The sequence below is a fragment of the Umezakia ovalisporum Ak1311 genome (assembly GCF_029891685.1).
In the GTDB taxonomy this organism is placed as follows: Bacteria; Cyanobacteriota; Cyanobacteriia; order Cyanobacteriales; family Nostocaceae; genus Umezakia; species Umezakia ovalisporum.
Map to the genome: position 1 here is coordinate 1 of NZ_JANQDJ010000059.1, position 52,460 is coordinate 52,460.

Below are 52,460 nucleotides of genomic sequence, written 5' to 3' on the forward strand. Positions count from 1 at the left end.
GTGAGAGATTAATTGACGGTGCAATATCCCCTGATGCTACCAGGGACTTAACCCAGATACAAGCACATTTAACTCAGTTCAGCACTGTAATATAGATATGTTTTGAATGTTGACGGTTGACTGTTGATGGGTCAGGGTTTAAGAGCTACAACCACCGGGAGCCGTGGGTTTCTAACCCATGGCTCAAAGCTAAAGTCGCATGAATCCCACTGGGTGTTGAATATAAGTTTATAAATTATGTAACCTACCACTCGCTATCAGACTGTTAATTTATTCCCCGTCTGTCTGGGTGTTGATGGTCTGACATCTTCCCAGTCAACAGTTAACTGTCAACAAATCCAAATCTACCCCCGAATGACTGTAATATTTCTGGACTGGGGACTTAAGGCTATTTCCGTGGTGGTTCTCTCACTAATGGGGGGTAAATCAGGGCGACGGTCAAATATGATTAACCATCCTGTATCTAAATTTAAACCTGATAAATACTTATCTAGCTGTGTTAATCCTTGGGGTAAGGGGTCGGCTTTACCTTGTTTCCATACCTTTAATTCCATCCCTAACACTACATCCCCATAACGCAGACATATATCCATCCTCCCGGAGCCTATGGTGTATTCCCGTTCTAAGCTACCACCACCATTAACCACACGGTGTAAAAATGCCATTAATACTAAATGAGGAGCAATTTCTGGGTAAGGGGTACTTTTAAATAATGGTTCTCCATGTTGTCGCCAAAAGTCTAAGAATAAGTCTAATAATTTTTCTGGGATTAATTCACCATTAGGACTCAACCATTGAGGTTCAATCACCCCTAGGGACATAATGGATGTATAGGCTAAAACTTTAGGTAAAACTTCTCTATATATGGGGTTGGCAATTTCTAAACCTCTAATGGAATGATAGCGACACAATCCTAAATCTAGGACAAAACGAATATCATCATTAGGCACATCTGGTAATTCTTCACCGGCTAACATGGGTTGAATAATTGCTTTTACCCTATCTTCCCGCAGTCGTTCTGCTAAACTATCTAAGTGGGTGTCTTGCCTTTGAATTAGTATATCTTTGGCTTCATTGATTAAGTCTACTGTAATGGGGATATTTACATCTTCTGCTAAATATTCTGTAACTTGACGGGCGATGGCGTTGACTAACCAAGGTTGACCTTGGGTTAAATAGTAGGCGTGGTTAATGGCTTGGGGGGTAAAGATTTGCCCTGTGGCTACGGTGTGTTGTTGGTAGAGACTTGTCACATCTTCCAAAGTAAAATTACTTAAGGTTATAGATTCTACCTTGATGTTAAAGGGGCTAGAGGTATTTAATCTATCAGTACCGCCGGAGGATACCTTATAATCTCTCACATCCCGCATCCCAATTAAGGCTACACATTGGGGGAAACCCTGGGGGCGACGGGGGAAACCATCCCTTAATTGCCTTAAGACAGTAATTAAAGTTTGATTTTGCAGAGAGTCAATTTCATCAATAAACACCACTAGGGGGCGCACAGAAGTTTCTGCCCAAGATTTGAGGAAAGAGCCAATACGTTGAGGTGGATTACCATTAGTTAAAAAAGGTGGTTGTAATTCTGTTGGTAGCCAAAAGTCAATAGCATCTTGCCAAGCATCTAAAATTCTTCTTTCTGCTACTTCTGGCTGATGGGGAAAAGCAGAGCCTACCTCTGCGGATACCATGACGGCGGTGTACTTACCACTGGCTGTTAATTCCTGTGCTAGGGCGAGCATGGCAGTGGTTTTACCTGTTTGTCTGGGTGCATGGATAACAAAGTAATTGCGCTGCTCAATCAGGCGTTTTAACTCTGGTAAGCGTTCACTGGTGGATAGGGTGTAGTGTATATCTAGTTGACAAGGGCCTGCGGTGTTAAACCATTTAGTCATAAAAGTTTAAGTATAGGTTGATTTGATTATAAGTTCTATGATTGTTGACGGTTGACTGTTGACTGTTGACTGTTGAGGGGGGTTAGAAACCCTATATAAAGGCTTAAATTGTAGAAATATTATGAATCCGAATTATAAGGATATTGGTGTCAGTGATGTTCGGGGGGGGTGATCATAAAATCTACTGGACACAGGTATTCGGTAGACGTTAATTAATATCTTGACACTCCCCATGCCTAGAAGGCATGGAATTCTTAAACAGTCCACAGAAGAACTGTCATAGGTTGTGAGTGCAGCAAATTCCTCACCGTGAGGACTTGCTACCTACGCATTAATGGAACTTTGCTTGGCTTAATCAGTACCATTGTCTCAGTAAGGATTATGAGGGTCTCCCTGAAATGAGTGAAGCGGCTATATGTGCCGTTATCAGTAGGATTTCGTTGTCTAAAGATTTACTTTATGAATAGTCTCTTAGTACTATGTAAAGAAGCGGTTATATTTGCCAAAAATTTGCTGTATTGATATATACTTGTATAGTTGTGTTAAAGTTGGGAGTTATGATACATCTGCCATGTGGATAAATTTAACCAAACAATAACCTATGAGTAATACAATGTCCTTACTTGCTACACCGTGGTTTTGAAAATACTTGTTAATAAAGTGATATGACAGCAGTTATACAACCGGGCAATATTTGGCAACAAGTTGCGACTAATCTCACAAAGTTATCATCAGCAGAGATTTTGCAATTGCTGGAAGAATACCAAATGTTGCCAGCGCTAATCAAAGAAATGGTACTCGACCAAGCGATCGCTCCAATTTCTTGTACAGCAGAAGAGGGGAAAGTTGCTTGTGAACAACTGGCCCAACATTATCAAATCACCTCTGATGAAGCGCGTCACCGCTGGCTTAAGCAAAATCAGATGAGTGAGCAAAAATTTACGGCCATAGCTATCCGCCAATTTAAAATCGAAAAATTCAAGCGCCTGACCTGGGGAGACGATTTAGAGTCTTATTTTTCACAGCGCAAACCCCAATTAGATCGAGTAGTGTATTCTTTGATCAGAACTAATGACATTGGTATTGCTCAGGAAATTTACTTCCGGTTACAAGCAGAAGAACAAAGTTTTGGCGAATTAGCACGGGAGTATTCTCAAGGCTCAGAGGCACAAACAAATGGCTTAGTTGGCCCGGTGGAATTGCAAAGCATCCATCCAGTTTTGGCAAAACTATTGTCTACTAGCCAGCCGCAGCAACTATTACCGCCAACTCAATTAGAAAACTGGATAGTAATACTCCGGCTAGAGAAGTTGTTGCTAGTACAGTTAGACAACGCCTTACGTCACAGGTTGCTGAATGAACTTTTTAATAATTGGCTACAAGCACAGATGGCAGCCCATAATAACTTAGTTCAACAATTAGAAAACGCGACAGTTAATGCATAATAGTCAAAGTATAAACCTATTTTTTTAGGTTGTAGTTGTGGATACACTTTTACACATACCTATCCGGGAATGACTTATATTAACAGTTCCTTTCAAGCATTTATTAGCAACTTAGAAGGGTTTAAAGAGCTACCCACTGAAGAGATAACTGAGATCTCCAAAAAACTACAAGCTTGGCGCTACCGTATAGGCCAGAAAATAATTGGCAAAGATAAACTGCCCGAACAAATTACAATTATTTACGAAGGAAAAGTACGTTTGTTGGGATATCATCCCCAAACACAAATACCTACCACATTAAAATTGTTGAATCCAGGGGAAATCCTGGGTGAGATTAGTATATTACGGGACATTGCCTGTGAAACTGCCATCGCTTCTAATGAAGTTATCTGTCTGAGCTTGAGTAAAACGGAGTACTTACGCCTCCTGGCTTCCTACCCAGACTTTGCTAATGCGCGCTCCAACCGGGGTCATTTAATAGAGGTGTTTGATGTTCTGAGTTCACAAATTGAAAAGCAAGCCAACGCAGTTTCTAATCTCACAGAAGTTGTTCAACACGCTTTATCCAAAGCACAAGTACATTACCTAAAACCAGGAATCACCCCAGTCAACCAACTAGATGGTGAAAATATCTGGTTTGTCAGTGGTGGTGGTTCAGTCAGCAAATTCTCTCCTGGTTCGCGTTTAGAACTAGGTGACAGACTGGAAGTTAAGGGTAAAAATCTCGCGCGTTTGATTGGTTTATTTCCTGGGGACTTATCATTTTTAAATGGTCATCAGGGACAAAATCCCATTTACAATGACCAACCATCCATCACCGATAATGTAGAGATTCCATACGCCCAAGAGCAAGAAATTCCTCAGTCCGAATCATCTCCACAGAGAAAGAGAAGTAGAAAAAAACGTCAAAACTACCCATTTGTTGGCGGTAAAGGGGAAATTAATACCATTTTCGCCTGTTTTCAAATGCTCTCGCGACACCTACACATCCCCTTTCGTCGGGAGGTGATTCGTCGCATCTTAAATGAGCAACTCAAACGCCAAGGTAGTATATCTTTTCCGGCTTGTGCTTACGTAGCCGAGTTAATCGGACTGAAATCCCAACTAGTAGACTTACCTGTTGGTGCAATTACGCGCATTCCTACACCAGCAATAATTCATTATCTTGATAGTTATGCTGTTTTGTATGAAATAGACGCTCATCACGTTGTTGCAGGTGTACCAACCCAAGGAATTATACGTTGCAAACCTGCTCAATTTGTAGAGCAATTAAATGTTGATAAAAACAATTTACCTTCTCTGGTAAAAGTTTTGTTGCTGACGACTACTAAGGAAACACCTCAAGAACGCTTTGGTATACAGTGGTTTCTTCCTTACCTTTCCAGATATCAGCGAGTTCTGATAGAAGTTTTTATTGCTTCGTTTTTCGTCCAGTTAGCCCAGCTAGCTAATCCCTTAGTCATTCAGTTAATTATCGACAAAGTTATAGTTCAAAATAGTATTAGTACCTTGAATGTTTTAGGTATTTTGCTATTAGTAGTAGGCATATTTGAAGCACTACTAACTACGTTAAGAACTTACTTGTTTGTCGATACCACTAACCGCATTGATATGGGTTTGGGGTCGCAAATTATTGATCACTTACTACGTCTACCACTGCGGTATTTTGAACGCCGACCTGTAGGTGAACTTGCCACTCGCGTCAACGAATTAGAGAATATACGTCAGTTTCTGACTGGTACTGCCTTAACAGTGGTATTAGATGCCATATTTTCGATAATTTATATTATCGTCATGCTGTTTTATAGTTGGCAGTTAACCTTGGTAGGTTTAGGGACGATTCCTATATTTGTAATTCTCACCTTAATTGCTTCTCCCACTATTAGCAAACAGCTACGCACCAAAGCTGAACGCAATGCCCACACTCAATCTTATTTAGTTGAGGTAATGTCGGGTATTCAAACAGTGAAAGCGCAAAATATTGAATTGCAATCCCGTTGTTCTTGGCAAGAGCGTTATGCTCGGTATGTGGCTGCTGGTTTTAAAACCGTTATCACCTCGACCCTCGCCAATTCCACTAGCAGTTTTCTCAACAAACTCAGTGCATTGTTAGTGTTATGGTTAGGTTCTTATTTAGTTCTACAAGGAGAATTAACCCTAGGTGAATTAATTGCTTTTAGAATTATTTCTGGTTACGTTACTAGCCCAATATTGCGTTTAGCTCAACTCTGGCAAAACTTCCAAGAAACTGCTTTATCTCTAGAGCGCTTGAGCGACATTGTTGATACACCGCAAGAAGCAGAAATAGACCGGGAAAATATTCCTTTACCAGCCATTTCTGGAAGCGTAAAATTTGAAAATGTTTCCTTCCGATTTGCTACCAACGGACCGTTACAACTTTCTAGTGTGAATGTCGATATTCCATCAGGAAAATTCGTTGGCATTGTCGGAGAAAGTGGTTCAGGTAAAAGTACGATGATGAAGTTACTGCTGAGACTGTACGAAGTGGAGTCTGGCAGAATCTTGATCGATGGTTATGATATTGCCAAGGTAGAACTTTATTCTCTGCGACGACAAGTGGGTGTAGTTCCCCAAGAAACGCTGTTGTTTGATGGTACTGTTCAGGAAAATATTGCCCTCACCAACCCCGATGCGACAACTGACGAAATTATTGCAGCAGCTCGTGTTGCAGTGGCTCATGATTTTATTATGTCCTTACCCAACGGTTACAACACAAGGGTGGGAGAACGGGGGGCTGGGCTTTCCGGTGGACAAAGACAAAGAATTGCCATTGCTCGTTCTATTTTACAGCGACCAAAATTATTAGTTTTAGACGAAGCAACAAGCGCTCTAGATTATCCCACCGAGCGACAAGTTTGTTTAAATTTAGCTAAAGCCTTTGAAGGTAACACAGTTTTCTTTATTACCCACCGCCTCAACACTGTGAGTCATGCAGATACGATTATCGTCATGGATAACGGTAGGGTTATAGAGCAAGGAAGCCATCAAGAATTAATGGCTGCTAAAGGTCATTATTTTTATCTTTATCAGCAACAGGAAGTGAATTTGTAACTCCATAGTAAAGAGTTCAATAAATCCAGTTGCTTCTTTGGTCTGTGACTATCAAAAGTCTTCTCACACATCTGACTGGGGCTGTATTCACAATTTTTTCACCAACCTATCAAATTACCATGATTCAACTGAATGGCAATGGCAACGGTAAGCATAACAACGGTGTGAACGCTGATTCATCAGTGCTCACATCTCCAACTAAGGCTACTAATCATGCTTTAGCAAATGCTGAGTATACTAATTTTGAACAATCAGTTATATTACGCCAATCTCCAATTTGGTCACGCACAATTATGCTGACCTTAATAGGGCTGGCTTGTTTTGGAATTACTTGGGCTTATTTCGCCAAAATTGAGCAAGTAGTTCCTGCTACAGGTCAACTCAAGCCTGAAGGGACAGTTAAAGAAATTCAAGCTCCTGTGACTGGAGTAGTCAAATTTGTTCATGTCAAAGATGGAGAACAAGTTAAGCCAGGAGATTTGCTGCTGACTTTTGAAACCGTTGCTACCGTTGCTGAATTGGGTGCTTTGAGAAAGATTCGCACGGCCTTAATGGAAGAAAATCAAACTTATCGTCGGTTAATGGCAAATAGCTCTACAACAGCAGGTGAGTTAGAATTTTTGCGCGGTAAATTACCATTAGATGCTGGGTTTCTGTTGAAAAATAGGATAGCTTTAGTTAAAGAAAATGAATTGTTACGCGCTGAATTGAGAAACTTTAACACGGGTGCAGCTTTAGGAGTTGATGAACAACAACGTCTAGAATTTGCTCAAAAAGAATTAGATTCCCGATCTGCTACAGCCAGGTTACAAGTAGAGCAAACTAAAAAGGAACTGGCTCAAATCAAAGTCAGAAAGAATGATACTAAATCTGGTTTAGCTATCCAAAAAGGTATTCTAGATAAAATCAAAGTGTTGGCAGAAGAAGGTGGTATTTCCCAGCTTCAGTATCTTAATCAACAACAAGAGGTGCAAACTCTCAAAGCCACCATAGAGCAATTAGAGGAAGAAGAAAAGCGTTTACAGTTCGCAATTGAACAAGGAGATGAAGAGCTGAAAAATTCCTTGGCTAGTTCCAGTAAAAATGTCTTAGAAAAAATAGCTGAACACAAAAAACGTATTGCTGAAATTGATAGCCAGCTGATGAAAATTGTTCTAGACAATGAACAAAGATTGGCAGATATAAATAGTAAAATTTCTCAAGCTCAGTTAAACTTTCAATATCAAGAACTACGGGCTCCTGTGTCGGGAACAATATTTGACTTACAAGCAAAATATCCTGGTTTTGTAGCAAATATTGGTCAAAAGGTCTTACAAATTGTACCTGATGATAAATTTATTGCCGAGGTTTTTATTACAAATAAAGATATTGGCTTTGTGGAAGAAGGAATGGCAACGGATGTAAGAATTGACTCTTTTCCCTTTAGCCAATTTGGGGATATTAAAGGAAAAGTAATTAGCATCGGCTCAGACGCGTTACCACCAGACCAAACACATCAGTTTTATAGATTTCCCGCCAGAATTGGTTTAGATAAACAACATTTAGATATTCAAGGCAGAAAAATCTCCTTACAGTCAGGAATGTCTATTGTGGCTAATATTAAGGTGCGTGAAGAACGTTCAGTTATGAGTCTATTCACGGAAATGTTTACTAAACAAGTGGAAAGCTTGAAAGAAGTACGTTAATTATTTGAGGGCTTTAGCCCTCAAATTCCGGCAAAAATCAACTCATCAATGGTGAGATTCACGGCACATCAATGGGAATCAACCCGTTTTCTGGCAAATAGTCGCGGAAACGTCCTTCATCCCCTAGGACTAAAACCAGGTGCAGGGAATAGTCTGGGGAAATTTGCAAATCAGCCCAGGGTACTGCAACTTCTAAACAATTGTCTAAAGCGACTTGGGCCCGGCTAAAGCGGGAATACCATTGATAATTTTCTCCAGCTTCATGAAACTGAATGGATTGGGTACGTAAATTAATTTCCAAATGGTGGTGGTAGAGGTAATTAAGTGGGGGAATATCTGGCACATCTGCCATGGGAATAGAGCTATTGTGCATTGTCCTATGGGGATAGAACCACAACAAGTTCAACTCTTCAGGTAAATCTCGTTGTGCAAGGACACCATTTTTGAAGTCCACCCGCAGATAGAAATTGAGGTGATCTACCCCATACCAAAGTCTTTGAATCACACTGTTGTTGTGCATAGTTCCCCGGGCTCCACCAATCTCTATACGTCCGGCTCTGTCCCAGTCTTGTTCATCACCTTTACCATCAATGACTGGATGAATAAACCCTTCTGGCCTGTGGTCAGTTCGTGCTTCGTGAACTTCTAGTGGTTGGTGGAGATAAAAAGGTGCTGGTTCATTTAAGGCTTTGTAAATTCCCAACAGGTGTTCTCGAAATAGTTGGTCGAACACAGCATCCTGATTGGAAGAATGACCTTCGCCAAACCACCAGAACCAATCGGAACCTTCGGCGGCGTATAAAGCTTCCCATGCTTGTGGGTTGTTTTCTTCTGTGGCTTCGGGATGTTTAGCTAGTGTTTCTCGAGCGTGGGTTAGGTAGTCCCAAGCGCGATTTTTCACTGGGTCGCCAATCCAAGTGGTGAAATTACCATCTACCCAAGAACCACTATGTAGCTGTGCTTGGGGTATAGTTGCAGTGGGGGGGAATTGTTGGAGAAATTCTGAGACGGTAACGAGTTTGAGATGGGGTTCGTTGCTTAAGGTTTGATACAACGCTTCTAAGAAAGGTTTACCGTCTTGGGGATAAAATTCCCAACAGTTTTCCCCGTCTAATGCAATGGTGACTAACCAAGGTGTTTCGCTGTGGCTTTCTCTTTGCATCTTGGCGATGGCTTGCAGATGTCCTACTAGTTCCGCTGCTGCTTGTTTTGGGGCCATTGACCCGTAGGTAAAACCAATCAAATCTGATAATCTGTGGTCTCGAAAGACAATTGCCAAATCACCTGCGGGAGTTTCTAAGCGATAAGGTCTGTATAATAATTCTGGTTGCTGGACGTTTCCGGCTCCATCCCGGTGAAAAAAGTGTTTTAGTGACCAACCCAGCACCGCTTCATCTGAGCAAATCCACTGAAAACCTTGTTTAATAATATATGGCAGAATTTCCGGGCTGACTGATTGTTCTGAAGGCCATAAACCCCGTGGTTCTTGCCCAAAACGCTCTGTATATAAATCCCAGGCCTTACTCAAGTGCCGGGGAATATCTTCCACCCATTGGAACCGACGCTGGGGTAGTTTTATTCCGGGTACTGCTACTTGGCCAGAGTTGGTGTCAGCCAGGAGGGGCAAAATTGGGTGAGTGTAGGGGGTGGTGGTGATTTCTAGCTGCCCGGCTGCTTGCATTTTCCGGTGTTGGGGAATAATCTGACTGAGAATTTCCCGCTGTTTCCCATATATGCGCTGGCGATGGCTTAAAGTAAAATTTCGACCTTGCTTTAACCAAGCTGCAATTTCTGGGTCTGCCCAAAATAGAGGGTCAATCCACGCCAAATTGTGCCAAGCCAGTAAGTCGCTGTAATCAGACAATTGCCAATTAGCCAAACACCAGGCTTGCCCTTTTTCCTGTCTTTGGTAGTATAACTCAGCGTAGCGGGGATGGGGGTCAATTAAAGTGTGGTGATTGGCATCAAAAAAGTGTTGGACAATAAATTCTCGTTGTTCCTGAGTTATTTGTTCATCGGGGGTCAAACTAGCTGTGAGGTAGGGGTCAAAGGCAGTGCCTGCAATGTAATCTTCCAGTTGTAATATTAGGGATGGTACTAAATTTACGGTTTGGTGTAACTTCGGATACTTTTCCAGAATTAATATTAAATCTAAATAATCTTTGGTTCCATGCAACCGTACCCAAGGTAGGTGGTAGTGCTGACTGGTAGAAAGGGAAACGCCGCTGTTAGGGGACTTGTACAGCGGCTGGTGTTGATGCCAGATGAAAGCAACGTGTAAGGGATAAGACATGGTGAATAATGGAAAATGGAAAATGGAGAATGAAACATGGAGGATGGGAAATGGGGTGTTTATTCCCGTTGTTTCTCATCACTCCATCAGCCTAATCGCTAGATTACTTGCTCAATTTCAGCGATTTCAGGAATAATTTCCTTGAGGCGACGTTCAATACCCATTCTCAAGGTCATGGCAGAACTGGGACAAGAACCACAAGCACCTTGTAACCGCAGTTTCACAATTGGCCCATCCAGTTCTACAAGTTCCACGTTTCCCCCGTCAGACATTAGGTAAGGGCGCATTTCATCTAAGACTGATTCAACATTTTCAACTGTCAGTTCCATTGTTTGACACCTCTTTGGCTAGTGGAATTTTAATTTCACAGTTTGGTAACTCAATTTTAGATATATTACGATACTTTTTCGCTAATATTTGTTGACAAATACACTCAGGAAGTACAGGACTAGGAACCAATGCACCCAGGAAAATTCCTCGGGCATTATCTCACGTATTATCTCACGTATTATTTAGATTCTGGTTGATCATCAGCCCATGGGTTGGTGAGTTGACCAATTTATTTCTACCAATTATTTCTACCGAAATTGTGAATTATGTTCCCCTAGGCTACAACACTTTAGCCCACTTCCTCCCAATAATTGAAAATCCCCGTACTTTTCAGCCGGGGAGAAATCAATATTTAGCTTTGATCTAAACGCAGTACTGCCATAAAAGCTTCTTGGGGTACATCCACTGTCCCGACGGCTTTCATCCGCTTTTTACCTTTTGCCTGTTTTTGTAAAAGTTTTTTCTTGCGGCTGATGTCACCACCATAACACTTAGCTAGTACGTCTTTCCGCAAAGCTGGGATGTGTTCACTGGCTATAATTTTACTGCCGATTGCTGCTTGAATTGGTACTTTAAATTGATGGCGAGGAATGAGTTCTTTGAGTTTTTCCGCCATTGACCTTCCGACGTTATAAGCTTTGTCTCGGTGAACGATCATGGCTAGGGAATCAACGGGATCACCGTTAATCATGATATCCAGCCTTACCAAGGGATTTTCACGGTAGCCGATGAGATGATATTCCATACTGGCATAACCGCGCGATCGCGACTTCATCTGATCAAAAAAGTCGGTGACCACTTCCGCCAAGGGTAACTCATAAGTGAGTGTGGTACGTCCTTGGGCGAGATATTTCATATCTTTGAAAATACCACGCCGATTTTGGGACAATTCCATCAATGTGCCTACGTAAGTTTCTGGTGTAATCATTTCTACTTGCACGTAGGGCTCTTCAATTTTTTCCCGTTCGTTGGGAGCTGGTAAATGACTGGGATTATCTATAAACAGTTCTTCACCTTTGTTAGTAATTACACGATAAACTACAGAAGGTGCTGTAATAATTAAATCCAGGTTATACTCTCGTTCTAAACGTTCCTGGACAATTTCCATGTGCAGTAACCCCAAGAACCCACAACGGAACCCAAAACCCATGGCACTAGAGGTTTCTGGTTCGTATTGTAAAGCTGCATCGTTGAGTCCCAGCTTTTCTAAAGCTTCCCGCAGGTCTTCAAATTGGTCAGCATCGATGGGGAACATTCCACAAAATACCATTGGATTGGCTTCTGTGTAACCAGGTAGGGGGGCTAGGGCTTTGGCTTTAGACAAGGTAACGGTGTCTCCTACCCGGGCATCGGCCACAGTTTTAATTGCTGCTGCCAGGTAGCCTACTTCTCCGGCGTGGAGTTCTTCCACTTGCATTTCTGTGGGAGAAAGCACCCCTAACTCGTCAATGACGTATTCTTTGCCAGATGCCATTAAATAAATGCGATCGCCTTTTTTAATACTGCCATCCATGACCCGAAAATAGACGATAACCCCCCGATAGCTGTCGTAATAGCTATCAAAAATCAATGCTCGTAAGGGTTCATTGATGGTATTTTTTGGTGGTGGTATGCGCTCTACCACTGCGGCTAAAATTTCATCAATGCCAATGCCCTCTTTAGCAGAAGCCAGAATAGCACCGCTACAATCTAAACCGATAATTTCTTCGATTTCGCTAATTACCCGTTCTGGTTCTGCCCCTGGCAAATCGATTTTGTTTAAAACCGGGATAATTTCTAAGTCATGTTCCAAAGCCAAATAAAGATTGGCTAAAGTTTGGGCTTCTACACCTTGAGAGGCATCTACTACTAATAGCGCCCCTTCACAAGCTACCAGACTGCGGGACACTTCATAGGAAAAGTCTACGTGACCAGGAGTATCAATTAAATTCAATACGTACTGCTGACCATCTTTGGCCTTGTAGTTCATCCGGGCAGCTTGCAGCTTAATGGTAATGCCGCGCTCCCGTTCAAGATCCATGTTGTCAAGGAATTGTTCCTTCATTTTGCGCTCATCCACAGTGCCAGTGACTTGTAGTAAGCGATCAGCGAGGGTAGATTTCCCGTGGTCAATGTGAGCAATAATACAGAAATTGCGAATACGATCTGCGGGAACGTCAGTCATAAACTATCTTTGCTGAAGCAGCAATCAAGGTTAAAGAAGAAATTTACTTTATATATTTTAATGCTTTCTTAGCCAAGGATCTGTTGCATTAGAGTTAATGGATTTGGGATTTGAGATTTCACCCCCAAGAGATGGACTTAACAATTTCTCTGCCATCCACCCCCACCGGGCTTTGCTGGCTTTTGTTCAGGAGTCGGGGATTTTAGATTTAGAAAAAAAATATCTATATAAAGTCTATTTTACATGATGGGATTAACCAATCAAAAGCGTACAATAAATATATGTAAGTAAATAATGTAGATGTCGTGGATTGTTACACTTTGTAACTGCCTAGAACTACTGACTTACGGAAACCAATTCTGCATCTGTTGTCTAGTGAGTTTGATGACCTTTACCATTTAAAACCAAATGTTGTTAGTTTGGTGTGGGTTTGGGAGCCTATGTAATTGTGCAGTGAACTTGCACCTTAACCATAGTCAGTCAACTTACCTGAATGGTAAATAATCAATCCAGGACAAAGCTTTAGACGCAAAAATCTCTGAGTATATAAACCTATGAATATGAAAGAGAAAGCTACCGAACCGGAACCAAGACGAGCCGATAAGGTAGAAATGGCTGTTCGCCTCGACCCGGATTTAGTAGAACAAATTCAGCACTTAACCAATGATCCCAGTAAAGTGATTGAAGTGGCCATTCGTCAATGGCTGCGAGGTGAAGTTCCTAGAGATGACGAACTGACACGCACTCCCCGTCGCATACCTGTTCCACCCCGTGGGGAATGGAATGATTGAGGCGAAAGGATGATACCCAGTTTTTAGTCTTTAGTTAACCACACCCACCGGGGATATGGTTTAAACCGAGTCGTTAGTTATGAATTTTTATGTCCACCATAGCTAGCGCAGGCGGGGGTATGGGATCTCAACAACTAATGACTGGTAAGTAATTAGTCGATTAACAAGGTGCAAATAGAACATGAAAAAAAGCCATCAAAAAACGCCAAAATCTTCAATGTAACAATGCCAAAGCTGTAATGGTTTCCGCCAATTTTCAATTTTTTTGAGCGGCTTTAGCCAAGCCACTTTGAGTTGCCATTTGTCTATCCAACTCGATTCATGACTATTAGTGCTAACTCCCAATTGCCCAACATATTTCCCCAAAATCTGGAATATACCACTAATGAAACCGATGGCTCCCTGCCAAATGTCGGTTCCGAATTGGTGTACACCCAAGATGGGACGGGACGCTACCTGACATTTTATTGGCAGCATAGCGAATTGTTGGGGTTAAACCCCAAGCAAATAGTAAATGAGTGCAATGAGGAAGAAATTTTTGTCCCTGTAGATAATGGTGCTTATTTGGAACGATTGCGCCGGATTTTAAATAATTTGCTCCCGGAAAAGTTTCAATGCTGGTTTAGCTACCGCCAAGAGTTGTTCGAGTTGGATCTGGTAATTTGCCCGATGATGCCGTCACTAGGAACCCCCGCTACTACAGTTTTGGTGATGGGACGGTTGTTGCAAGTTAAACTTAACAAACAAGGAGTTAAGGCAACACCAGAAAAACTCACACAGCCAGAATCGGCTTTATGTTTACTACGTCACCCAGGACGAAGGCAACAATACCAAAGGCTGGTGAATAAAATTACCAAAAATATTCGGCGGACATTAGATTTAGATGTGATTTGGCAACAAACTGTTGATAGTTTGGGAAAAGCGCTAAGGCTACAGCGTTGCATTATCTGTCCTTACCAGCCTAGTAGTTCTAGAGTCCGGGTCATAGCAGAGTATCACCACCCAAAACGTAACTCCATGCTTGGCTTAGAAATAGATGTAAGTTCTGAGCCAGCTTTTGCTCAAGCATTGGCAACTTTAGAACCAATGGTGATGGAGGTGGAGGTATCAGGGTATAGTCTGTTCCCCCAGGAAAAAATTTTAGTAGTCGCCACATGCCATCAAGACCAAGCCAACGGAGTAATTGCCATTAGTCTTAAAGATGAATTTGAGCCGCTGACAAAAGCAGAACTAGAATTAGCAAAGGAGTTTGCTGATCAGGTGGGTACAGCTATCGCTCATGCCACTTTATACAAAGAACTAGAACTAGCCCGTCAAAAGGCCGAAGAAGCCTCCCGCCTGAAAAGCGAATTTCTGGCTAATGTATCCCATGAAATTCGCACTCCCCTCAATGGCATGATAGGCTTTTTGAAGCTGATTTTAGAGGGTATGGCAGATGATCCTGAGGAACAACGTCAGTTTCTTTTTGAAGCCCATCATTTATCAATACATCTGCTGCATATAATCAACGATATTTTAGATATAGCCAAAATCGAAGCTGGCAAAATGGAGTTAGTTTGTTCTCCAGTTAAAGTAAATGAACTATTTCATGATGTAGAAAATTTTATGCGTCCCCAAGCAGAGTCAAGAAATCTCAGCTTTCATATGCATATGCTTCCTACCTCCGATGAAATAATTGTCCAAGGTAATTACCAACGATTGTTACAAGTTATGCTCAATTTGGCGAATAATGCTATCAAATTTACCGAGGAAGGTGGCATTACCGTCAGTGCTGATTTGGTTTTAAAAAAGACGACATTTCAAGGGCAGCAATTCCCTGGTATGGTGAGGGTGAGAGTAGCTGACACGGGTATTGGTGTTTCTCTAGATAAACAAGACAAACTATTTCAATTATTCTCACAGGTGGATGGTTCCCGCACTCGTCAGTACGGCGGTACAGGTTTGGGACTGGCAATATCCCAAAAGCTCATAGAGGCTATGGGGGGTGAAGTACATTTTTACAGTCTCGGTGAAGGACTTGGTTCAACAGTCACCTTTACAGTACCTCTGTATCAAAAACCAGTCTTGCTTTCTGCTGATGATGACCATTGAAATTATCCAAATTTTGAAGTTAAAATCCCATGGTTTTACTACGGATGGAAGCAGGGAAGGTTAACACATATAATCCACTCACTAACCAAAGAGCGGCTGATGTTGTGGGCAGATGGGATGGTCATTACCTGGCTTATATCCCCACATAACATTCCTATTGGTGGGGACTTAGGCTGATGTTGTTAAAACTATCCTAAAAAGCGGAAAATCTTTTGTCCTCTTTCTATGGTTGTGTTATTTTGGTTTATCGGCTCTATCCAAAAACTGTAGTAAATACAATCACTATAATCACTACAGTGAGCATCTTTGTAGTTTTTTAGATATTTACAGGGTATGGGGGAGTTTAGTCAATGAAAATACTGGTGCTGAGTTGGGAGTTCCCGCCCAGGATAGTTGGCGGAATTTCTCGTCACGTGGCGGAACTATACCCGGAACTGGTGAAGCTGGGACATGACATTCACCTGATTACTGCTGAGTTTGGCCAGGCATCCATGTATGAGATAGTGGAAGGAATCAATGTGCATCGGGTACCAGTACCACATAGTAATGAATTTTTTCATTGGGTAAGTAATCTCAACCAGAGCATGGGAGAACAAGGTGGTAAGTTAATTTTGGAGGAAGAAACTTTTGATTTAATTCATGCCCATGATTGGTTGGTGGGAGATGCAGCAATGGCGTTAAAACATAACTTTAAAATCCCCCTGATTGCTACCATCCACGCCACAGAATACGGACGACACAATGGTATTAAGACTGATATTCAAAGTTATATTCATCACAAAGAATATTTACTGGCTTATAACGCTTGGCGAATTATTGTTTGTACAAATTATATGCGGCGAGAGGTGGAAGAAGCCTTACAAACTCCTGGGGACAAAATAGATGTTATTTACAACGGTATTCGACCAGAAAAGAAACAGCATAATCAAGGCTTTCATGCTCAAGCTTTCCGTCGGCAATTTGCCGCAGACCATGAAAAAATTGTTTATTATGTCGGTCGCATGACTTATGAAAAAGGTATATCTGTATTACTTAATGCCGCCCCTCAAGTTCTCAACTTCATGGGAGAAAATGTAAAATTTGTCATTATTGGTGGTGGAAATACTGAGCATTTCCAGCATCAAGCCAGGAGTTTGGGAATTTCTCACAAGTGTTATTTTACAGGATTTCTCTCTGACACATACTTGGATAAATTCCAAACTATTGCTGACTGTGCTGTGTTTCCCAGTCTTTACGAACCCTTTGGGATTGTGGCTTTAGAAAGTTTTGCCTCTCGGGTTCCTGTTGTGGTGTCAGATACAGGGGGGTTTCCTGAAGTAGTGCAACACACTAAAACAGGTATTGTTACCCAGGCAAATAATGCTGATTCTCTCGCTTGGGGAATTTTACAGGTTTTGCAAAATCCTGGTTATGGCCAATGGTTGATTGATAATGCCTACAACGATTTGGAGCAACGGTTCAACTGGACAAAATTAGCCAGGGAAACAGAAAAGGTATATCAGCGAGTTGTGCAAGAGCGATCGCAAGTTGTCTGGCTTTAAAACACCCTAGTCATAGGGTGAAAACACCAGAATAGCCCAGAGAATTAAAGATTACCCTTGGTTATTGGGGGTAAAAAAACAGTACAACCCCTGTACGCTGGAAATTTCACCCTTTTTGGTGCGACAGTTAGCAATAATTGTGGTTTGCACCAGCAGCTTAGTATGACAAAGGTATTCCCAAGCATAACCAAGTGGTTAAAGACTGTAGCAACCATGTTGATGAAGATGGGAGCCGAAATCATGTCCCGTCTCACAGCATTCCTCAAAACCGACTTTTCAGAAAAAACCCTAGAATTACCTCCCCCTTTACCTAAGTCTTTAGCAGGACCAGTACACATTTTAGGCGGCGGCGGTCTGGATGTGGAAGAAGCCATTCAGTGGATGATTCATGAAGTGAGGGGATCTACTAGCCACACGACCAAGGTTAATGTGATTGTTCTTCGTACCTATGGTAGTAATGATTACAATCGGTTAATTTATAATATGCAGGGGGTGAAATATGTGGAAACTCTTGTCATTAGTAATCGGCAAGATGCAAACAAACCTGAGATTTTGGAAAAAGTCAGAAATGCTGATGTAATTTTTTTTGCTGGCGGCGACCAATGTCAATATATCCGCAGCTGGAAAAACACTAAATTAGAAACTGCCATTGAATCAGTTTATGCCAAAGGCGGTGGCATTGGGGGTACCAGTGCAGGAGCAATGATTCAAAGTGATTACATCTATGATGCTTGTGCTTCTTCTGAAGAAGGAATTGAAACGAGAGCAGCGTTGGAAGATCCTTACCAGGACATTACTTTCACCTATAATTTTTTTCCTTGGAGTCATTTGCGGGGGACTATTATCGACACTCATTTTGATAGACGCAAAAGAATGGGCCGCATAATGGCTTTTATTGCTCGTCAAATTCAGGATGGGGTATCAAAAAGCGTTTTAGGTATAGCTATTAGCGAAGAAACATCCCTTGTGATTGATAAATTTGGTATGGCGAAAGTGATGGGGAAAGGAGCAGCATATTTTGTTCTAGGGGACCATCCACCAGAAGTTTGCAGAGCTAGAACTCCCCTGACTTATTACGACTACAAAATTTGGCGAGTTCCCCGTGGGGACACTTTTAACTTAAGGAATCTACCCACCAGAGGTTATTATCTCAGAAGCGTCAAAGGGGGACGTTTTACCTCAGACCCTTATTAACCATTAATTGGTTCTTGGCAAGTTTTGGTGATGTCCGTTGGGGGAGGGGACTTACAGGGGTAGGTTTTTTACATAGAGAGTTATAATGGGGCTACACTTGGGAGACAAAAAAGAAGAAGAAGGAAGAATTAAAATCCATGAAGATTTAGTTACAGGGCATTTTATCTGAGTAGGTACAAGGGCGGGGAAGATGCCCACCCCATAAGATTTATGATATTAAGGTTTGTACTTTATTTACTTGAAAACTGCTGTAACTATTGTTGTCAATGAAAAACTTAGAATAATGTTGAAGAATAAACATCTCAAACAATGGCCAACAATTGTGAGCTATCATCTGGGCTATGTGTCTTTAATTGATTTCTGTAGTTCATAATTAACAGAGATTTTTTATCAATTGCATTACAATTACTGCATTTTTGAGATGTGTAATTCAGTGGGGTAGGGCCATGGTTTGTTTCTTGCTAATACCTAACTTACTAAGGCTATATATCAGTTTCGACATGAGTATCCAGCCCCAATTCCGCTAGGGAAACTTTAGTTTCTTCAATTTTGTGAGGAGCTATTTTTCCCTCCACCATAATTTCTACTTTTAATGTCAACTTTACATCCTGGTCAGTAGTGAATTTAGTCAGCACTTTTGTGTAAAAATTCATCCATTTTTGCGGCGTAATTGTACTATGCCATTTCAATAAACTTGCTAATGGCACTGGGGGTATTACCTCCATGGGTTCATCTTGTGGTTGATGAGCATTATTTATATTATTACTAATGTAGGGTTGAGGGTTTTTCTCCCGAACATTAGTCACAGCTGTAGAATTACCGTGATTATTAACTAGAATGTAACTATTAGTTACCTCAGCTTGTGTGGGGGTTGAGGGATTTTCAGTCCCAGGGTCTAGGGCTGTTTGGTAACTTTCTGCTGTGTGTTGGGTAATAATGAACATATCCTCAGAAATTTCTACATCCCCCGGCTTTAAAGCACATTGGTAGTGGAATGGTTCATAACTATTGCTGGTTTTGCCAACATAGGCTAAAGTTCCTTCTTTAACACCCTGGGCGATGGCTGTTTTTACACATTCACTGTTTAGCAATCTAGGAAACAGTGGGGAGGAGAAAAAGGCATCGCGCACAGCTTTAGTGCTCCATTCTTCAAAAGCTGGGGGCCAATTTCGCACTAGAAACCGAGGGACAATGTTTTGCACAAGTTCATCACTGTGGCTTAAGCGATGAATAATTAAATTTACCAACTTATCGCACTGACTGGAATTGATTTGACCAAAATCAATGGTACGGATTTTGTTATCTTTGCCGAGTAAGGCTACAAATTTATAAGCATTCCAAACACTTTCTTTTAAATTAGACAGAGATTTTTTGAGATTTTCCTCTAGCTGACGTTTTTGGTCATCATTTAATCCTTTTTCTTGGTCACGGATATCTTCCCAAGCCAGAACTTTCCGGGCTTCTTCTCGTAGCTTGGTATCACTATCAGCAATTGACCAAATTATCCCACTTTTAAATGTTCTGTTAGATGTACCAAATTCTCGGGTCATAGACTCTATTTTTTTTAAAGTCTGACTATCTTGGAGAGAATCTTCTGGTGGTAATATTACTAAATTCAAAATAGGCTGATTAGGGATATCGGAAGAACTTTTAGGAAAGTCTATTAATTGTATTTGTGGGTGAGAACTAAAAACTTTTTTAATTTCTGCTCTAACTAGTTCTGTAATTCTGGATGATTGGATATTGGCGCGACGGTCTGCTAAAATTTTGTTTAGGTTGGGTGAGAGACTAAAGGAATATTTATTTTTTTCAATTGCTAGGTAATAGCAGTGTGTAGCCAGAGTTTCTAAAACAGTTTCTACATTGCCAATATCTAAAGATGGTTCTGCCACTGCTAACCGAATTTCTGGGATGGTGGATTCTGCACTTAAAACTCCACCGTTAGATTCAAAAAATATTGTAGTTGTTACTTTGCGGTGTAATCGCGCTTTTTTAATTCGGTCATCAGCTTCCCCATCTAAACGCAGTGCATGGGAGTCTTTTTTACCGCAAATATCAGTTGTGACAGCACCTTCTAAACGTTCTTCTCCTAACTGTTCAAAAACTGCGGCGCGAAATTGTGGATCATCCAGTGGTGCAGTACCTAGAGTAATTAAAGGATCTCGGTGTGCGCCTTGATATCCTTGTTGGTAGGCATTAGATACCCACAATGCTAGGAGTCGCAACACTCCCCTGGTGCGTTGGAAGCGGGGTAAACTTTGCCATTTGCGCTCGAATACTAATAAAACTGAGGGGTGAAAGGGATAGGTAGCATAAAAGGTTTCACGGGGATTATCCACAGGAAACCAACTGGGAAGCTGCTGGCGGTGATCTAGTACCCAATCAGCGTATTCGTTGGAAGTTGCGATCGCATCTTTTGGTAACATAATCCTACCATCGGCATTCACAGCCGCCGCATCCCACTCAAACAAACGGCGGCGAATAATTTCCGAAGTTTCCGCCTCAGCTGACATCATGATAGGTTTACCCACCCGATCCAGCATTTTCTTAAACCGTTGTTCATCGCCTTCATCTGCTGAGGTGTATTCCATTTCTGAAGCGGGAATGGAAACTACTAACACCACATTATCTAAACCTCTAGCAGTTTCTGATAACGCCTGAATGAAATTGTATAAACTGTTGTGATAACCCTTGGGACGATAGGTACTAACATAGTTAATAATTTCATCCATTAATATCAGACAGGGTTTATCCTTGGGTAGAAATTGTTTAATTACATCACCCTTGGGTTCAATAAACTCTGCTTCGTGCTGTGCTAATACAGACAGTGCAGCTTCACCACCTAGTTGATAAGCAATTTCTCCCCAAGGAGTTTTACGTAGGCTTGTACCATCATCACCGCCACGTCCTTTGAGGGAATCAAATTCAGTGCCCACAAACACCGCTATTGCTGCTTCTGGTACTGAAGAAATCCCAGCTTTTTGTAAAATCTTTTGTACACCAGTCCAATTATTAGCAGTAGATCCACCTTTAGCTAGGTGATAAAGTAAGGTGAGGGCATGGGTTTTACCGCCACCGAACTGAGTAGCCAAGTTAAACACAGCAGAAGTTTCTGTTTTTTCACCGGAGAGACGACGGACAACTTGGGCAGAAAATTCAGTTAAATATTTGGTGAGATAGGTACGATTAAAAAATTGTTCTGGATCTTGGTAGTAGGCTGGTGCAGTTTTATCTCTTACTTTGTCAAGATGGACAGCAAATTCGGAAGCATCTAAGGGTTTACCCTCACGTAAGTCGTCCCGGGGGGTTAAGCCATCAATTTTGTACCAAGGTTTAATTGCCATAAGTGATTCACCTGCTAAAGTATGCCGAATTTTCCAGTATTTGTTTCCAACTGCCACCATTTAAAAAAGCCGTAGGGAAAGGTAGCAGAATCGTCTCGACTACCTACTACCACAAGGGTTTCACCGTCGAGTTTCATCCTGTCTGCTAAACTTATGGCTTGCAGCACTTCATCGCGTAGAAAAGTGAGCAGGGAGGCACGTTCTTCTGCACTGCGGCGGTAGCAAAAGACTATTCTTAAAGCTGCACGCACACATAGCACTTTCCAGAGTGAGTAGGCACTGCGGTTGATATCGCTACTGTTCTCTAATTCCATCACGGCAATAGGAAACCGCCAGCGTGTATCACTAGGGGAGAAAGACATGACATCTAAAGCTAAATATTCACTGGGGGAAACGGGAAACAAGCCTAGTGGGTGTCCCTTGGCGGAAGACTGCCAACCTATTGCTGTAGAAGTTGAGACAACGGTAGTGGTTAAAGCTGTTGTCCATTTACCAAGTTGTCTTTTTAAGGCAGCTTGTTTTAAAGGTTCAGCATTTTCAGGTTGTTGTAGGGTTTGCCAGAATTTAGCTTGCCACTGGTAGGCGATATTTTGCATCATTATAACCCCAGGCCCTTCTTGCGAGCTAGTACACCATCCACCCAGCGTTTTTCATCTGTGCCAGTGGGGTACAATGCGGAGAGGGCTTGAGCAAGTCCCCAAAAGCGTTGGTCATTTCCCGCACCTTCTTCTACAAGGAAGCGTTTCAGTGCTTCACTGCGCCCGGCTGCAAATAAAATCATGCTTTGGTGAATACGGTCTAATGTAGTATTCCCAAAGTGGGGTACTGTTTTTTCTCCCCAGTCGGTGTTATCTTCTTCTTCGGTGATACCTAGGGCTGCGAATAAGTTGAGTTGTTCAACTTCTTTGTTTTTGCCCTTGGCTTTACCTTTGGTTTTGCTGGGGGTTTGGGCTTCTTCTTTCCCAAATAAATATTGTGTACGTTCTGATACTGGTAAAAGTCTGGCGGTGCTGCCTTTGACTTCTACTAAGCGGGTAAGTTGTTCTAAATGTGCGCCTAGTCCTTGGGCTATTTTCCGGGCTGCGTCAAATTCTAGGGTGTAACCGCCGGTTTTGATGGTTTTGCTGCTGGTTTCGTCGTCGTCGTTGTCGTCGGTTTCGGTTTCGCTGGTGTCGTCGTTGTTGTCAATGTTACCTGTGGAAAGTGTCCATAACCACATGGCGGTGAGGCGGGCATCTTCTTCAAAGCTGGTGGTATCAGCGCTGGAGAATATCATACTTAATGCTTCTTTGGAGACTGCTGCCCATAGGTATTCTAGGTATTCTTTGAGGGTGACAAGTTCGCCGGAGGCTTTTTCGACCCTGGAGTAGCGGGAGAAGATTTCTAAAGCGGGGCCAAGACAGGCGAAGATGGCATCTGCACCAACTACGCCTTCTGACTCTAGTCTGGGCATCCATGAATGGATGCGTTGGGGGAGTTCTTGGAGTACATCCCGCCAGTCGCCGATGTCGTCAGAGTTCCGGGGACGGCAAACGATATGCACAGATGAAGCAAGGGCGGCTGAGTTCATGGCCCGGAGTCTGCTACCCATTTCTGTATCTATGGGCCAGGAACCTGTCATGGTCCAGCCTGCATTTACCATTGCTTGTAGTTGGGCTTCCCAGCCTGATGTTGATTTATGGGCAAAGACAATGACGGCTATTCCTTCTGGGGATAAAAATCGGCATCCTTCCGCCATTGCTTTTTGCATTTGCTGTTCAAAGTAAGTTTTATCTTTGCCTTTGACTTCATCCACAATGCACTCATCATCTTTAGGGGTTAGTTCCGCTGTGAAAGATGTTTTTAGGGAAAGGGGTAAAGTTCGTTTTAGCCAAACATAGAAGAAGTCTGATAAGTCGGCATAGGGTATGGCATCATAATAAGGAGGGTCGGAAAACAAACATTGAGCAAAATCATCTGGTAGGGGGTGATTCGCTGCGTTGGCTTGTTGAGTTTGTCCTACTTGTATATGATCATTTGCTATCCACAATTTCAGCCTAAATTCTATTATACATAGACATAGAAGACCCCTATTCTATAAAAGATGTAACTCATCTATGTGATAGTGATAATATATTAGTTTTTTTTATAACTCCCTAACCTTGACTTCTAGGATTTTTGCCCCTGTATTGTAAAATGCTTCTTCTTGTTTTATTCCGTTGGTGGAAGATGTGAGATTTACTGTCAAAACTTCCCTGGATTAACTTTCAACTCCCCACATTGTAAATTCTCAACGGTAGAAATTACCTGCTGTGCTACAGTGTCTATTTGTTCAGCCGTATTAAATCTTCCTATACCAAATCGCACTGAAGCATAAGCTAATTTTTCCGAACGTCCCAAAGCCCTCAACACGTGGGAAGGTGCTGTACTTTTAGAAGAACAAGCGGAACCAGAAGAAATTGCCATAACAGGTTGTAATCCTAACAACAACGCAGCACCATCTACTCCTGGAACACTGATATTTAAATTGCCGGCTAATCGTTGGGTGGGATGTCCATTGAGATAAACCCCTGATAACCGGGAAAGTTGTTTCCATAATCTTTGTCTGAGTTCAGTTAGCCGTTGATTTTCTGTGTCTTGTGTTGCTAAAGCTATTTCTACAGCTTTGGCAAAACCGACAATTTGCGGCGTATATAAAGTTCCAGAACGCATTCCTCGTTCATGTCCACCGCCATGGTGTTGGGCTGCAAGTTGGACTCTAGGGTTACGCCTACGCACGTACAAAGCCCCAATTCCCTTGGGTCCATATACTTTATGTGCGGTCAAAGACATCAAATCAATGTTCATGTCCTGGACATTTATAGGAATTTTACCAATAGCTTGGGCTGCATCACTATGGAAAATGACATTTTTAGCCCGGCATATTTCGCCAATGGCTGCTAATGGCTGTAAAACACCGATTTCGTTATTTGCAGCCATTACCGACACCAAAATTGTCTCAGGACGCAAAGCTGTTTCTAACTGATGTAAATCAATGATTCCATCTGGCTGTACCGGCAAAACAGTAATATCAAATCCCAGGGATTTTAAATAATTACAAGGGTCAAGAACGGCACTATGTTCTGTGGCTACAGTAATAATATGTTGTCCCTTTTGGAAATAAGCTTCAGCCACACCTTTAATTGCTAAATTATTAGCTTCAGTGGCACCACTTGTAAACACAATTTCTTCAGGTGTAGCATTAATAGCTGCGGCTAAAATTTCCCGTGCTTGTTTCACAGCTGCTTCTGCTTCCCAACCGTAAATATGACTAACACTAGATGGATTGCCAAAATGTTCTGTAAAATAAGGAATCATTGCTGCTAACACCCGTTCATCTACAGGTGTAGTTGCGTGACAATCTAGATATATAGGAGGAATAGACATAAATTAACTCAAAACTTGTAACTCAAAACTTGACTCAATTTTTTTTGTTAAATATTTAAAATTCTGTATAATTAGTTTTTTGCCCTACCATACTCACGTTGATGTGTTTTGATTAAGTTGATAATTTTCCAGTGGTGACATATACAAACACAGATGGTTATGTATGTGGATTAACCAGAATATCCCTCAGTCCTGGGGGTCTGGGTTCTAAAACAGAAAAATTACCTCTGTTGGATTTCCGGTGAAACCTACTTTGATCATAACTCTGTTAAAGTGCCCATACCTCCTTACTTACCATGACAAATGGCTATTAATTCCTGTAATTTAATCAATACCAGTTGTGTATGGTCTTTGGTTTTGACATTGGGCTAAGTGTAATGAATGACACCATCGGTTGAAATGAGAAATGTTGACTGCTAAAGTCACTGAGTTGAACAACATAATGATTGTGGTCAGGATTGGAGAAATTAGGCTCAGGTTGCAGGGAATATTCTCATGATTTTTGTTAAGTGTGTTGTTACAGCACTTTCCGGTGTGGTGAGTTACACTATTGGCGGGCAAGATGCCCACCCCACAAAAGTTTCATGATTATGATTTGTACCTCATAAGAACAAAATCTGCTGTAAGTGTGGCTTTTCCATGACTAGATTTTGTTTCCACAAACCGTTACAACCCAGAGAAAACAAAGTCATAGACAGACCTTTGGGTTGGCTCTCACACTATAGTTTCCACAATGACAAATTACCAATTTAAAAAAATGCGCCGAGACTTTGGGAACCGCCATGACTTAATAGCTTACCTCCGGGAACAATTTCCTGATGCACCAGAGGAGGAGGACCAAATGAGTGAAATTGTGGGAGGACGTAAAGCTGCGGAAAAAGCACTACAACAAGTCAATGCGGTGGCTTACGCAAAAACACGTAACTTTTTAAATGGTGCTGTAACGAGGCTCTCACCCTATATTCGTTATGGGGTGTTAAGTTTGGCAGAAATTAAAGACCATGTCTTAGAAAAAGTACAGCAGCCAGATGATGCTAGTAAATTGATTAATGAATTAGGCTGGCGTGACTACTGGCAGAGATTATATGTCAAACTAGGGGATGGCATTTGGGAAGACCAAGAAGAATATAAAACTGGCTACACTCCAACAGATTATGCAGTCAAGTTACCATCGGACATCATAGAAGGAACCACAGGAAGAGTTTGTATTGATAGCTTTAGCCATCAATTGCGCTCAACCGGCTACTTACACAATCATATCCGGATGTGGCTAGCAGCTTATATTGTCCATTGGCGGCGCATTCGTTGGCAAGCAGGAGCAAAATGGTTTCTACAACACTTACTAGATGGTGACCCTGCAAGTAATAATATGTCATGGCAGTGGGTCGCCAGTACCTTCAGTCATAAACCTTACTTTTTCAATCGTGAGAATTTAGAACGCTATACCAATGGTGTTTATTGTCGCCAATGTCCTCTTTACGGTCATTGTGATTTTGAAGGTAGCTACGAACAATTAGAACGGGGACTTTTTCCCCAAGGAGGATTTAACAAAAAACCTAACAGTCAAAGTTGGCAACGCGGCAAAAAAGGTAAAAAATGAATAAACCAATAGTTTGGGTACATGGAGATTGCCTCAGTCCCCACAACCCCGCTTTAGAAGAATACCCCGATGCTCCAGCTATTTGGGTGTGGGATGAAGCTTTGATTGCTCAATGGCAATTGAGTCTCAAACGAATCACATTTATCTATGAATGTTTATTAGAATTACCTGTGGTCATTCGCCGTGGTAATGTAGCCCGGGAAATTTTAGCATTTGCCCAAGAACATCAGGCTGGCTTAGTGGTGACAGCAAATAGCCCCAGTCCCAGATTTAATAATATCTGTGACGAAATAGAAAAATCCTTAACTCTGGAAGTTTGGGACACAGAACCATTTTTTGAATACGATGGCTATATTGACCTGAAGCGATTCTCCCGCTATTGGCAAGTAGCACAAAAACAGCTTTTTGATTGATTACCCGGTATTGGCGCTTCTTTGCGTTGGTTACATATCTGCCCAAATTACCATTTACAAATGCTAACTACACTTGCTAACGCACACAATTTACTTTCTGACTTGATGAGGCGCTATTCTCACCGTGTAGATTACTTGGTGATTCGCCTTGAAGAAGTAGAAGGAACTGATATCTTGTTACGGGGGGACAATGTGGAAACCCTTAGCGAAGGCATTTCTATTGGTGGACATGTTCGCGCTTGCTATAAAGGTGGATGGGGGTTTAGTAGCTTTAACCAATTGGCAACCATTCAAGAACGCATTGAAGAAGCCATCGCTGCGGCGAGAATGGTGGGTGATGAAGAAACTACACTAGCCCCCATTGACCCAGTGCAAGCAGTATGTAAACTACCTCTACAAGGAACTGATCCCCGCCAAATTCCTGTGAGGGAGAAAAAACAATTATGCGATCGCTATACTGATTTATTAAAAAGTGTTGACCGTCGCATTACCACAACTTCAGTGCGCTATGCTGACAGCGCCCAAAAAGTGATCATTGCCACCTCCGAAGGAACTTTAATCGAGCAATCTTGGGTAGATATGGAAATGCGCTTTGCAGCCACTGCCCGCCACAGCGAAATTGTGCAAACAGGTAGGGAAACCACTGGTTCTCGCCAGGGTTACGAAGATTTAACTGCCTTGGATGAACAAGTTAAAAGTGCTGCCCAGAGAGCTATTGCGGCCTTAACTGTACCCTCCATAAAAGGTAACACGTACACTGTAGTCATTGACCCGATTCTCACTGGTTTATTTGTCCACGAAGCCTTTGGACATCTTTCTGAAGCTGACATGGCCTACGAAAACCCAGATTTATTAGCAGTCATGAGCATTGGACGGCGATTTGGCCCAGAAGAACTACAAATTTTTGATGGTGCTGCCCCAGAAGGTCATCGTGGTAGTTACTTTTACGACGATGAAGGCACACCAGCCACCACCACTCAACTCATTAAGGATGGGATTTTAGTAGGACGTTTACATTCTCGAGAAACCGCAGGCAAATTAGAGGAACCAGCCACTGGTAATGCACGTTGTCTCAATTATAACTTTACACCCATTGTGCGGATGACGAATACCTGGATTTCCCGTGGTAAAACTCCAGTATCAGATTTATGTAGTGATATCAAAGAAGGAGTCTATGCCCGTAATTGGCTAGGTGGTATGACCAACGGGGAAATGTTCACCTTTAGTGCCGGGGAAGCATGGATGATTAGAAACGGGAAAATAGCCGAACGTGTAAGGGACGTTACACTTTCGGGCAATGTTTTCCAAACCCTGGCTGATATTGAAGCCATTGGCGATGATTTCTACTGGGATGAATCCGGTGGTTGTGGCAAGGGTGGACAAAATGGCTTACCTGTTGGTTGTGGTGGCCCCAGTCTGCGGATTCGGGATGTAGTAGTTGGGGGGGAAACTTGAACTTCCCCTACTCCCCAGGGCTAATTTTATTTTTCTGCACTAGACTCTTTTTTTGCTTCGTGCCATTGGCGCAACTGTTGTTTCAGTTTTTCAGTGGATTCTAGAGTGGATTCCAGTGAATTGCCATTGGGTTGTGAGTTATTCGTTGGCTGAGAAGTAACAGCGGAAATAGGTGCTGACTGCTCATTGGGGATTCGCAGTTGGGGTAATGGTTTGACATTAGCCGCTGGTGTTTGCCCTTGAGTAGCCTCAGCAGTGTTGTGTTTGTTTTGGAAACGTAGGCTGAATGGATAACTGCTGATTTGCTCATCCCCTCGGGGAGACCTGGTACTAAAATATTCTCTAGTCTTTAATTGCAATTCGGTAGAAACTGATTTGTCCTGGAATTTAATATCTAAAATCTTGCCTTCAGTATCTACCACTAGGAAACCTGATACTGTGCCTTCAACATTGCCCTGATTTGCAGTAATGGTTTCTCGAATAACTGTTTTTTGTTTTGAATTTGGGTATTGTTGCTGAATTGTTTGTCTGAGGTTTTCGTAGGAGTTTAATCGGGCGATTAGTCCCTGTTGCTGATTTACTCGATTCAAAGGCAACTCAGGGGCTTTTGCCATGGATTCCGGCTGTAATTTAGGAAGAGTTTGATTTCCTAGTTGCTGACTTTTTTGAGGTTGTGGTTTTTCTTGTAGCCGAGCTATTAGGGCTGCTTGGTTGGGATTGATTCTGGCAGTATCATTGCCAGTGCTTGTGGTTTGTGGAGTCCTATTTACTGCTGTGGTGATGGGGGAGGTATTTGGCAAATCAGCAGGCAATTTGGACTGAGCTAGTTTTGGCAAGCCTTCTACAGTTACCGGTTCAACTGCCACTCTGACTTCACTATGATTAAAAGTTCGAGTAGATGGGGTAAATCTTTGATGAGCAGCATTGAAGCCAGAATTATTAAATTGAAATTCTTCTCCGGGAGCTATGGGGTCAACATTGGGCTCCACCATGGGTGCAGGCTGCCTTGGAGCTAAGGAAACACTGCCATTAGAAGCAACAGGATAATTAGGTGTTATGTTAATTGGCGGCAGGACGGCCTGGGTGTAGATAGATGATGCAGATGAGGGCAATGGGGGTAATACAGATTTCGGTATATTGAGATTCGGAAGCAGTTGCGGTCCTGGAGGTAATTGGGATTGTAAAGGTAATTGGGATTGTAGAGGTAGTTGCGGTTGCTGTGCAACTGAAGATGGCAACGTACTTGTGGTTTGTGGCAAACGGTTTTGATCAGCTTGGCTTAATTCTAGGATGCCCACTGGTCTTGGTGCTGCTGATACTTGAGATTGCTCAGACTCTACAGGCATCAATGGCACAATCAACGCAATAGCGCCGTGAATACCAAGGGAGGCTATTGTTGCTATCCCAGCTGGTTGGCTGAGGATTTCTGGTATATTTTTTAGCAGGGAGACGTAAGACATGGCTGTTATCGTTCACTCGGCTTTGTTGCGGTTGACTAGCAAAGGAATTTTATCTTAATTACAAGAGATGCATCCTACTAAAAATGATAAATTCGTAATACCGATACTTGAAATGCCCGAGTCCACTTGTTTCAGTTTTCTCACTGAAAACTTTTTGAGAAAATTTTTCTTTTCCTGAATATGAGGTTTCTATGGCGGGTTGCACAGTATCAACTGGAACCTAGGGCAGTTACTAGTGGTGGCAATGGCTACGCTGACAGCGGGCATTTTATCAGTCTCAGTATTAACTATATCTGTTGTAGTTGCTCGTTTTATTAGCTAGGGAACAAGGGCTAGATTGCCCTGCTCTAATAAACATTCTAATAAACATTAAGCTAGCTTTCAAAACAGAAATAGTTTCCAACGATTGTACCACATCATCCCAATTTTAAAATGTGGCCAAATTGGCTATTTACGGAGAGTTTCAAGGGAAAAATGCCATCTTTTGCCAAATTTACTTGATAATAGTCCACAAATACCTATGCAGCAGGTATTTAGCAACCACCTTTTCCACATTTGCCAAAAATGCCATCACCCACAATTATTGTGCCTGGATATTTAGAAAGCGCCATCGCCTACGGTCAATTAGAAGAATGTTTATTGCAGTTGGGTATACCCACGGTAACAGTACCACTGCGGCGACGTGATTGGTTACCTACCATTGGCAGACCTGTTACACCCATTGTGCAGCAACTGGATGATACAGTTAAACAGATGTTGCAGAAACATAACGCTGCCCAAGTCAATTTAATTGGTCACTCCGCCGGGGGTTGGATTTCCCGGATTTACATGGGACACCAGCCTTATCCACTACCCCGCCAGTCCACATCCCGGTGCTGGAATGCTCACCCTTTAGTTGCTAATTTAATTACTCTAGGTACACCCCATATTAGTCAAGAACGTTGGACACGGGGGAATTTGGATTTTGTCACTCAGAACTACCCTGGGGCTTTTTACAAAAGTGTTCGTTACGTTTGTATAGCTGGCAAAACTGTCTTTGGTCAAAGAAAACCGGGTAGCTGGTTAGCCTACAACAGCTATCAATTAACTTGTGGTCAAGGTAACACTTGGGGAGATGGTATCACCCCTATTGTCGCAGCCCATCTAGAAGGCGCAGAAAATCTGGTAATTTCAGGTGTGCAACATTCTCCCAGAAGCCCTGGAATGTGGTATGGATCCCCAGAACCTTTACAATCTTGGGTGCAGTATTTAGCTTAGGAAAATTTACCTTTTTTCCAGTAGTGGTTCTCACCCTGTGGTTAATTCGCATCACCATAGGAATTTTGCTTTCCTTTGATTGAAACAAGAATCTAAGAACTTCAAGCCGAGGAAGCCTCAATTCGGAGAAACATCGTTGGTAAAAATTGGAGATAATTCGTCCAAGGGTAGTTCTTCCACTTCCGGTAAAGTTTCCAGAGACAGACGAGTTGATTGGCTACCACCAGATAAACGCTTCAACAAGTTAGGTCTGGGATCATGCAACAAGTAAATAATGCGATCGCCCACTAACCATTCTTGAGTTGCGGACATCACCTGTAGACGGTCCTCTCGTTCCATCAACAATGGAATTAAATCTCCCGTCTTAATCTTTTCCTGGATGCGCTCTTGTTGTTTGGTAAATTCAGAATTATTGAGTGTAGTTGTTCCCAGCTTAACTCTGCCATCATTGAGGTACTCATTCCAAGTCTTAATAACTAACTCCGTAGCGAAAGCTTGGTGAACCTTGTGACTAGAGCTGGAATTAGCCTGGGGTTTGCGGGGAAAAACAGCCAAAACACGGGGCGGAGTAAATTCTTCAGCAGCGCGTTGAGCCAAGACAAAATTCACCTCACCGTTATTAGTCATAGCCAAGAAAGTTCCCATGGAAGCCAGTCCAGCTTCTTCCAAAACGGAAACATCCAGCGCACTGCTAGAAATGACTCGAATATCTTCAGCCGCTCCTTTGGCACAACGCTCCGGATCTGTATCAATCATAACTACCGCTTCTCCCCGTTCTTGAAAGAAACGGGCAATCAACAAACTCAAAGGATTACAACCGACAATCACCGCTCCTGTTGCATCCTTGGAGGTGATTCGTAGCCATTGAGCAATTTTTCCAGCTGTTAACCCTTGACAAACCACCGTCATGATAATTGTCAAAAATACTAAAGCTTTAATGGAATCACCCCCATTAATACCGCGCTGTGTCAAGGAAATGGCAAACAAAGAGGCCACAGAAGCAGAAACAATTCCCCTAGGAGCCACCCAGCTTAAAAATAGTTTCTGTCGCCAATTCAGGTCACTGTTCCAGGTACAGCAGAGAATATTAATCGGGCGAACAACAAACATCAATACCAAGACAGTAAATAAACTGCCCCAACCCAAGGCAAACACACTGGCAATAGAAAGGTCAGCGGCCAAAAGAATAAATAGCACCGAGACGCTGAGAATTGTCAGTTGACCTTTAAAGCTTCGTAATAGCCGCTCTTCTGGTACTGAGGAGTTAGCAAATACAGCACCGGCAATCACTGTGGTCATGACTCCCGATTCACTGCGAATAGTTTGCGCCACAGTAAACAGACCCCAAAGAATGGCCAGTACCACCAAATTTTTTAACTCCGAAGAAAGAAAATTAGCCCGCTTAAAAATCAAGCTCATCAAATAGCCACCTGCTCCGCCAATTGCTGCACCAATTCCTAGACGCATCAGTAAACCGATAATGGCATTAATGGGGTCAGCATCGCCGTTCATGATGGTATCTAAGACCACGAAGGCAAGAATAGCTCCTACTGGGTCAATTAAAACTCCTTCTCCTTCTAAAATTGTTGCTACTTGACGATCTACATTAATTTGTTTCAGGAGGGGGCTGATTACAGTGGGCCCTGTAACCACAATTATTGATCCGTAGAGAAAAGCTATATTCCAGGGAAATTCCCCCAGCCAATGGGCTGCCATACTACCGCCAATTAATGTAATCAATGTTCCCAGGGTGACAAGCAATTGTAGGCTCACAGAAACTCTGCCCAACTCCTGTACATCTAGGTTGAGTCCGCCTTCAAACAAAATTATTGCCGTTGCTAGGGCAACAATCACTTCCAGCCCCGTACCTAGCATATGGGGATGTAAAAAGCCCAGCCCATCAGATCCAAGGAGAATGCCTAGTAGCAATAACAAAACAATACTGGGCAAGCGAAAGTATGCAGCCAGCACCTGGGCGGCAATGCCTGCAACAACCACGCTCACCATCTGTAGGGTTATTTCAAAAGATGCTTCCATGTTGTAGATTTTGAGCTATGTATTTCAAAATCTCTTGCAAAGAATAGTAAGTATTACTTCTAAAGAGTACAACATCACATCCTCTGTCCCCAGGAAAATCCAGAGTTTTTCTCATATCTAGTCCTTTATACTGCTCCATTTGGTAATGATATGGAGAAACCTCTGGTGGTGCCAGGGCGGAAATGAAGAGTCCTCTTGTTAGTATCAAACACATGGAAAAATTCCACAGCTACATTAATCGCTGGTTATACTGTTTGTTTCTGTGCCTGATGCACAAATTCAAATAGGGGATATGTATTGCCCCCCATTTTAGCCCTGAAAAAATTTTTTTGGAAAACCTGTTGACATCCATTAGAAAATTAGCTATTCTGTATAGAGTCTGAGTCTTATGCCCCCATCGTCTAGAGGCCTAGGACACCTCCCTTTCACGGAGGCGACGGGGATTCGAATTCCCCTGGGGGTACTTAAAAAACATTCTATGACCTAACCCCTTTGCTTGGCATTTTGTTGCAGGTCTTATTTCCAAGAGAAGGCTAATGGTATCTACTGAATGATAGAAAATTTCCCTCTAAAACCCGGTCTTTTTGGTGCTTTTTCCCTGGCATCTTGCCCCATTGGCAGCAATTGGCCATAATTTCCCCACCATTTCATTGGTAGATTTTGAACCCACAGGGAGTAACTGTAGGACTTTGAAACTCCCCACAGCCAGAAGTTGGGGAATTGTTAAAAAGTCCACAAAGTAACTTTCAATGGTGCTACCAAAACTACCCCACTAAGGCCACTGAGGTTTAAACTTAGTTTTATCCTCTCCGGTTTTAGGCTGAATTTAGGATAGAGTTGTGTAAAGCCAGGAATCTAAGGCGTAAAACAAATATCTGAAGATTTCTAGTAAAACCTTTACAAATCTCCTCATGGGGAGAGCTGTTCAGTTTATCACGGAGGGTCTGCCTCTCGTTTCTTGGTCAGTAATCACTGACATTCTAGGTCCGTGAGTATGTCAATAATTAAAACCGGACTCAGGAAGCACTGTGCCATAGCTGTTCTACACGCTGGTGAATAGCTAACAAATTTAACCGCAGATCATGGCTGAGACGGTGTTCAATGATTGCCACTGGCATAGTTAGTTTAGGCCAAACTTGAATGGTGTAACACACAATGGTTCCTTGGTCATCACCGTAACAGTAGGGATGTAAAGACCAACTACCAGAAAAGCCTTTGAAATCCCCCTCTACCATCGAGAAATTAATTGCTTTAGGAAAGTATTCTTCTAAATCCAAAACTACACGTGCACAAAAGTTCAACTTGAGTAAACGCTGAGAGCCGATTTGTTCTAGTCGAATACCACCTTGAGGATGCTCCAGCAAGCAACTCTTGGCTAGGTTGGGAATGAAGTCAGGTAAGGCTTCATAGTTAGTCAGCACTTGCCAGATGCGTTCAACAGGATGAGGAATTTGCACCTTAGCAGTAATTTGCCTCTGTCTCTCGGCTATTTTCTCAATTTGAACTTCCACCTCTGGTAAACCAACTGCATCAACAGCCAAATTTTTTTCTAGCTGCGTGTAACCACTGGGAGCGCTGGGAGGAAAATTTTGGGTGATGTTGTATTGTTCAGTCACTTTCTGAATATGGTTTGCTTTCATCGGAAAATTGGGGCAGAGTAAAACAAGTTTCACTGAGTTGAGAATCTGAGATTTGCATAGTCTCAACAGAATATAGGTGACTTCCTCTTTGGAAATGGCAGGTCCTGTATTTATAACCTTAATGATAACTTGATTAGCTTGTCCTTCAACTTTATGAAAGCAAAGTAGTGGATCTTTGTATTTCAGTAGAATCAACAAGTCCCGATGTACTTCCAGTGCTTTCGCTGTAGAGGCGATGGTTAACTGAAGCATTTGACCTCTCTTCTCCACCAAAGGCCAGGAGATTCTAATTTGATAACAGGTTTTTCCCAGCAACTTTAGTGAAAAAGTCAAGAATTCTTCAGGCTTCATCTGGGAGAGTCAAAGAAAAAACTGTAGATATAAAATTTTATAAAAATTTAAGATTTAATGAATAAATTAAGTAATGTCCCTTTTGCCCTGCTCACATCTACCCATAGCCAGAAAAGAGCTAAATTTTGGATGCAGCCCAATTACTCACGAGTATAATGGGGCTGCATTTACCGGAATAAAAACCTAAGAGGCCAAACTTTCGATACTTAGAGTAACCATATCGCCCTTCTTGGTGAGTCCTAACAACATTGGTTGTTGGGGTTCAATTAATCGACCTGTGAGTACACAACGTTCTTCTTGTTGAGCAGTGGCGGCTATACTAGCTCGAATGTCGGCTCGTGAAAATTGGGGTTTCCATTCACCCGATTTTTGTTGTACATAATTCCAGAGGATATCTCTAATCAAAGCTTGATATCCCTGATTGCCGGCGATTTCTTTAAGTTTATCTTTAAGTTCTCGCTCTAGGCGGATACTAGTAACTTCCATCTCCGTGGTGGGGGTGCGGGGGATTGTGTGCATAACTTTTGCTCCTTAAAGGTGTGGACAGTATGGTAATACAAGTGTAGTATGTTTAAACAAATCTTCAAATAGGTGAAATTTGCTCTGAAAGTCGTTTATTCCATCTCGACTGGCTGTGTGCTGAGTTTAAAACTAGAAATAAATCAAGTCAGTGGAGGCTATAAATTGAAAAATACTGTAACCAGGTGAAACCAGGAAATTTTGCGGTCTAATTTGAACCCCACTTCTCACCCAAGTAAGAAGCGGGGGTTTTAATCAAGATTAAAGCTGTAACCATAATACAGTTCTGGATAGATGTGCCAGCAAACCTGGAATAACAGGAGAGCATAAGGAATGCTGAAATTAACTTACACCGAAAGCAGCTTTTATTTAGAGTGTTTAACTCAATCACTAGAAGAATGGGTGGCCCAGCGAGTGGTTTTAGCACTGCGCGTTGGGCAAAATCTATATGTTGAATCCACCACTGCTTCCTTTCTGCTTCCTGTTGATTTACCAGGAATGGAGACCCTCAAGGCTGAAGTTAAACAACATAACTGTGAAATTATGAGCTTGTGTACCTGTGACAGTGAGTATATGGAACTTACTTTAAGGGGTTTTTGGCTATCTGATGGTTCTCAAGATGCTGTGGGTTTGTTCGTCACCACCATGGGAGATTACCCCAACTATCACCATTGTTTTGGTCAGGCTTTATCCCCAGTTTCACACCTTGAGTTATTTTTACATCAACTTTGGCAAGAAGCGCAAGCTGGGAATTCTGTAGTGAGGGAGTGGTATGATTCCTAGGCTGAAAATTACAAACTGAGGTATGAAGTCGAGTTAAGAGGTGGTTTTAAAAGTTCCTATGTCCGGGAAAGTGTCCGTGAAATTTCTTGTTTTCTCGAAGGATTCCTCACCATTATTGCTGATTAACTTAATGGCAAAGGCATTTGTTTAAATGGCTTATTCCCATTCCCACTTCCTTTTTCTCCATCAATTGCTTTTAATAGCTCTTAAAGGGGTATTTTTTCACACACTGGCATAACTTCCTTGTGTACAATCCCACCTTGTATTATTTGTCTTGCCGTGACGACAATGTAAAAAACCTATTAAAAAACCTACCCCTGTGAACTTATTAAGGGGGGATGTGCAAGTGTCTAAGTTCACCATGTAAAAGTTTTAAAACACCCTTTAAGGATAAATACAATCAATTTCATTCCACAGGTCGATACAAGAATGAGTTATTTACAAGTAAAACTGTAAAAGATGAAATTGCCTTGAAGAATATCTGTGTAAAACACAATAATTAATTAGGTATTTACGATTTCATGATTTAAAGAATAAAAAAGCACACATCAATGTCATTTCTATTTTTGCGCCTAAAACCATAGATTAATTATTGAATGTGCCAATGTTGGGTTGTTGCAGCTGTTATGGAGGATTAAAGATGAAGATTTTTGATTTTGTTTTATCTATTTTACGCCCAGTGGGTTTTGTAATTATCGCTTTTGTTTGTACCCTGCTATTCTTATCCAGCACATCACCTGCTTTTGCCATCATTAGCTATGAAAGCGATGTCCAGGAGGGACCTACACAACTTCTAGAAACTCAACGCAAGACCGACGAAGTAGCTAAATCCCAACGGTTAAGAATGAAAGAAGTTCAAGAAAATTCTACCAAGGGACTCAATGAAGTTCAGGGAGATGCTGATATAGACAAAATGAAGAATCCTGAAAATTCACAAAGTTCAACTTCACTAGAAGAAAATATTCAGAATTTCTTGGAAAAACTCACAGGTAATTAGAAATACTTGGTTACTCCTGAACCTTTAGGTAAGATGACCCTTGGTTCGTCTGGTACCTGTAAATTTTTTACCCACTTGCAATTGATACTAGGAATACGAAGCAGAACAGAGGAATATATTTGTCAAGGAGCAGCGTCTACTTGTGAAGTAGCAATTACCCTGCTACAAATGTGATTTTATGAAAGGCCTTCCTAAAAAGATGGGGTTTTATATCCAAAATTCTAGATATATAGTACAATCAAGAAAAATTGTGAATCCTCGTGGTTCTTGGATTTTTCCTGTAAGCAAAAGAACAGGTGAGCATTTACCAAAATTTATTATCTTTATAAAGCAAGAGAACTTCTGTTAGGGTTACAGATTTAACGGAAGATAAATTCCTTTATTAGCACCTAGCAAATTAGCTAAGTTAATTTATGTTGCTGGTTTGGGAATAGTGCTTTATGTCATTATAATGTGAGAGCTAATATTAGGTATGAGGGAGTCTTTGGGGGTTAATTTACCATTATTTTTTGTGCGATCGCGCCGAGGGCGGCGCCCTAGCCAGTCAAAATGATCTGCTGTTTAAATCCTGATTGTCTGAATCCCCTAAATTCTGATCAAAACAAGTTATGCAAGTCTTGTAGCACTCCTTTGGTACCACTTTTGCGAGGTCGCTTCCGGGTCATTCGGGTGCTTTCTGATGAGGGGGGGTTTGGTAGGACTTATTTATCTGAAGATACTGATAAGCTCAATGAACGTTGTGTGGTTAAACAATTAGCGCCGAAGTTTCAAGGAACTTGGTCCCAAAGGAAGGCGGTGGAGTTGTTTGCTGAAGAGGCAAAGCGTCTGCAAGAACTGGGTGAACATCCACAAATACCAACTCTATTGGCTTTTTTTGAGCAGGATAATTGTTTATATCTGGTACAACAGTTTGTTAACGGGCATAATTTGTTAAAGGAGTTGCAAGGGGGAAAGGTTTATAGACCTGGGGAAGTGCAAGGAATTTTGCAGCATTTGTTGCCTGTTCTCAAGTTTATCCATGATCGTGGTGTGATTCACCGGGATATCAAACCAGAAAATATTATCCGCCGTCATGGTGATGGACGATTAAGTTTGATTGATTTTGGTTCCTCGAAGCAATTAACGGCGAGGGTAAAGAGGAAAAGTGGTACATCTATTGGTTCTCATGGTTATTCCCCTCTAGAACAAATTAGAGACGGTCAAGCTTACCCAGCTAGTGATTTGTTTGGTTTGGGTGCTACTTGCTTTCACTTGCTGACTGGGGTTTCTCCGTTTCAGTTGTGGATGGAATATGGCTATGGCTGGGTGAATAATTGGCGACAATTTTTGCGAAGTCCACTGAGTAATGATTTGGATTATGTTCTCGATGGGCTATTAAAAAAGGATATCCAGGAGCGTTTTCAATCGGCGGATGAAGTTATTCAGGTTTTGACTCCAAAAGAGGTACTAGCACTACCACCAAAAGGTAAGGCCTTTGAAAAACCATCAGTAACTCAGTTTTTATCTTTACCTGTCAAGTATACTTTGGTAAAAAGTATGGTTTTGGTGTGTGGTTTAATTCTCTTGTTTGGCATCCAAGATTCTTGGTATCAGCAATATCGCCGTGTCCACTCTATTTTATTGTCTCGACTAACTCAATATCGTCATCATCCAGGTGCATCGGCGCGTCGTCTTGGGTCGTCAAGTTTGATTTGGAATAACTTTTCTTTGGCTGAAGTCCTGGAAGGTCATGGAGATTTGGTTGTGTCTGTGGCTATTAGTCCCGATAACCAGTTTTTTGTTAGCGGTGGCCATTGCCTTGGTCACCAATGCCCCCGGAACAATGGGGTTATCAAGGTGTGGAATCTTGATTCAGGAAAGGAAATGACCACCCTTGATGGACATCTCCAAAGGGTAAATGCGGTGGTTATTAGTCCCGATGGACGCACTTTGGTGAGTGGCAGTGACGATAGTACTATCAAAATTTGGGATTTGTCAACAGGTGAGTTAATTCACACCCTGAGAGGACATTCTGATTCTATTCAGGCTCTGGCTATAACTCCAGATGGTGCTACTTTGGCTAGTGGTAGCGATGATTACTCTATAAAACTGTGGGATATAGCGACGGGAAGGTTAAAACACACACTAAAAGGTCATGGTTTTTGGGTGCGTTCTCTGGCTATTAGCTCCGATGGTGTAACCCTTGTTAGTGGTGGTTTTGACAAAAGTATTAAGGTTTGGGATCTCAATAAGGCTGTTTTGATTAGCACAATTGGGGAGGATGGAGAAACTGTAACAGATGTTGCCTTTAGTCCAGATGGTATCACTTTTGCAAGTGCTAGCCGCGATCGCACAATTAAGTTTTGGAATTTAGCTACAAAACAAAAAACTCACACGCTACCAGAAAATCCTGAAACGGTGACATCTATTGCTTTTAGTCCTGATAATAGTACTCTTGCTAGTGGTGACCGCCGTGGCACAATTAGATTTTGGAATTTATCCACAGGTAAGGAAATCAGTAAACTTCAGAAACATGCCGACAGCATAACATCTATTGCTATCAGCCCGGATGGTAAAACTCTTGTTAGTGCTAGCGAGGATAATAAAATTATCATTTGGCGAGTTTCTAGGAACTAATGGCTCCTCTGACTAAAATTACTGTACAGTCCACTCCGGATGCGATAGCTTCGGGAATGTTACCTTGAACTGCTTGTTGTAATAATCCCTCACGAGAGGCTCCTAAAACAACAACATCATAATTTTCGGTTTTGACTAGGTCAATTACACCATTAACAACGGATGAAGCTTGGACTGGGATGGCTACTATGTTGCTGGGTATTTTGCGCCGACGCATTAATAGACGGATGGCTTGTTGTAAAACTGTCATGTCTGGTCTTGGTTGAGATGGTTTGAATACCTGTGTTAGGGTAATAAGTGGATTGTTTCCTAGGGTGACTAGGGCGGGTAGTAATTTAATTGCGACTCTAATGTTGGGTCCCCCAGCCATTGTTACTAACCAACGGTTGAATTGGGGGGTAGAAGGTGGGGTGTGATTGCCCTGATGGGGGTGCTGAAGGCAATTAGTTTGAGGGAGTTTTACTAGCATTACATCACAGGTGGCTTGGCGAATTATGGTATCTACTGTGTTGCCAAAAATCCGACCAGGGGTGAAGGTTTGACCTTTCCACCCCATTAATATGAGGTTGATGTGTCGTTCTTTGATGGTTTCTAATATTGCTTGGGCGGGGTCGTGGGCGACTCTGATTTGGGTGTGTAAAGGAATTTTCCACTTTTTTGCCAGAATTTCTGCATGGCGTAGTAGGCGGCGACTTCTGGCTGTTCTGACTGGTGTTTCTGATGGGGAACTATGGGGGGATACTAATATTATTTGCACGCATTCGATTTCGTAGTGTCGATGGCGGGCAATGGCGGCAGCTATTTGTAGGAGAATGGCGGCGGTTTCTGGGTTAGCTACTGGTACTAATAACCGTCCTCTACCAATGTTGGGCGATCGCGTTTGGTAAACTACATAAGATGGTTCTGGTTGTGACTCTGGGGTGACGTTACCATAATTGAGATGTTCTGCTTGGGCGCGGATAATGTCTGCACGGGTAATAATACCAATTAATTTCTGCCCTTCTACCACTGGTAAGCGGCTGATTTGATACCGGTCTAATAGATATAATACAGTGCCGAGGTTATGTTTCGGTTGCACTGTCATTGGGGACTGGCTCATAATATCTCTCAACCATATTTGATTTGATGACTGAGTACCGCCAAGGATGTATGAATCACTGTCCCCGGAACAAGTTTTAGTGGTGACTAAATCTGATTGCGTGACAATTCCCACTAGTTTACCGTTTTCTACTACTGGAAAGCCCCGATGATGGGAACGAGAAAATACTTGCATTGCTTCTTCCAAGGTCATGTCTGCATCTAGGGTTTCTACTTGTCGCTGCATTACGTCGTTAGCGGTTAGCTTTTTTAATATCCCTTCTGTGGAGGCAGCTTTATTAATTGTGATGCCTTTGAGTTGCAATAGTTTATCGTATAGGGATCCGGGCATTACTTTGTCTGAAACTAAGTAAGCAGCTACGGAGACAATCATTAAAGGTAGTACTAGGTTGAAATCTGTGGTCATTTCAAATACAATCACAATGGCCGTGATTGGTACTTTGGAGACCGCACTAAAAAACCCTCCCATACCCGCCAAGGCGTAGGTGGTGGGAGAGTCTATCGTCAAAAAATAAGAGGAAGATACACCAACTAGGTGTCCTAAACAAGAACCCAATATGAGGCTAGGGGCAAACAAGCCTCCAGTGGCTCCTGAACCAAAGGCAATTAGGGTGAGAATAAATTGAGATAAAAAGGCGATGGCTGCAAGGGATGTGTTGGCTTCACTGAGAATCATGTACTCCCTTAACCCGGCATAGTTACGGAAGTGTTCTGGAAGCATTGCTACCAATGAACCAGAAATGAATCCAGCTAAAGCCATTTTTAGCGGTAAGCTGAGGTGTAAATTTTGATAAATTTTAATGCTGGCGATTACACCATGATTAAATACTGCACCCAGTAACCCTGCCAAAACTCCCAACAATAAAAAAAAAGGAATTTCTGGTAGGCTGAACTGGGTTGTGTATCGCATTAAGTCTAGGTTTAATTCCAAACTACCGCCACCCAACAGCCGAGATATTACTCCACCAATGAAAGAAGCGATTATGGCGGTTCCTAGGGTCAGTCCTGATAAGTCGTGCAGTAGTTCTTCTACAATGAATAGTACACCAGCAATGGGAGCGTTAAAGGCGGCGGATAAACCAGCACCGGCACCGGCGGCGATCATTTGCCGTCGATGATCTGGGGAGGTGGGAACCCAGCGACTCATTCCTGCTGCTAATCCTGCGCCAACATGAACGGTGGGTCCTTGTCGCCCTAAACTTAGGCCTGAACCGAGGGTGATTATGGCACTGAGTAATTTGACCGTTGCTACTCGCCAGGATAATGTAATTGGCACGTTGGCAAGGGTGGCTTTAACTTGTGGGATACCGCTACCTGATGCTTCTGGGGCAAATTTATTCACTAACCACCCGGCTACAAACCCAAAGGTCATGCCAATGGTTGGTAAGGCTAGCCATGGTGGTACAATTTGGCTGGTTTGGACTCGCCATGTTCCTAACCATCCTGACCCGACTTTTAGCAATACCGCAGAAAGGGCGGCCACAAGACCAATAATACAGGCTTCGGCAATGGCTAAACTTCTTCTGGGTTGCAACCACTGGCGAAAGCGCTGATTCAGGACGGAAAGCGCCATAATTGTTCTTGGTTCACTGTTGAGTGTGTGTGGGAGGATCTGGTGGATTAGGTTTTACCGATCGCGGACAATCCCTCTACTATGAGTGATGGAGTGTAGCAAGATCCATTCCAATCAGCGTCACTACCTAGTGCTACTAATTGTTTCATGGCTGTGTATACGTTACCTGCGACCATTGTATCTTTGACTCGCCCAATTATCTGACCGTTTTTGACGCGATAACCTAAGTCAATGTTGATGGAAAAGTCTCCAGAAATGGCGTCACCACTACCAAGTATTTGATCTACAATTAAGCCATCATCTATTTCCTTGATTAAGTCTTCTAGTGATGCTGAACCGGGCTGGATCAAGAAATTAAATAAGCCAGGGGTGGGATAACTGCCAAAACTAGGGCGAAAACCATTACCAGTGGTTTTAATGCCTAGTTGTTGTCCCGTGGCGCGATCGCAATAATAGTTTTGTAAAATTCCTTCTTGGATGAAAACTAATAATGTTGTTGGAGTGCCTTCGTCATCAAAAGGACAACTGTAGGGTCCTGCTTGTGGGTTTTGGTAAAGGGTAAGGGCGGGTGATATGACTAATTTGCCTAGGCGTTCCACCCAAGGAGAGGCTAATTCGAGGATGCGCTTGCCGTTTAATGCTGCTTGTGCAGTTCCCCACAGCATATCTGCTGCTTTGGATGTGAATAAAACTGGAATTCGACCCATGGGGGGCGGGACGTTTTGTTGAGACCAATCTAATCTTTGGAGGATTTGATGAGCTAGTTTTTCAGGGTCAAGGATGTCCCGTTGTGTTTGCCCATCGGCAATACTCAAAAAATCATCCCCCCGTACCCATTCTGCTGCTATGTAGCAACTGAGGGTTGTGTCTGTGTAGAAACTATCTAAGCCTTGACTGTTCACAATTCTGGTGGTTTCTGAATCACATTCCCAGTCGCCGTTGCAAAGCACTTCTGGGTAGGTATCACGGATTAGTGCGATGGCTTGTTTGCCCCAGTTGACTAATGTTTCTAATGGTACGGGTTTGCCTAGGTCTGGATAAGAGGTTCTAGAGTTTTTTACTAGGTCTATTGATTCTGGTTTATTTAGCTGACTCAAGGCTAAGGCTCGTTCTACTATTGTTTGTGCTGGAACTGAACCATAGGCTACGGTGAGTCCAGGTCGCCCATTTCGCCACAGTCGTAGTGCTGTGCCTTCGGATTGGCTGGTTTCTAGCTGTTTGAGACGGTTGGTTTCAAAGAATACAGGACGTGAGAGCGATCGCGATTGATAAACTTCCGCAGCTTCTGCTCCTGATTTAACAGCTAGTTCCAGCAGCTGTTCTGCTAGTGTATCTTGTAACAAGTTTTCAGAACCCATGACCCTCGGTGAATTGTGGTTTTTGGATTTTGATGTGCAAATATATGGACGCAGATAATTATCCCAAATAATTGGTATTATCTGGGTTTCTTGACAATCTCCCGGTAAGTGCAAAGCAGTGTAGTTTTAATCCCCCACCTTTAATTGAGCAACTTTCAGGAAATCCCATTGAGTGGTGAGAATGTTGACTTTTGAATTTCGGAAATCTAGCACCTTTAGCAAAAAAGTTTTTAAATGGTGATTCGAGATTCTTAAGTGATTGTTGTAGAACAGCAGCAGTTGGTTCTTGCAGCCATTCATAATCTGGTAGTTTCTTCAACTGGGTAAAGTCCTTAGCCATGACGAATGTAACGTGAGTTCTCTTGTTCCATTAAGATAGACTCAAAAATTTTCTTTGCAAATCTTTGGGCTGCATTAGCCTGTATCAGTATTTGACGGTTTCCTCTGGTTGGTAATGTCCAGTTAGGCAAAATTTAAGTCTTTTAGCAGCCAAAATCCCGTGAAAGAGTCTGCTTGAGCATCAGACTGGACACCAATAAAATGCACTCCATTAGCTTTTTGTTTAGCTTGTTCATAATCTTGAGCTTGGGCTAAAGTTTGGGGATTTTTAATATTAGCCAAAATCCAACTTTCAGTAGCACCAGTTTCTAATACCAATCTCTGCCCTTGTTTGGTGTCAAAATTCAAGGAAGCCAATTCTAAGCCCGACATCCACCCTGCGATGGGTAACGCTCTGGGGGAAAAGATTAAAACACCAGGAATGGGGGTTTCAGGGGAAATATTGGCTAATTCCAGAGGAAAAGCTTCACCAAAACCAATTTCCCAGTGTGGCATATCGGCAAATTCAGCAGCTTGTAGGCTGACGAACACCCACTGTTGACCTTCTAAGGCATCTGGTAAACGTTGGGGTAAAGGGTTTTCTAAGGGCACTGAAGGTAAGGTTCCTTCTTGATACCCTGGTTCTTGAGGATAAACTTCTTCCATTCGCTGTCTCAACCACTGATTGAGAACCAAAATGCGGCGGCTAGGTTGGGCAGGGATACCCAGATCCTGACAAGCTTTAGTAATCATATTATTCATTTGACGGCGGAAAAAGCGGATTTTCATCGGCGCTTTCCCCGCCTGATCAATTGCCTCCTCTAAGGCCTTCCGCAACCAAAGGGAATTTACCTGGGTACTAGGACAATACTTTGCATAACGAAACAAAGATTCCGGCTTGGTGCGAATATCCCCAGGACTTTGACAAACTAAGACTTCCCAAACTTTTTTTTGATTTTCGTCCAATATTGGACGAGAGTAAAAATCGATTTCCCAAATACTACCCATATTTTGCCGTTTTATCTTCTATATCACCGTGAGTCTGTCAGCCTATCTTAGGCATTACCCCAAGGGTTGGCTTCTGACTCAATTTTCCCACTTGCAGCATTCAGTGCACCTACTTTTAGAAACGAATCGCACTTCTTATATATTCATCATAAAAGGGAATAGGGAACAGGGAATGGCGAATGGTATGGTAATTTTTACTCGTTTACGATTCCCACCAACTCAGGGAGGGTAAAATAGGTCTTATTTCTTAGCCTGAACAAAAAACCATGACAATGCAGCCTACTCTCCAACGTGCATTTGCTGACCGTCGCGTTCTTAAAGTCATTAGTGGCTTGAATAATTTTGATGGTCGCCGCGTTGCTGCTACCATCAAAGCAGCTGAACTAGGTGGCGCTACTTTTGTCGATATCGCCGCCGATGCTGATTTAGTCCAGATGGCTAAAAACTTGATTAATTTACCGATTTGTGTATCAGCGGTTGAACCAGAAAAATTTGTCTTAGCTGTTAACGCTGGTGCTGATTTAGTTGAAATTGGCAATTTTGATAGTTTTTATGCCCAAGGACGGAAATTTACTGCTGAAGAAGTTTTAACACTGACTCAACAAACCCGCGTCCTGTTACCAGAAATTACCTTATCTGTGACAGTTCCCCACATCCTAGAACTAGATCAACAAGTGCATCTAGCGGAGGAACTAGTCAAGGTCGGCGCTGATATTATCCAAACCGAAGGCGGAACCAGCAGTCAACCTACACACCCTGGAACTTTGGGATTAATTGAAAAAGCAGCCCCCACTTTAGCCGCAGCTTATGAAATTTCCCGTGCTGTTTCCGTACCTGTACTGTGTGCTTCGGGTATTTCCAGCGTCACCGCACCTTTAGCTATAGCCTCTGGTGCTGCTGGGGTTGGTGTGGGTTCTGCAATTAATCAACTCAACAGTGAAGTGGCGATGATTGCTGCGGTGCGGGGTTTAGTTGAAGCTTTAGCTAGTGCTAACACCAGAGCAATTATTTAACTTCAGCTCTGATTCTAACTTGGGAATAACTGCATCTGTACCCATGCGTTGCTGCTAAAGCAGCAGCGCTGGGGCTATGGACTAGGTAGGAGTCAAATAAGCTCCACAATTCACCAGTCAACCTTTACCGAAGTTAAATCAAAATCCCTGGAATCCTTATTGTGATGTTTTGAACCTCTTATTTCCCCACAGACCAAGAACGAACTTGACCTAAAGTTACAGGAATCCTATCACTAACATCAATAGTAAACAGATAAACTTTTTTAGCTCTACGGCCATTTTCCGGGTCAAAAAACTTCAATTTCACATCCCAACAATCACTATTAATTCTGCAAAAAGGACTTTTTTCTACCTCAATACTATCAAGCTGCATACCCGTAGAAATAGCTTGGCTAAAACTAGAAGCTGCTTGAAAAACATTAGTGACAGAAAAATTCAGCGCCCGATGTTTAGCAGTTTTTCCTACATTTTGTAAATCATAGTAAACTCGATTTAAGAAACTACTTAAAGCTTTCCGCATTGCCATTTCTTGGGCTGGTGCTGTGCCTTCCGTAATCACAGTTTGCAAAGCTGCATCTACCAAACTGTTGACTTTCCAGCCATACATTCCCCTAGTATTAGTTAGAGTAATTACAGGTACAACTTGACCAGAAAATAATTCTACGGTTCTATCTGTCAACCTGGCGGGAATACTCACCCGTTCCACAAAATCATCACTGTCTTCTGGTTGAATTTGTCCCTCTAACATTAAAATTAGAGTTTCATAGATATCAGCAGCAAAACCGCTAACGGGTTCTAAAGCATAAATGGGAGTCAATTCTTGGTTGAGAGTCCAAATTAAAGGTTTAGCTTCGCTGGGGTTTGCTGACAGATAATCAACCATTTGCTGGGTATCATAAGGGTTAGCAGGGATAATTGCACCGTCAATATTCACTGCTGGCATTAATTGTTTAAAAGAGTCCCTTCTGGCTTCATCACCAAAGTCATAACCGATAGTACCCAAAGCATAGACAAGTTTAGAGGCTGCACTAGGGGTAACACCTTCTGTTATTTCACTTCTTGGAATAGTAGCAACTGCTACACCAGATTCTCCTTCCCAGTCTCCGGCTGAGAATGCCTTTTCCAAGGCTCTGTCCGATGATATAGCGAGGGGCACAGCTTCTGATGTCCCATTTCCAGGTAGAACCTGGGAACGAGAGATTTTTACCCCCTTATGTTGGGGGGATAAGGGTTGGGGGTGAGGTTCTAACCTTTCTCCCGTCAATAATTGAAACGCACCGGGAATATTCAACTTACCCAACAAACACCGTTCCGGTTCTTCCACATCTTCCGGGTTACAGGGAATAGCACTATTTAAAATTGCTTCCCGCACTGCTTCCGCGTTGGGTTGTTCTCCCCGTTGTAGTTGCATACTCATTAATAATGCAGAAACACCTGTAACAATAGGTGCAGCGCAACTTGTACCTTTTTCTTTGATGGGTTCTTCCGTTCCCGGTTGTGCGCCTAAGATATTTTCCCCATTGGCCATTACACCCTTATTTTGATATTCTCCCCCGTAATTGCTAAATTTAAAGGGTTGTCCGTCGTCACGCATTGCACCAACGGTAATCACACCTGGAAGAATTGAAGGAATACACCAACATTCGCCTTTATCATTACCACCAGGGGCAATAATTAACATATTATTGTCTTGGCATTGTTTGACAGCACGGGCAAATAAATCTGGTGCTACTCCGGTTTGGGTGGGGTGACAAGCGGCGATATGGATGATATTTGCACCCCATTGCAAAGCTGTATTAATGGCGTGGGTGAGGTTGATGGGGGAAATAAAATCATCACCAGCGAAGGAAATGGGAATATTTAATGCTGTACATAAAGGAGCAATCCCTGGGGCGGGTGTGTTGTGTTGCCCTAAGATAGTGCTAGAAATGTGGGTAGCATGACTTGATAATTCTATCCGTCGTCTAATAGCAGGAGGAAAGGAGGCAAAAAATGCTTCTCGTTCTTTTTTCGCTTCTTCTTTGTCGTGGTCTGGGTCGTCTTTTTTATCTTTTTGTTGTTGGTTAAATTCTAAATGTAACTTGAGATAATAATAATATTCTTCGTTGAGTTCAATATCTTCTGACCAGTAGGGTTTAAATTGACTAAAATTTGCACCTTGAAAACAACTACGTTCTAAGTCCGCAGCACCGTCAAGGATAGCAATTTTAATCCGGGGGTCGCCTTTTGTGCGTGTCCAAATTTGGGAAATTCCGGGGATGTCTGTCAGGTTAGGCATGGTTTTGATTGTGTTGTTGTAATTGGTGTTATAATAACTAAGGGTAAAAAGTATTCTTTAAAAGTATAATTTTATATAAAGTTAATGCCAGCTAAAGATATTTTTCATGATGCTGTTAGGATAGGGTTATAAAAAGAGGGTTGGGTGATTACAGATGATCCTTTAAGGATAGAAGTCGGTGATGTGGAAATGTATATTGATCTCGATGCAGAGCAAGTTTTAGCTGCTGAAAGAGAAGGAGAAAAAATAGCGGTGGAAATTAAGAGTTTTATTGGTACATCTAATATCTCTCAATTTCATGAAGCCATTGGACAATTTTTTAATTATCATTTGGCATTAGAAGAACAACAACCACAACGAGTTTTATATTTAGCTGTTCCTTCAGGAATTTATTACTCTTTCTTTCAATTGCAGTTTATTAAAACAGTTGTTGAGCGTTCCCAACTTAAAATCATGATTTATGATCCGATTCAAGAGGTAATTGTATCATGGAAAAACTATAACAATATCGCAATTATGTCAAACAAGTGATCACAGAATATGCTCAATTAGGTTCAGCTAAGGATGAAATTGAAGAACAATTGATTTTTGATACCGTTGGCGACCATTATCAATTAATGTATGTAGGTTGGAAAAATAGAAAACGGCAGCATGGTTGTGTCTTGCATTTAGATATTAAAGATCATAAAATTTGGATACAACATGATGGAACTGAAATTGGCATGGCGGATGAGTTAGTTGAGTTAGGAGTGCCAAAATCAGATATTGTTTTAGCATTTCATGAACCTTTGGTGAGACAATATACAGGTTTTGCTGTTGGTTGATTTTTACATAAGACTTTCATCTATATTTTACATGAATTTTACATTATTTTTGTTTTGTATACATTAATATTTACATTATGTCATAGAGTGATTTTACTTTTAGAAAAGTCAAGCAAACCTTTGGCATAAACACTATTGAAAATCAAAATATAAGCATGGGGTTCTCCGTGACTTTTGATTTTTAATGGTGATGCCACGTAAACCACTCCTTCAATTAATTCGGCTTTTTTGAGATTCGGCATGGCATGATAACGCTGTTCAAATTCATGACGGGTTAATTTGTCGCCATTTTCTAGGGGGAGGAATAGTTAAGATGGGAGACATGGCGTTAGGAGATATCATATTTAAGCTATTTTTTGTAATATTTGGGGTTGGGGTATGGGCTTACCGATTTGATTATAGCCATACACCAAATCTTCTAACACTTCCTTGGCATTTTCTAGAGCTTCTTCATAGCTTTCTCCGTGGGTTTTAGCATATTTTCCCCACTCAGGTAAAAAGGCAATATAGGCTTGATCTTCGTCAGACCATTGAATTAAAATACTATATTTCATAGTTTATCTGCTTTTTCTAATTGTTCAAGTTCTTTGATACTTTCTATTATATCTTTCTCTTGATAAGGTTTTGCATCTTTGCTGTCTTTGCCAGATAGAACTACAGGTTTTGGTAAAAGTGGATGAATCCAGTAAGAATGACTACCTTTTCCCCGCTTTGGTAATAATGTAAATCCTGCTTTTTGCAACATCTGTTTTAATTATCTAATTTTTTTGGGCATTTAGTTTTATTTATTTGGACTTCTGGAAATTGCATTTTAATGATGTTATTTAACGTTTTGGTGATTTTGTGATTTAATTTTGTTGGGTTGCGCTGTCCCTTAACCCAACCTACATTTTCTTATTAGTTTTTGTTGGTGGTTATAGGAGAACTCATTTGATAATACAGATTCAAATTTTCTATCCTCCCAGCTATTATTTCATTTTCCCGTAGTCCTACAATTGTTCCCTGTACAGGTTGTTCTCGATAATAGGCATGAACTCGGTTAGCTAAATCATTGCGTAAATTAGCAATAAAGTTATTAGGGTCACTGGTACGATAATAAAGGATTTTTTCGGGGTTGCCTTGGCTAAAACCAATAATTAATGACCAACAGCTATCTAAAAGTTGTAAAGCCTGGGGTGACAGAACTTTGGCTAGTTGTTGAAATTTTTCTTTGCTAATACTGGGATAAACCTCGATTTCACTACCACCATTGAAGTCAAAGTCAAAGCCAATGACAACGGAATTATCTACCAAAAATGGTTGCAATTCTTCAGCAGATTGACATAGGGATATTGCCTTGGCTAATTTTTGGGGATAATCGCTGATGATAAACCAAAATTTGAGGCGAGAAGCACTAAATTCTCTTCTTAAATCAATACCTACTAATATCTGGTGGACTTTACTGAAATCGAAATCATTGCCAACAAAATTCTCAATGAGATGATAAGTTAATTTAACATCTGTCTTGGCTGCTACTTGCTGAAAAAAATTAATAGCTGTCTGATAATCTTGCCAATTTGGTTGATTACGAAATAAATTAAACCGAGCCGGATACAGTTGATCTTTTTGGATTTTACAAGAACATTCTAATCCCCAATGTGTAACTTTTTGAGCAAAATCATCGAAAATATTCAGGGTGTAGAGATGGTCAACATCAAAGATATGTTTATGTTGATTGATGTAATGTAGATTTTTTTGGCTACCTATAAATAAATTCTCAGAAATAGTCATTTATAATTCCTTCTTGTGCCTAGACAACCTCGAAATTTACAGTCTGGATACTCTTATCACATTACCACCCGTTGCAATAACCGCGAATTCAAATTATCACGGCGGGAATGTCGGGAGGTGTTTCTTTATGCAATAAAAAAGGTTTTGGATAAATACAATTTCCAGCTTCATGCTTTGTGCATTATGTCAAATCATGTTCATTATTTGATTGCACCTAAACAGCCAGAAGAGTTACCCAAAATTATGCACTTCCTCAACTGGTACACAGCAATGTGTTTCAATCGGATGTTAAGAAGAACAGGACACTTTTGGGAGAAACGATATTACTGTGATGGGTTTCCTTCTTCAGATAGAGACAGAGTATTAAATACTTTACGGTATATTCACGCTAATCCTAAAGCTGCCAAAATGCGCCAGAGTTTTTTCTATGATTTTAGTAACTATGGCAGTTATGAACGCCTAACCGATGATGGTTTAACACAATGGCATCCGGCTTTTCTGCGGCTAGGAAGCAGTTTAGAAGAATGTGCCAAAAAGTATAAAGGCTTTTGTCAAAAGTATAAACCCAAGGAAAAGACCCCAACCCAATGCCACTGGGGTAGTAAGCTGTTGGCTGGGGTTCATCTCACGGATAAGGGTTCAACCACCAACCCCAAAAAATCTAAGTCCAGTTTACCACCTCCCCCGTGCCAGGTATCGGAAACCCCGGAACTGACAAGGGTTGTTCGTCAATTCATCGAGGCGAACCGTGGACCAAGGGATGTAGAAAAAGACTTTTGACCTTTTTGGAGGTAGGTGATAGAGTAAGGTGAGTTACTCGGCGTCGTCGCCTGCAAATGGAT

The 52,460-nt window shown here is 41.9% G+C and carries 38 protein-coding genes, 1 tRNA gene and 1 pseudogene; 19 read left to right on the top strand and 21 right to left on the bottom strand.

Annotated elements, in window-relative coordinates; genetic code table 11:
- Positions 1-344: 344 nt before the first annotated feature.
- The gene (locus NWP25_RS10920) at positions 345-1,895 is read right to left on the bottom strand and encodes an AAA family ATPase (protein WP_280699375.1); all 1,551 of its coding nucleotides are present in this window, start codon (positions 1,893-1,895) and stop codon (positions 345-347) included.
- Positions 1,896-2,560: 665 nt separating this feature from the next.
- On the opposite strand from NWP25_RS10920, the gene NWP25_RS10925 reads away from it, so the two are divergent.
- From NWP25_RS10925 to NWP25_RS10935, 3 genes are all read left to right on the top strand, one after another.
- On the top strand, positions 2,561-3,340 hold the full coding sequence (locus NWP25_RS10925) for a peptidylprolyl isomerase (RefSeq protein WP_280699377.1): 780 nt from the start codon (positions 2,561-2,563) through the stop codon (positions 3,338-3,340).
- Between the two features lie 69 nt (positions 3,341-3,409).
- Positions 3,410-6,412 (top strand): peptidase domain-containing ABC transporter, encoded by a 3,003-nt coding sequence (locus NWP25_RS10930; RefSeq protein ID WP_280699378.1) that lies wholly within the window; start codon positions 3,410-3,412, stop codon positions 6,410-6,412.
- Between the two features lie 119 nt (positions 6,413-6,531).
- The gene (locus NWP25_RS10935) at positions 6,532-8,097 is read left to right on the top strand and encodes an HlyD family efflux transporter periplasmic adaptor subunit (protein WP_280650390.1); all 1,566 of its coding nucleotides are present in this window, start codon (positions 6,532-6,534) and stop codon (positions 8,095-8,097) included.
- 58 nt (positions 8,098-8,155) lie between these two features.
- On the opposite strand, the gene NWP25_RS10940 is transcribed toward NWP25_RS10935, so the two are convergent.
- From NWP25_RS10940 to lepA, 3 genes are all read right to left on the bottom strand, one after another.
- The gene (locus NWP25_RS10940) at positions 8,156-10,390 is read right to left on the bottom strand and encodes a glycoside hydrolase (protein WP_280650391.1); all 2,235 of its coding nucleotides are present in this window, start codon (positions 10,388-10,390) and stop codon (positions 8,156-8,158) included.
- Positions 10,391-10,488: 98 nt separating this feature from the next.
- Positions 10,489-10,719, bottom strand: a complete 231-nt coding sequence (locus tag NWP25_RS10945; protein ID WP_280650392.1) for a NifU family protein — start codon at positions 10,717-10,719, stop codon at positions 10,489-10,491.
- Between the two features lie 353 nt (positions 10,720-11,072).
- On the bottom strand, positions 11,073-12,884 hold the full coding sequence (gene lepA / locus NWP25_RS10950) for a translation elongation factor 4 (RefSeq protein ID WP_280650393.1): 1,812 nt from the start codon (positions 12,882-12,884) through the stop codon (positions 11,073-11,075).
- A gap of 554 nt (positions 12,885-13,438) precedes the next feature.
- On the opposite strand from lepA, the gene NWP25_RS10955 reads away from it, so the two are divergent.
- From NWP25_RS10955 to NWP25_RS10970, 4 genes are all read left to right on the top strand, one after another.
- Entirely contained in the window at positions 13,439-13,675 is a 237-nt protein-coding gene (locus NWP25_RS10955; protein ID WP_280650394.1) for a hypothetical protein, read from the top strand.
- A gap of 321 nt (positions 13,676-13,996) precedes the next feature.
- On the top strand, positions 13,997-15,766 hold the full coding sequence (locus tag NWP25_RS10960; protein WP_280650395.1) for an ATP-binding protein: 1,770 nt from the start codon (positions 13,997-13,999) through the stop codon (positions 15,764-15,766).
- Positions 15,767-16,116: 350 nt separating this feature from the next.
- Positions 16,117-17,307 carry a glycosyltransferase family 4 protein gene (locus NWP25_RS10965; protein WP_280650396.1) on the top strand — a complete coding sequence of 397 codons (1,191 nt, stop codon included), beginning with the start codon at positions 16,117-16,119 and terminating at the stop codon, positions 17,305-17,307.
- 162 nt (positions 17,308-17,469) lie between these two features.
- The gene (locus tag NWP25_RS10970; protein WP_280656503.1) at positions 17,470-18,501 is read left to right on the top strand and encodes a cyanophycinase; all 1,032 of its coding nucleotides are present in this window, start codon (positions 17,470-17,472) and stop codon (positions 18,499-18,501) included.
- Positions 18,502-18,983: 482 nt separating this feature from the next.
- Here NWP25_RS10970 and NWP25_RS10975 read toward each other — a convergent pair whose 3' ends face one another.
- From NWP25_RS10975 to NWP25_RS10990, 4 genes are all read right to left on the bottom strand, one after another.
- Positions 18,984-21,845, bottom strand: coding sequence for an ATP-binding protein (locus tag NWP25_RS10975; RefSeq protein WP_280699380.1), 2,862 nt, complete (start codon positions 21,843-21,845; stop codon positions 18,984-18,986).
- Between the two features lie 14 nt (positions 21,846-21,859).
- Positions 21,860-22,444, bottom strand: coding sequence for a hypothetical protein (locus NWP25_RS10980; protein WP_280699382.1), 585 nt, complete (start codon positions 22,442-22,444; stop codon positions 21,860-21,862).
- Positions 22,444-23,874, bottom strand: a complete 1,431-nt coding sequence (locus NWP25_RS10985; protein ID WP_280699384.1) for a hypothetical protein — start codon at positions 23,872-23,874, stop codon at positions 22,444-22,446. The genes NWP25_RS10980 and NWP25_RS10985 overlap by 1 nt, the downstream gene beginning before the upstream one ends.
- A gap of 194 nt (positions 23,875-24,068) precedes the next feature.
- Positions 24,069-25,250, bottom strand: coding sequence for a cysteine desulfurase family protein (locus NWP25_RS10990; RefSeq protein ID WP_280656507.1), 1,182 nt, complete (start codon positions 25,248-25,250; stop codon positions 24,069-24,071).
- 757 nt (positions 25,251-26,007) lie between these two features.
- Between NWP25_RS10990 and NWP25_RS10995 the strand changes: the two genes are divergently transcribed.
- Genes NWP25_RS10995 through NWP25_RS11005 form a run of 3 tightly spaced genes read left to right on the top strand, consistent with a single transcriptional unit; the run spans position 26,008 to position 28,718 of the window.
- Positions 26,008-26,850 (top strand): FAD-binding domain-containing protein, encoded by an 843-nt coding sequence (locus tag NWP25_RS10995; RefSeq protein WP_280650423.1) that lies wholly within the window; start codon positions 26,008-26,010, stop codon positions 26,848-26,850.
- On the top strand, positions 26,847-27,263 hold the full coding sequence (locus tag NWP25_RS11000) for a hypothetical protein (RefSeq protein ID WP_280656508.1): 417 nt from the start codon (positions 26,847-26,849) through the stop codon (positions 27,261-27,263). Before NWP25_RS10995 ends, NWP25_RS11000 begins: the two co-directional genes overlap by 4 nt.
- Before the next feature lie 60 nt (positions 27,264-27,323).
- Positions 27,324-28,718, top strand: coding sequence for a TldD/PmbA family protein (locus NWP25_RS11005; protein WP_280699386.1), 1,395 nt, complete (start codon positions 27,324-27,326; stop codon positions 28,716-28,718).
- Between the two features lie 26 nt (positions 28,719-28,744).
- On the opposite strand, the gene NWP25_RS11010 is transcribed toward NWP25_RS11005, so the two are convergent.
- Positions 28,745-30,178, bottom strand: a complete 1,434-nt coding sequence (locus tag NWP25_RS11010; RefSeq protein ID WP_280650404.1) for a hypothetical protein — start codon at positions 30,176-30,178, stop codon at positions 28,745-28,747.
- A gap of 564 nt (positions 30,179-30,742) precedes the next feature.
- Between NWP25_RS11010 and NWP25_RS11015 the strand changes: the two genes are divergently transcribed.
- Positions 30,743-31,435, top strand: coding sequence for an esterase/lipase family protein (locus NWP25_RS11015; RefSeq protein WP_280650405.1), 693 nt, complete (start codon positions 30,743-30,745; stop codon positions 31,433-31,435).
- 117 nt (positions 31,436-31,552) lie between these two features.
- Here NWP25_RS11015 and NWP25_RS11020 read toward each other — a convergent pair whose 3' ends face one another.
- Positions 31,553-33,472 (bottom strand): cation:proton antiporter, encoded by a 1,920-nt coding sequence (locus NWP25_RS11020; protein ID WP_280656511.1) that lies wholly within the window; start codon positions 33,470-33,472, stop codon positions 31,553-31,555.
- Positions 33,473-33,862: 390 nt separating this feature from the next.
- Here NWP25_RS11020 and NWP25_RS11025 point away from each other — a divergent pair.
- Positions 33,863-33,935, top strand: a tRNA-Glu gene (locus NWP25_RS11025).
- Between the two features lie 553 nt (positions 33,936-34,488).
- Here NWP25_RS11025 and NWP25_RS11030 read toward each other — a convergent pair.
- Both NWP25_RS11030 and NWP25_RS11040 read right to left on the bottom strand, forming a co-directional pair.
- Positions 34,489-35,112, bottom strand: coding sequence for an SRPBCC family protein (locus NWP25_RS11030; RefSeq protein WP_280650407.1), 624 nt, complete (start codon positions 35,110-35,112; stop codon positions 34,489-34,491).
- Between the two features lie 534 nt (positions 35,113-35,646).
- Complete coding sequence (locus tag NWP25_RS11040; RefSeq protein ID WP_280650408.1) at positions 35,647-35,982, bottom strand: ribbon-helix-helix domain-containing protein; 336 nt, start codon at positions 35,980-35,982, stop codon at positions 35,647-35,649.
- 333 nt (positions 35,983-36,315) lie between these two features.
- Between NWP25_RS11040 and NWP25_RS11045 the strand changes: the two genes are divergently transcribed.
- The 3 genes from NWP25_RS11045 to NWP25_RS11055 all read left to right on the top strand — a co-directional run bounded on the left by NWP25_RS11045 (position 36,316) and on the right by NWP25_RS11055 (position 40,378).
- Positions 36,316-36,765, top strand: a complete 450-nt coding sequence (locus tag NWP25_RS11045) for an alr0857 family protein (protein ID WP_280650409.1) — start codon at positions 36,316-36,318, stop codon at positions 36,763-36,765.
- A gap of 640 nt (positions 36,766-37,405) precedes the next feature.
- Entirely contained in the window at positions 37,406-37,762 is a 357-nt protein-coding gene (locus NWP25_RS11050; RefSeq protein ID WP_280650410.1) for a hypothetical protein, read from the top strand.
- A 549-nt stretch (positions 37,763-38,311) separates the two neighbouring features.
- On the top strand, positions 38,312-40,378 hold the full coding sequence (locus NWP25_RS11055; RefSeq protein ID WP_280650411.1) for a serine/threonine-protein kinase: 2,067 nt from the start codon (positions 38,312-38,314) through the stop codon (positions 40,376-40,378).
- On the opposite strand, the gene NWP25_RS11060 is transcribed toward NWP25_RS11055, so the two are convergent.
- The 4 genes from NWP25_RS11060 to NWP25_RS11075 form a co-directional block, all read right to left on the bottom strand.
- Complete coding sequence (locus NWP25_RS11060) at positions 40,368-43,049, bottom strand: chloride channel protein (RefSeq protein WP_280699388.1); 2,682 nt, start codon at positions 43,047-43,049, stop codon at positions 40,368-40,370. The two genes, NWP25_RS11055 and NWP25_RS11060, sit on opposite strands and share 11 nt — an antisense overlap.
- A gap of 47 nt (positions 43,050-43,096) precedes the next feature.
- Entirely contained in the window at positions 43,097-44,407 is a 1,311-nt protein-coding gene (locus NWP25_RS11065) for a TldD/PmbA family protein (protein ID WP_280699390.1), read from the bottom strand.
- Between the two features lie 58 nt (positions 44,408-44,465).
- Positions 44,466-44,747, bottom strand: coding sequence for a hypothetical protein (locus NWP25_RS11070; protein WP_280650414.1), 282 nt, complete (start codon positions 44,745-44,747; stop codon positions 44,466-44,468).
- Between the two features lie 122 nt (positions 44,748-44,869).
- A complete protein-coding gene (locus NWP25_RS11075) occupies positions 44,870-45,733 on the bottom strand; it encodes a Tab2/Atab2 family RNA-binding protein (RefSeq protein ID WP_280650415.1) in 864 nt (287 codons plus the stop codon).
- A gap of 266 nt (positions 45,734-45,999) precedes the next feature.
- Between NWP25_RS11075 and NWP25_RS11080 the strand changes: the two genes are divergently transcribed.
- Positions 46,000-46,746, top strand: a complete 747-nt coding sequence (locus tag NWP25_RS11080; protein WP_280656514.1) for a DUF561 domain-containing protein — start codon at positions 46,000-46,002, stop codon at positions 46,744-46,746.
- 178 nt (positions 46,747-46,924) lie between these two features.
- Here NWP25_RS11080 and NWP25_RS11085 read toward each other — a convergent pair whose 3' ends face one another.
- The gene (locus tag NWP25_RS11085; RefSeq protein WP_280699392.1) at positions 46,925-49,024 is read right to left on the bottom strand and encodes a S8 family peptidase; all 2,100 of its coding nucleotides are present in this window, start codon (positions 49,022-49,024) and stop codon (positions 46,925-46,927) included.
- Between the two features lie 144 nt (positions 49,025-49,168).
- Between NWP25_RS11085 and NWP25_RS11090 the strand changes: the two genes are divergently transcribed.
- Positions 49,169-49,555: a XisH family protein gene (locus tag NWP25_RS11090; protein WP_280650418.1), complete on the top strand. Its 387-nt coding sequence runs from the start codon at positions 49,169-49,171 to the stop codon at positions 49,553-49,555.
- The gene (locus NWP25_RS11095; protein ID WP_280650419.1) at positions 49,552-49,848 is read left to right on the top strand and encodes a XisI protein; all 297 of its coding nucleotides are present in this window, start codon (positions 49,552-49,554) and stop codon (positions 49,846-49,848) included. The genes NWP25_RS11090 and NWP25_RS11095 overlap by 4 nt, the downstream gene beginning before the upstream one ends.
- A gap of 125 nt (positions 49,849-49,973) precedes the next feature.
- Here the strand turns inward: NWP25_RS11095 and NWP25_RS11100 are convergent.
- The 4 genes and pseudogenes from NWP25_RS11100 to NWP25_RS11115 form a co-directional block, all read right to left on the bottom strand.
- Positions 49,974-50,172 (bottom strand): annotated as a pseudogene (locus NWP25_RS11100) (Uma2 family endonuclease); the annotation flags it as partial.
- Between the two features lie 20 nt (positions 50,173-50,192).
- Complete coding sequence (locus tag NWP25_RS11105) at positions 50,193-50,402, bottom strand: type II toxin-antitoxin system HicB family antitoxin (protein WP_271761347.1); 210 nt, start codon at positions 50,400-50,402, stop codon at positions 50,193-50,195.
- Positions 50,399-50,593, bottom strand: coding sequence for a type II toxin-antitoxin system HicA family toxin (locus NWP25_RS11110; protein ID WP_187040294.1), 195 nt, complete (start codon positions 50,591-50,593; stop codon positions 50,399-50,401). Before NWP25_RS11110 ends, NWP25_RS11105 begins: the two co-directional genes overlap by 4 nt.
- A 152-nt stretch (positions 50,594-50,745) precedes the next feature.
- Positions 50,746-51,618, bottom strand: a complete 873-nt coding sequence (locus NWP25_RS11115) for a LynF/TruF/PatF family peptide O-prenyltransferase (protein WP_280699394.1) — start codon at positions 51,616-51,618, stop codon at positions 50,746-50,748.
- Positions 51,619-51,633: 15 nt separating this feature from the next.
- Here NWP25_RS11115 and NWP25_RS11120 point away from each other — a divergent pair, with 15 nt between their 5' ends.
- Positions 51,634-52,398 (top strand): transposase, encoded by a 765-nt coding sequence (locus NWP25_RS11120; RefSeq protein ID WP_280699396.1) that lies wholly within the window; start codon positions 51,634-51,636, stop codon positions 52,396-52,398.
- The last annotated feature ends 62 nt before the right edge of the window (positions 52,399-52,460 follow it).

Bases quoted from the DNA above. Each gene is read 5' to 3' on its own strand.
- NWP25_RS11055 (WP_280650411.1), top strand. From the start codon at position 38,312: ATGATCTGCTGTTTAAATCCTGATTGTCTGAATCCCCTAAATTCTGAT.
- NWP25_RS11085 (WP_280699392.1), bottom strand. From the start codon at position 49,024: ATGCCTAACCTGACAGACATCCCCGGAATTTCCCAAATTTGGACACGC.
- NWP25_RS11000 (WP_280656508.1), top strand. From the start codon at position 26,847: ATGAATAAACCAATAGTTTGGGTACATGGAGATTGCCTCAGTCCCCAC.
- NWP25_RS11075 (WP_280650415.1), bottom strand. From the start codon at position 45,733: ATGGGTAGTATTTGGGAAATCGATTTTTACTCTCGTCCAATATTGGAC.
- NWP25_RS10995 (WP_280650423.1), top strand. From the start codon at position 26,008: ATGCGCCGAGACTTTGGGAACCGCCATGACTTAATAGCTTACCTCCGG.
- NWP25_RS11050 (WP_280650410.1), top strand. From the start codon at position 37,406: ATGAAGATTTTTGATTTTGTTTTATCTATTTTACGCCCAGTGGGTTTT.
- NWP25_RS11080 (WP_280656514.1), top strand. From the start codon at position 46,000: ATGACAATGCAGCCTACTCTCCAACGTGCATTTGCTGACCGTCGCGTT.
- NWP25_RS10940 (WP_280650391.1), bottom strand. From the start codon at position 10,390: ATGTCTTATCCCTTACACGTTGCTTTCATCTGGCATCAACACCAGCCG.
- NWP25_RS11015 (WP_280650405.1), top strand. From the start codon at position 30,743: ATGCCATCACCCACAATTATTGTGCCTGGATATTTAGAAAGCGCCATC.
- NWP25_RS11045 (WP_280650409.1), top strand. From the start codon at position 36,316: ATGCTGAAATTAACTTACACCGAAAGCAGCTTTTATTTAGAGTGTTTA.
- NWP25_RS10975 (WP_280699380.1), bottom strand. From the start codon at position 21,845: ATGGCAATTAAACCTTGGTACAAAATTGATGGCTTAACCCCCCGGGAC.
- NWP25_RS10925 (WP_280699377.1), top strand. From the start codon at position 2,561: ATGACAGCAGTTATACAACCGGGCAATATTTGGCAACAAGTTGCGACT.
- NWP25_RS10990 (WP_280656507.1), bottom strand. From the start codon at position 25,250: ATGTCTATTCCTCCTATATATCTAGATTGTCACGCAACTACACCTGTA.
- NWP25_RS10970 (WP_280656503.1), top strand. From the start codon at position 17,470: ATGACAAAGGTATTCCCAAGCATAACCAAGTGGTTAAAGACTGTAGCA.
- lepA (WP_280650393.1), bottom strand. From the start codon at position 12,884: ATGACTGACGTTCCCGCAGATCGTATTCGCAATTTCTGTATTATTGCT.
- NWP25_RS10935 (WP_280650390.1), top strand. From the start codon at position 6,532: ATGATTCAACTGAATGGCAATGGCAACGGTAAGCATAACAACGGTGTG.
- NWP25_RS10980 (WP_280699382.1), bottom strand. From the start codon at position 22,444: ATGATGCAAAATATCGCCTACCAGTGGCAAGCTAAATTCTGGCAAACC.
- NWP25_RS10945 (WP_280650392.1), bottom strand. From the start codon at position 10,719: ATGGAACTGACAGTTGAAAATGTTGAATCAGTCTTAGATGAAATGCGC.
- NWP25_RS10920 (WP_280699375.1), bottom strand. From the start codon at position 1,895: ATGACTAAATGGTTTAACACCGCAGGCCCTTGTCAACTAGATATACAC.
- NWP25_RS11060 (WP_280699388.1), bottom strand. From the start codon at position 43,049: ATGGCGCTTTCCGTCCTGAATCAGCGCTTTCGCCAGTGGTTGCAACCC.
- NWP25_RS11065 (WP_280699390.1), bottom strand. From the start codon at position 44,407: ATGGGTTCTGAAAACTTGTTACAAGATACACTAGCAGAACAGCTGCTG.
- NWP25_RS10955 (WP_280650394.1), top strand. From the start codon at position 13,439: ATGAATATGAAAGAGAAAGCTACCGAACCGGAACCAAGACGAGCCGAT.
- NWP25_RS11010 (WP_280650404.1), bottom strand. From the start codon at position 30,178: ATGTCTTACGTCTCCCTGCTAAAAAATATACCAGAAATCCTCAGCCAA.
- NWP25_RS11070 (WP_280650414.1), bottom strand. From the start codon at position 44,747: ATGGCTAAGGACTTTACCCAGTTGAAGAAACTACCAGATTATGAATGG.
- NWP25_RS11030 (WP_280650407.1), bottom strand. From the start codon at position 35,112: ATGAAAGCAAACCATATTCAGAAAGTGACTGAACAATACAACATCACC.
- NWP25_RS11040 (WP_280650408.1), bottom strand. From the start codon at position 35,982: ATGCACACAATCCCCCGCACCCCCACCACGGAGATGGAAGTTACTAGT.
- NWP25_RS11115 (WP_280699394.1), bottom strand. From the start codon at position 51,618: ATGACTATTTCTGAGAATTTATTTATAGGTAGCCAAAAAAATCTACAT.
- NWP25_RS10930 (WP_280699378.1), top strand. From the start codon at position 3,410: ATGACTTATATTAACAGTTCCTTTCAAGCATTTATTAGCAACTTAGAA.
- NWP25_RS10960 (WP_280650395.1), top strand. From the start codon at position 13,997: ATGACTATTAGTGCTAACTCCCAATTGCCCAACATATTTCCCCAAAAT.
- NWP25_RS11020 (WP_280656511.1), bottom strand. From the start codon at position 33,472: ATGGAAGCATCTTTTGAAATAACCCTACAGATGGTGAGCGTGGTTGTT.
- NWP25_RS11110 (WP_187040294.1), bottom strand. From the start codon at position 50,593: ATGTTGCAAAAAGCAGGATTTACATTATTACCAAAGCGGGGAAAAGGT.
- NWP25_RS10965 (WP_280650396.1), top strand. From the start codon at position 16,117: ATGAAAATACTGGTGCTGAGTTGGGAGTTCCCGCCCAGGATAGTTGGC.
- NWP25_RS11105 (WP_271761347.1), bottom strand. From the start codon at position 50,402: ATGAAATATAGTATTTTAATTCAATGGTCTGACGAAGATCAAGCCTAT.
- NWP25_RS11005 (WP_280699386.1), top strand. From the start codon at position 27,324: ATGCTAACTACACTTGCTAACGCACACAATTTACTTTCTGACTTGATG.